The sequence below is a fragment of the Pseudomonas japonica genome, from assembly GCF_013522925.1.
GTDB classification, from domain to species: Bacteria; Pseudomonadota; Gammaproteobacteria; order Pseudomonadales; family Pseudomonadaceae; genus Aquipseudomonas; species Aquipseudomonas japonica_A.
Map to the genome: position 1 here is coordinate 173,015 of NZ_JAAMQU010000010.1, position 57,671 is coordinate 230,685.

Genomic DNA, 57,671 nt, shown 5'->3' on the forward strand with positions numbered 1-57,671 from the left:
GACGGCAACCTGGATTGTGAACGCCTGCTGATACCACTCAGCGATGCCAGCGGTGCCACTGCTGCATGGTGCCTCGCGCTGCCGTTCCTGCGGCCCGCCGAAGTGACCGGGCCGCACCTGGGGGAGGATTACCTGGGGGGTATCGCCCAGGTTCATCAGCGGTTGATCGCTGCCGCCAACCAGCGGCGGCAGCCTGGCCAGCCGCTGATCGCGATCAGCCATGCCCACATGGCAGGTGGCGCGGTGTCACTCGATTCCGAGCGCAGCCTGGTGATCGGCACCGCCGAAGCGCTGCCCGCCAGCCTGTTCGACGACAGCGTGGGCTACGTGGCCCTGGGGCACTTGCACAAACCGCAACAGGTGAACGGTGAACAGCGCCTGCGCTACAGCGGCTCGCCCATTCCGCTGTCGTTCTCTGAAGTGGACTATCCCCACCAGATATTGCAAGTGGATTTCGAGGGCGAGCAGCTCACGCAGGTGCTTCCCCACCGCGTGCCGCGTGCGGTTGAGCTGTTGCGCGTAGGCCCGGCGCGCCTGGACGAAGTGATCGCCAAACTGGAAGCGCTGCCCCTGCCGGACCTGCTTGCCAGCGTTGTGCAGCACCCCTGGCTGGAGGTGCGGGTGCAGCTTGACGAGCCCCAGCCGGAACTGCGCACCCGTATCGAAACGGCCCTGGCCGGCAAGGCTGCGCGGCTGGTGCGCATCGCTGTGGAGTACCTGGGCACCGGAAGCCGCGAAGACACCGCCGCCCTGCAGCACCTGGAGCAGCTTAGGCCCGAGCAGGTGTTCAGCCGCGCATGGGAGGAGCAGTACGGCAGCGCCGTAGACGAGGCTACCCTTGGCGATTTTCTGCTGCTGATGCAGGAAGATGAACTGGAGGAACAGCCATGAAAATCCTGGCGATCCGCCTGAAGAACCTGGCCAGCCTGGCGGGCCCGGTAGAACTGGACTTCACCATCGAGCCACTGGCCAGTGCTGGCCTGTTCGCTATCACAGGCCCCACCGGGGCGGGTAAAAGCACACTGCTCGACGCCCTGTGCCTCGCTTTATTCGGCAGCGTGCCGCGCCTGGGCGACACCGGCCGGGACACCAAGGTGCCGGACGTGGACGGCGATATCGCCACCGGCGACCCACGTAACCTGCTGCGCCGGGGGGCCGGCGCGGGCTTTGCGGAGGTCGATTTCATCGGCGTGGACGGCGTGCGCTATCGGGCGCGCTGGGAGGCCAACCGCGCCAGGGAAAAAGCCGGCGGCAAGCTGCAACCCAGCCGCCAGACCCTGCTGGACCTGGACAGCGATCGCCTGCTAGCAACCCAGAAAGGTGAATACCGGCCTCTTCTTGAATCACGGCTGGGCCTGAATTTCGAGCAGTTCACCCGCGCGGTGTTGCTGGCCCAGAGCGAGTTCAGCGCCTTCCTCAAAGCCGATGACAACGAGCGCAGCGAACTGCTGGAAAAGCTCACCGACACCGCGGTGTATAGCCGCCTTGGCCGCCGTGCGTACGACAAGGCCCGCGCTGCGCGACAACAGCTTGAAGCGCTGCAGGCGCAGGAAGGTGCGTTCTCGGCGATGGGCGAAGCAGAGCGCCTGGCGCTCGATGCACGCCTCGACGAAGCCCGCCAGGGGCTGTTGCAATCCCAGGGCCAGCGCCGCGAACGCGAAGCCCAGCATGAGCACTATCAGGCGCGTGAGCGGTTGACCGCCGAGCGGGCGGCAGCGGCAGACGCGCTCGCGCAGGCCCGACTTCGCTGGGATCAGCTGAGCGATGACCGCCAGGACCTTGCCCACCTTGATGCCTTGGCGCCACAGCGAGCGTTGCTTGAACGCCAGGCCCGGCTCACAACTCAACTCGCCACCCTCGGCCCCGCCTGTACCGAAGCTGCCGGTTTGCTTGACTACGCCCAACAGGCGTCTACCCAAGCGCAGGCTGAGCTTGAAGCCGCCGATAGTCACTTGCAGGCAGCGCTGGCGAGCCACGGCGAAGCCACACCTGCGCTGCGCGAAGCGTTCGACCAGCAGGCCGCACTGCATCATCTTGAACAGGACCTGGCCCCTCAACAGGCGCGGCAGGCTCAGCTCGAACGACAGCACCTCGAAGGCGAGCAAACGCTAGCCACCCTGGCCCAGGCCCAGAGGCAAGCCGCCGATGTGCAGCAGGCCATCGGGGCGCGGCTGGAGCAGAGCACCGAACTGGCCCGGCTGGCGGATGCCTGGCAAGGGTATCAGCCACGGCTGCAACAGCTGGTGGAAGTGGCCAGCCGCGTCAGCCGACTGGACGGCCAGCTGCCGCCCTTCCAGGAGGCCGCGCGGGTTGCCGGGCAGGCACGGGCGTCGGCGCAGGCCTTGCTCGATGACCTGCAGGCCCGCCTGGGCGCCACCGACGACCTTGGCGAACGCCTGCAACTGCTGAGCGAACTGATCCGCGACAACCGGACGGCACTGGAGGATCTCGGCGCACTGGAAGGCCAGTGGCGACGCTGCGCTGAAGTGCAAGAGCGCCTGAGCGAACTGGCCGCGCAACAGCATCGCCTGGCCCAGCAGCGCGAGCAGCGCACCACTGAAGGCAAGGCGGTCAGCACCGAGCATCAGGCCGCCAGCCAGGCGCTGGACGTGACGGTGCAACTGCTGGAACGCCAGCACCTGGCGCGGCTCAAGGCGGGGTTGATCCCCGGTGCGCCCTGCCCCGTGTGTGGCAGCGCCGAGCACCCGAGCCACGGCGCCAGTGCTGACAGCGTGCTTGAAACGCTGGAAGCCCAGGACCTGGCGGACATGCAAGCGGCGCAAGACAAGGTAAAGGCCCTGGCCGATCGCCTGGCTGAGTTGCGGGCCGAGGTGCGCGGCCTGATGGAGCAGCAAAAAGCCCTGCACGAACAGCAGCAGCACGGTGAGGGTCACAACACTACGCTGCTGGATGCACTCAAGGCCCTGCCCCGGCATGATGCCTTGCTGGCGGTGCCGGCGGCTGGGCGTCAGGCTTGGCTGAGCGATGGGCTGGCCCGGCTGCGCGAGCAGATCGGCACGGACGAAAACCAGCTCAAGGCGTTACTGGCCGCCCAGGCTCAGGCCACTCAACAGCAGAACGAACTGCGTGCCGCCCAGCAAGCCGCCGAGGAAGCCGAGCGCGCGGCGCAGGCCGCGCACGACCAGCGTACGCGGGAGCAGGCGCGTTTCGATGAAGAACTTGAGGCGTTCACGGGGTTGCTGCCCGACGGCGTGCTGAAGGACCTGCGTACCGGACCGGCGAAGGCGGTTGCGGCATTGGAAGCCAGCCTCGCCGAACGCCTCGGATTGCTGGAGCAGCAACACGCGCAGGCGTTGGCTCAGGGCCAGCGGCAGCAGCAGATTCAAGTGTGCGAGGCCCAGCAGCAGGGGCTTGCCCAGCAACTGGAAGCGCTGCGCGACGGCTTGCAAGGCTTGCAGGCGCGGCGCGAGCAACTGCGCGTCGGCTTGGCCGAGCGCCTTGGCGCCCATGCCAGTGCCCAGGCTTGGCAAACCGTGCTGGAGCAAGCGGTTGAGGCCGCGCGCATCCGGCATGCCGAGGCGGCCCAGGCGTTGCAACGTGCTGGCAGTGAAGTGCTCGCTGCGCAAGCCCGCCAACAGGCCTTGCTTGACCAGCAAGCCGCCGTAGAGGCAGAGCTGGCGGAGTTGGGGGCATCGCTGCTGGGTTGGCGCACCACCTGCCCTACCCTGGATGACCCGGCGTTGCAGCGTTTGCTGGCCGTTTCGCCGGAGGAAGTGGAGCAACTACGCGCTCGCCTGCGTGAAGCCCAAAGCGCTGTCGAAAATGCACAAGTATTGCTGCAGGAACGGGAACAGCGATTAGAGGCGCATGTAGCGCAGGCCAGCGCCGATGCGTTGGATGCCCAAGCCCTGGCCGTCGCGTTGGCGACGATAACAGCCGAATGCGAGCGCCAGGAACAGGCCTGCGCCGAGCTGCGCGCCGCCCAGCTGGAAGACGACCGCCGGCGCCAGGCCCGCGAAGCCCTGGCCGCACAATTGGAGGCTGCACAGGCCGAATACCGCCGTTGGGGCCGCCTCTCGGCGCTGATCGGCTCCGCTGAAGGCGATCGCCTGCGCAAGATCGCCCAGGCCTACAACCTCGACCTGCTGATCCGCCACGCCAATGCCCAACTGCTGCAGTTGGTGCGGCGTTACCGGCTCAAGCGTGGCGGCAGTGCATTGGGCTTGCTGGTGGTGGATACCGAAATGGGCGATGAGGTGCGCTCGGTGCACTCATTGAGCGGCGGCGAAACCTTCCTCGTTTCCCTGGCGTTGGCGCTGGGGCTGGCGTCCATGGCGTCGAGCACACTGCGGATCGAATCGCTGTTCATCGACGAAGGCTTCGGCAGCCTCGACCCCGAATCCCTGCAACTGGCCATGGATGCGCTGGACAACCTCCAGGCACAAGGCCGCAAGGTGGCGGTGATCTCCCATGTACAGGAGATGCACGAACGCATCCCGGTGCAGATCCAGGTACGGCGGCATGGCAATGGCTTGAGCGAGGTGGCGGTGGTGCCTTGAGGGCCTGGGGCATTAGCGGGGCCCGGGAATGGCTTTGAACCGGTTCGCAGGCTTCGCCTACTCACTGTGGGGCCCAGCAGTTGGTGTGGTATTACACCAACTGGCTGGCAATCAGCGCCGCGACCACCACCGCGCTGTAACTGGCCAGGGCGAAGCAGGCGCCTTGGCGGGCGGACATCAGAATGGCCTTGGCCATGGCGCGTTCTCCGGGTTCAGATCAATGTTCGTCAGCGATCTTGTGGTTCAGTGCCGCGTAGAAGCTGGCGCTCTTTTGCAGGTAGTGCTGAGTGTAGCTCTGGCTCGAACGGCTGGTCTTGTCGTCCGCAACCGTGGCGCCGGCAGGCAAGGCTACCGAGGCGGAAATGGCGGATGCAGCGATAACGGAAAACAGATTGAAGTTCATGATGGCGTTCCTCCGGGACGTGAGTGACTGTGAGGTCAACTTACGCCCCGGAGCGTGGCGGCAGAAATTCATTGCGCCGTTATCGGGTATTACCGCTATTGATGCAGCGGTGCGAGAAACTTCAGATCGGACGGTGAATCCTGCCGATAGTGCTGAACCGTGCGCTGCAGCATGCCGGTCTTCGCGTCGCGCTCCATCACCACGATCTCGTTGCTCTTCTGGTTGGCGATCAACACAAACCGGCCGGTGGGGTCCAGCGTGAACTCACGCGGGTGATCCCCTTCGATGGAGCGCCGCTGCACGAGCTTGAGCCCGCCTTCACGGTCCACCGCATACACCACCAGTTCGTTCACCGCGCCGCGGTTGGCCACGTAGAGGAACTTGCCATCGGGCGACAAGTGCAACCCTCCGCCTGCGCCGGTGGCCGGCTGTTGGCCAGGCGCCAGGTCCAGCACCTGGGTGCGCACCAGGTTGCCGGCGCGCCATTGGAAGCTGGCCACTTGGGCCGGCATTTCCAGGGTAAGCCAGGCATGCTCGCCGCTGGCATCGAACAGCAAATGACGGGGGCCGCTGCCTGGCGGCAAGGCGACCGAAGCCGGGCTGGCCGGATTGAGCGGCGCCTGGGCGTTGCCTTGGAAGCGGTAGATGAACACTTTGTCCGCGCCCAGATCGCTGGCGTACAGGTAGCCCCGGTTGCCCACCACCGAGTGCACGTGGCCGCTGGCCTGGCGCTCGGCGTTCACCCGGCTGGGGGCGTTCTTGAACTGCTGGATCACCTCACCCAGGCTGCCGTCCTCCTTGATCGGCAGCACCGCCAGGCTCCCGCCCGGATCGGGTTGCACCGCATAGTTGGAGATGAAGAGGAATTGCTCGTCTTCGCTCAAGCTCGCATGGGTAGGCTCGTCACCCTTGGTTTCCACCTGGTTGACCAGGGTGATCTCATGGGTAGCAGGGTCGATGCGGTAACTGCTCACCTTCCCGACCGGGTCCTTCTGCCCGGGGCCGTTCTCATTGGCCACGAATAGCAGGGTCTGGGCTTTGTTCAAGGCCAGCCAAGAGGGGTTATCGGTTTTGATCACCTGCACCGGCTCGCTGGCGATCTGGCCGCTCTGGCTATCGAAGCGCAGGCGGTAAAGGCCCTGGCTGCTGGCCTGGGTGTAGGTGCCGACCAGAAGGTCGTAGGTGGTTGCACTGGCAAGGGAGGAGCCAAGGGTGGCGGCTCCGGCAAGGGTAAGCGACATCAGCACTCGCAGCATGAATGAATCCTCGTTGGAAGACCGTGACCGCGCGCAAAAGTTGAACCCCAGACTGCCTGTTGCTTATTCCTGGTCGTCATCTTCTTCGGCAGAGAAGGCTTCCAGCAAGCGTAGCCGATGATCAGCATCGGATCCGATAATTTCCCACTGGTCGATTTCTGCCACGAAGGTTGCGCTGGCCAAGGCTTCGAGGCTGAAATGCCAGCGCCGTTCCGTTCGCCCATCCATGGTGATGATGCTGAGGCCGTTGTCGCCCAGGTCGAATTCGAAGGCGTACAGGTCGTCGATGATAAGCATGTCGGCGCTGTCGAGCGCTTCGGCGAGGGAGAGGGTCATGGGGGGCTCCGCAAAGGTAGAGGGCGCATTCTACCCTTGCGGCGCGAGCGCGGCGTATGGCGCTTACAAAACCTGCACGCCCCCAGGCTGGAATACCGCTTCGGCGGGTGCGATACCGTTCACCAGCGGCTCGCCGAAGGCGTCCAGGCTGATCTCGAAATGGTCACCCGGCTGCGCCTTGATGCCATCGGCGAACGACAGCGTGGCCGTGCCGAAGAAGTGCACATGCACATCCCCGGGCCGCAGGAACTGCGCGTACTTGAAGTGGTGGTATTCCAGGTTCTCGAAACTATGGCACATGTTGGCCGCACCGCTGAGAAACTCCTTCTCCCACAGCACCTCGCCATCGCGGCGAATGCGGCTGGTGCCGGCCAAGTGCTCGGGCAGCGGCCCTACTCGCAACTCAGGGCCAAAGGCGCAAGCGCGCAGCTTGGAGTGGGCCAGGTACAGGTAGTTCTTGCGCTCCATCACATGGTCGGAAAACTCGTTGCCCAACGCATAGCCCAGGCGATACGGGCGGTGATCCGGCCCGATGACATACAACCCGGCAAGCTCGGGCTCTTCGCCGGCGTCTTCGGCGAACGGCGGCAGCGGGAATGACCCGCCCGGGCGCACCAGGATGCTGCCGTCTCCCTTATAGAACCACTCCGGCTGCACGCCCGCCTGCCCTGCCGGCGGCTTGCCCCCTTCCACACCCCACTTGAACACCTTCATGCTGTCGGTGATAGCGGCTTCATCGTTGGCCTGCTGATGCATCTTGTCCCGCGTGGAAGCGCTGCCCAGGTGGGTTAGCCCAGTGCCGGTGACCAGCACATGCGCAGTATCGGGATGGTCCAGCGGGGACAGAATGCGTTGCTCATCCAGCAGTTGCCGGTAGCTCAGGCGCTCACCCCGGCCGCAGAGTTCAGCCTGGGCCGCCAGGCTACGGCCCTCGGCGATGGCGCGCAGGGCCAGCTCACGGGTGGACTCCACGTCTGCCAGGATCTGTACCTGGTCGCCTTCTACTACACCAACGTGGCGGTTACCGGCGGCGGTTTGCAATTGTACTAAGCGCATAGCGGTCTCTCTCTACGATTCAGAGGCAGGCGAAGTCAGGGGCGGGCACTGGCGGCGAAGGCGTCCGCCGGCAGCGCGTGACGCCGCTCCAGCACCCGATAAACGATAAAGGTGAGCACCAGGCCGAACAGCATCACGCCGGTGAGGAAATACAAGCCGCTGGCGAGCTGGCCGGTGGCTTCCTTCAGGGCGCCGACCACGAACGGCCCCAGATAGCCGCCCAGGTTGCCCACAGAGTTGATCAGCGCGATCCCGGCCGCCGCACTGGCGCCAGCGAAGAACCGCCCCGGCAGCGTCCAGAACACAGCAGTGCAGGAGAACAAGGCGAACGCCACCACGCATAATGAAGCCAGCTGCAACATGGGCGCGGCAAACCAGGCAGCGCCGAACAGCCCGGCGGCGCCCAGCACATAGAGCACCGCGAGGTGGCCGTAGCGATCGTTGAAGCGGTCCGAACTACGGGGGATGATCAACAGGCCGATGATCCCGAACACATAAGGCACAGCTGACACGAACCCGGTGGTGAGGTCACTGCCGCCAAATTGTTTGATCAGCGTAGGCAACCACAGGCCAAGGCCATAAATGCTCAGGGTGACGGGCAAATAGAACAGCGCCAGCAGCAGCACCCGGAAATCTTTCAGCGCATGCAGCGGGTTGCCATGGCGGGTTTGCCCGTACTCGCGCAGGTCCTTTTCCAGTTCACCGGTGAGCCAGTTTTTTTCATCCTCGCTCAGCCAATTTACTTGGCGCGGACCATCAGGCAACCAGCGCAGCACCGGCCAGGTCAGCAGAATGGCCGGCGTGCCGATCACGATGAACAACCACTGCCAACCGTGCAGCCCCAGCACCCCTTCCATGCCTAGTAGGCCGCCAGACACGGGCCCTGTGATCATCATGGCGATGGGTTGGGAAAGAATGAACAGGCCGAGGATCTTGCCGCGATGGCGCACCGGGAACCACTGGGTGATGTAGTAGAGCACGCCCGGGAAGAAGCCCGCTTCGGCCGCGCCGAGCAGCAGGCGCATCGTATAGAAGCTGTAAGGCCCCTGGATGAATGCCATGCCAATGGTGATGGCGCCCCAGGTGATCATGATGCGGGCGAACCAGCGCCGCGCGCCGAAGCGCTCCAGCATCAGATTGCTGGGGATCTCCAACAGGAAGTAACCGATGAAGAACAGCCCTGCGCCCATGCCATAGGCAGCGTCGCCGATGCCAATGTCCGCGCCCATGTGCAGCTTGGCGAAGCCCACCGCCGAGCGGTCCACATAGGCCACCAGGTATAGCAATACAAGGAAGGGAATCAGTTTGAAGGTGATGCGGCGAATAAGCCCGAGTTCCTGGCTCATGGGTCGGTCTCCAGGTCTGTTGTTTTTATGAACCTGTCTGGAATGCGGCATTGCGGCGGTCGCCCGATCGCATGCGCTCAGTGTGTGGAGGGACTATATAGTATTACTATTTGAGCAACAAGGACTTCCCTTACGGGCCGATACAGCCTATTTTAGGGGCACTTGCTACCATTAGTCTTACAATAAGAGAGCCTGACATGTCTGAGAAGAAACCCACCCTGCGCTCGGCCCAATGGTTCGGCACCAACGACAAGAACGGCTTCATGTACCGCAGCTGGATGAAGAACCAAGGCATCGCCGATCACCAGTTCCATGGCAAGCCCATCATCGGCATCTGCAACACCTGGTCCGAGCTCACGCCGTGCAACGCACACTTCCGCCAGATCGCTGAACACGTGAAGCGTGGCGTGCTTGAAGCGGGTGGTTTTCCTGTTGAGTTCCCGGTGTTCTCCAACGGCGAGTCCAACCTTCGCCCCACTGCCATGCTTACCCGCAACCTCGCCAGCATGGACGTGGAAGAAGCGATTCGCGGCAACCCGGTAGACGGCGTGGTGTTGCTCACCGGCTGTGACAAAACCACCCCTGCCCTGCTGATGGGTGCCGCCAGCTGCGACGTGCCGGCCATCGTGGTCACCGGCGGGCCGATGCTCAACGGCAAACACAACGGCCGCGACATCGGCGCTGGCACCATTGTGTGGCAAATGCACGAAGCCTATAAAGGCGGCCTGATCGGCCTGGACGAATTCCTTTCCGCCGAGGCAGGCATGTCCCGCTCCGCTGGCACCTGCAACACCATGGGCACGGCCTCCACCATGGCGTGCATGGCGGAGTCCCTGGGCGTGTCCCTGCCCCACAACGCTGCTATTCCTGCAGTGGATTCACGCCGCTATGTGCTCGCGCACATGTCCGGCATGCGCGCAGTAGAGATGGTGAAAGAAGACCTGCGCCTGTCCAAGGTGCTCACCCGCGAAGCGTTCGAAAACGCCATCCGGGTGAACGCGGCCATTGGCGGTTCTACCAACGCGGTGATCCACCTCAAGGCCATCGCCGGCCGCATCGGCGTAGACCTGGAGCTGGACGACTGGACCCGCGTGGGCCGCGGCACCCCTACCCTGGTGGACCTGCAACCTTCCGGCCGCTTCCTGATGGAGGAGTTCTACTACGCCGGTGGCCTACCTGCCGTGCTGCGCCGCCTGGGCGAGAACAACCTGCTGCCCAACCCGGAAGCCTTGACCGTAAACGGCAAAACCCTCTGGGACAACGTGAAGGCGGCGCCGATCTATGGCCAGGACGAGGTGATCCGCGCCATCGATAACCCGCTGGTGGCCGATGGCGGCATCTGCGTACTGCGCGGCAACCTGGCGCCCAATGGCGCCGTGCTCAAGCCGTCCGCGGCAACGCCGGCGCTGATGCAACACCGTGGCCGCGCCGTAGTGTTCGAGAACTTCGAAGAGTACAAGGCGCGCATCAACGACCCGGAACTGGACGTGGACGCCACCTCCATCCTGGTGATGAAAAACTGCGGGCCCAAGGGTTACCCAGGCATGGCCGAAGTGGGCAACATGGGCCTGCCCGCCAAGCTGCTCGCCCAAGGCGTGACGGACATGGTGCGCATTTCCGATGCCCGCATGAGCGGCACCGCCTACGGCACCGTGGTGTTGCACGTAGCCCCCGAAGCCGCCGCCGGCGGGCCATTGGCCGCCGTGAAAGAAGGCGACTACATCGAACTGGACTGCGCAAGCGGCCGCCTGCACTTGGACATCAGCGACGAAGAACTGCAAGCCCGCCTGGCCGACTGGCAGCCGGAGAAAAGCAACCTCATCCCCGGCGGCTATCGCCAGCTGTACATCGAGCATGTGATGCAGGCGGATCAAGGCTGCGACTTTGACTTCCTGGTCGGGTGCAGGGGGTCGGAAGTGCCGCGGCATTCGCATTGAGGTGTAATAGGTGTAAGAAAGCCTGGTAGGAAGCGGCGCGGCCGGCCATCCGGCGAAGCTCGCGAAGACACTCGCGAGCTTCGCCCATCTTTTAGTTTTCTCGCGAAAAACCTTCCTGTCTAATCCATTAACCGATCTTCAGCGCATAGTTCTTGCGAACATGCTGGTTAATGTAGGTGGTCAAACCCGACCCTCGCTTGGCCAGCCGCTGCATTTCATGCACAGCGGCAAGGCCTGGCCGGCTGGCGTCGTACATGTACAACGCTGAACGGTCGACGAAGCGCAGGGTGATGCTGTCGGCTTCAATGAGGTAGGCAACAACGCCACTGCTGCCGTTCGGGCCACCGTAGGGGTGCATGGTGCCTGCCTGTTCTGGTGTGGGCTTGGGAGTTGGCTTGGGCTCCAGAAGTGCACGGGTGCCGTCTTCGGCGTCCTTGATGGCTCGGTTGACTTTCTTCTGCCACTTTGAGAAGTCTTCTGGTTCCACCTCCTTGGTAAACTGCCGCTGAATGGAAAGGTACTCCTCTTCCCACGCTACGCGGCTGATGTCCTGCATGTTTTGAATATATGCACTGGTTTCTTTCAAACCGCGGCCTCGGTTAGACCACATCGCCAGTTCGGCGATGAATCCAAGGTTGGGGCTTTTCCTGTTCAGCTCGCCAGGACCATTTGGATTGGCTTCAGCGGCCGTCAATGCTAGCTCTACCTGTGTCATCACCTCATCGAGCCGCTCCTCGTCTGCCTTGTCCACTAATGCTTTGTGCCGCATTAGCGCTGCGTTTACCAGGCGCATATCACCTTTCTTTTTTGTAAGCGAGACCGGACTACTCAGCGCTGTAGTATAGATAGCATCTGCCTTGGTTTTACTCAAATGATCCGCCGCCACATCGGCATCGAGGATCTTTCGAAAATATTTCTGTGCTCTCTCGTTCTTACGCGTATCGTGTTGCATATTCCCAAATGCCAGACCGCTCTTGCCAGTTGAAAGGCTCGCACTATAGGGATTTGTTGACCCCACTTCTCCGCTCTTCACTGCCAAGAATACGTATTTCTTCAAGAATTCCGCAGTCGGCGCGGCTCCGCTATCAACGGTACGATTTACGGTTTCGTCGCTCATACATGTACTTTCCTTTGATGGCAAATAAACAGACGACCTTGTCTGCTGGCCCCTAAGGTGCGCCTTTAACCTCGCATTCTTAATGCTGAAGAAATTCCCATTAGCTGATGATGACCCAGACTAATACTGGAAGCCGAGTCTAGACGCAACAGCTTGCATTACTTTACATAATGCCACTCTATCTCCACTTGTTTCGAACCAAACATCGTGTAGCAAAGCCCTGCACCTCAGGGCTTTCCACATATGGGCTACCGTGCTCAAATATCTACCACCACCGACCTGAAGCACGCACATGAAGATATTTCCGCATGTCCTTGCAGTTGCATTCTCCGCAATAGCCACCGCCAATGAACGCGAAACAACTGACTTCTATGACGATCTCAAGTATTCCTTAAATGAAGTTACCCCCGAAAACAGAGCCGCAGCGCTGAAGCCTCTGGTCGAGATCAGAGAGTTTCAACGCATCCGAGGGCTTGCGGGGAGTTGTGAAACCATTTACCACCTCACCGATACGGATGAAAAAAGCGTTGGTTACGGTTCCATTTGCAGAACTGCCCAGGAATATCTAAAAGGTTTCTTCTGCTGGGACGCAGAGGGCCGGTACTTTGGTTATGCGACCAAGTACCAAGAGGATGACCCCGACTGGATTGGAGACAGCATCCTCCATGGCTGCGGCGGAGCGATGGTGCCTGAACCGGACTACAGGCACCTCATCCCTCCCCACCAGTTGGTTGCTAGCATAGACGGATGGGCGCTGCCAGAGGTTGGATGGGGCGAGACCCGCCCGGTCAAAACCATGCTGTATTCGGACCTTGCACGGCTTGGCTTCGACATAAACCCACGATGCCAGGATATACGCCTGATATACCGGGACGGTGAGTCGAACGATCACTATGCGGCAACGTGCAAAATCGACGAGGCAAATAACACGGCCGTGCTCTGCTTCGACAATACAGGCCGGCACTTCGGCTTGTTCACCCGCCACCGCTCTACGCCCAAGTGGCCCGAACTCACCATTTACAGGTTTTGCTGGAACGGCTAAACCGGCAACCCCCTAAGCCGCTTCGCTGCCTTCCTAGACAAACCATAAAGCCCGACATGAAACTACCTTTATATCTTCTTACCATTGTGTTCTCTACATCAGTCATAGCAGAACTCGACGAGCCACCTCCTTTCTATCAGCAGCGCGGCTACACCTTGGAAAAAGTTCCGGTATCACTTAGGGCAGAGGTGCTGGCGCCCTTAAGTATGAATGAAGAGTTCAGGCGCTTACGCGGACTAAAGAGAAGTTGCGAAATCATTTATCATCTGGCCGACCCGGCAGGTCGAAGTGCCGGCTATGGCTCCATTTGTAAAACCAGTCACGAGAATGAAAAAGGCTTCTTCTGTTGGAATGCAGCGGGCCAGATCTTCGCCTACGCACGCAAGCTTTATGGGGCTGATGCACACTGGATCGGCGACAGCATTCTCCATGGCTGCGGCGGGGGGTTGGTGCCTACGGCAGAGACTGGCGACCGCATGACCGAACTTCCGGCGACAGCATTTACAGATAACTCATTGTTGCCAGAACTTGGCCTGGGCAAAAGGAGGCCGGTTCTGGCCATGCTTGAATCAGACATTGAAGACAACGGCTTTGACATATCCCTTGGCCATTGCGAAAAAATCCGCATCAGATGGCTCGGCAGAGAGAAAAATTCAGCTTACGCCGCAATTTGCCAAATTGATCAATCCGGTAAAAAGGCATTAATCTGCTTTGATAACTTTATGGGGCACTTCGGCCTGTTCACTCGGTATCAGGATACGTCCAACTGGGCGGAGCATACGATTTATGGATTTTGCTGGGGTGGCTAGGCGGGTGTGAATGGTGCGCCTACCAACAGCGCCCCCTTCGGCATCCACCCCGCTTTGCGCTATCATGCCCGCTCCGCCCGCGCAGGTATTACCCCGCCCCATGGATTACCGCAAACCCTCCGAACGCAAGAGCATGCACGCCCGTATCGTCCAGGAGCTGGGCATGCACATTGTGTCTGGCCGTTTTTCGCCGGACCAGAAGCTGCCGCCCGAGGCGTTGTTGTGTGAGGAGTATGCGGTCAGCCGGCCGGTGTTGCGCGAGGCTACCCGGGTGCTGGTGGCCAAGGGGCTGGTGTATTCGCGGCCGCGGGTGGGCACGGTAGTAAAGCCGCGCAAGGAATGGCACCTGCTGGACCCGGATGTGCTGCACTGGGTCATGCAAACCACGCCGCAGAATGAGTTCTTTGCGTTGCTCACCAGCGTGCGGGCGATCATCGAGCCGGCGGCCGCGGCGCTGGCGGCTCAGCACGCCACCCCGGAGGATGTCGCATCCATCGGCGAGGCGTATCAGCGCATGGAAGCCGCGCAAACGCCGGAAGCGCTGCTGCAGCCCGACCTGGATTTCCATAGCCGCATCGCCGATGCCACCCATAACGACCTGCTGGCGCACCTGTGCAACATGCTGTCGATGGCCCTGCGCGAGGCGCTGCGCCACTCCAACCAGCGGCCGAACCTGCATGAGCTGGCGATGCCTCGGCACAAGGCGATCCTTACCGCGATTGAAAGCCGCGATCCTTTGGGCGCGCAGCACGCGGCGCTGGTGCAACTGGACGACGCGCGCAATGCCTTGAATGTGGTATTGGGGAAGCAGTTGGGGTTGTAGCCCGCTAACTGGATAGAAAAAAGGCGCCTACTCGAGGCGCCTTTTTCACATAAGGGTTTCAGCTCACCCCAGCGGCGCCCAGAACGGGAACTGGTCCGGCACGTTGGTCTGGGATTTGGCGATGTGTTCTGCCAGGCAGCGATAGGTCCGCTGCTGCCATGTCACTTCGTCGCCGATTTCGTAATGCGTGTTCAGCGCCCACGCCGTGCCACCGCTGTCTGCCTTGGTGGTGGCGGTCACCACGTTACTTTTCGCTGACCAGCGCCCCTGCGCGTCAACTGCGATCACGGCGTACTCATAGGCCGTGCTGGGAGCGAGGCCGGCGTCGGTGTACTGGGTAGTTCCCCCGGCTACGGTCGCCACAACCCCGCCGTCACGGTACACCTCATAGTGCGCCACGTTTCCGCCAGCGGAGGCATTCCACATAAGCTGTATCGCGGTTGCCTCAGTGGCCATCACATGCAGATTGGTCGGCGCTTCTGGCGGGTTGCCTGGTTCGCCTTCGCCTTCGCCGAAGTCCAGGTCAATTACCTGATAAAACGCCATTGCCGTGTTGGCAACTTCCCATACCGCCAGCAGCACATGGTAGCCCCGGTAATCAGGCAAATGCAGGCTGTGCACGGTGGGGTCGGAAGGCGTGAGCTCTGCGCCGTACTCCCAGTAGGGTTGCCAGGTAAGCTCTACTGTATGGAAGGGTTCCTCATGGAACTGCGCCCGGGACAGCGGCGCGTCTGGGTTCCAGCCAGGCTTTGTGATGAAGTAATTCCAGCGGCGGGTGGTATGGATCGCAGAATAGCTCCAGGAAATTTCCAGCGGCTGCAGGGGCTGCACCGAATGCTTGGCCCAATGCGCGCCAGGCGCGTCCAGAATGCTCGCATTCGGGTTGCCAGCGCTGGCGATCTTGCCATCGGCAGGCGGCGCGGCGTTCACCCCGTCCTGGGGTGCCAGTGGGTCGGCGAGGCCGCTGGTGGTCAGCGGAAAGAATTTACCGGCTTCCAGGGAGTTAGGGATCGATGCATCGAAGGCATCGTGGTCTTCGCGCATGATCACCGCTCGGGAGCGGGGCGTGATCACTCGGCCGTGACGGGGCGTGGACACAGCTGTCTGGATAAAGCCTGCTTTGCGTGGCATAGCTACCTCTACGAGCATTGCTTGAAAGGACGGTCGGCCTTCAATGGCCGACTGCTCGAGAGGGTGTGGCCAGGCAGCACTGCCAACAAGCTGGCAAAGAGGTAGGTTTCTTGCGCTGTGCACTGAACACTGGCGCGCGACACAGGCGTGAGGTGCCCGGCCTGCCCCGCCAGGTTTCAGCGGGGCAAGGCCTGAAAGCGCATTGCCGTCAGTGCAACAGCGGGCCGGCTGTTGGCAGGCTGCCGCCGTTACGCCGCACTATCAGGAACCGCGCGAGCGCTGGAAGCAGCCACAGCGCGCCAAACATGTTCCACAACAGCATGAAGGTGAGCATCAACCCCATGTCGGCCTGGAACTTGATAGCCGAGAACATCCAGGTGGCCACGCCAATGGCCAGGCACAGCCCGGTGAACAGCACGGCTTTGCCGGTGGAACGCAGGGTCTGGTAATAGGCTTCCTGCAGGGGCAACCCGGCGCGTAGGAAACTGGCCAGGCGGCTGTAGATGTAAATGCCGTAATCCACGCCAATGCCCACCCCGAGGGCGATCACCGGCAGCGTGGCGACCTTCACCCCGATCCTCATGGCCGCCATCAGCGCGTTGCCCAGCACCGAAGTCAGCACCAGCGGCAGTACGATGCACAGCGTTGCCGCCAGCGAACGGAAGGTGATGAAGCACATCACCGCGACGCACAGGTATACCAGCCCGAGGATGATCAATTCGGCCGAGGCGATCACTTCGTTGGTGGCCGCTTCCACGCCAGCATTGCCCGCCGCCAGCAGGAAGGTCATGCCCTCGCGGTCGTGCTCGGCGGCGAACGCCTGCACCGTGGCGGTCACCGCCTTGAGCGTCTGCGCCTTGTGGTCATTGAGGAACACCAGTACCGGCGCCAGCGAACAATTGGCGTTGTACAGGCTGTCCGCGCGGGCGATGGAATTGTTGAGTACGTCCTGGTTGCGCGACAGGCTTTCCCATTTCAGGCTGCCCTCGTTCATGCCCTTGATCACTTGCTTGGACACGGTCACCAGCGACACGGCCGATTGCACGCCGGGCGTGGCTTCCAGGGCCCAGCTGAGGTCGTCGATGGCCGCCATTACCGGATAGCTGGAGCATTGCTCGGCGCCGGTCTTGACCATCACCACCAGCACGTCGGAACTGGTGGAGTAATGCTGGATGATGAACGCGTTGTCGCGGTTGTAGCGCGAATCGGCTCGCAATTCCGGCGCGCCTTGGTCGAGGTCGCCGATCTGCAACCGCTGGCTGTACCAGAGGCCGGCGGCGAAGGCCACCAGTGCCAGCACCAGGGATACCCGGGCAACCCGTGGGCTGGCAAAGCCGGACAGCACCCGCCAGAACCGATGGTCGCGGTGGGCATTGCGACGGCTGCGTTCTATTGCGCGGCCGCTGATGCCCGCGTAGGAAATAGCTACAGGCAACAGGATCAGGTTGGTGAACACGATCACCGCCACCCCTACCGAAGCGCCGATCGCCAGTTCCCGGATTACTCCGATATCAATCACCAGCAGTGTGATAAAGCCCACGGCGTCGGCGAGGATGGCGATCATGCCGGGCAGGAACAGCTGGCGGAAAGTGCGCCGCGCCGCGATCAAGGCGTTATCCGCATCGCCGGACTGCAAGGCGATACCGTTGATTTTCTGCACCCCATGAGAAATACCGATGGCGAAAATCAGGAACGGCACCAGCATGGAGTAAGGGTCCAGGCCAAAGCCCAACGCGTGCATCAAGCCAAGCTGCCACACCACTGCCACCAAGGTGGCCAGCAGCACTGCGACCGTGCTGCGCAGGCAGCGTGTGAAGGCCAGCAGCAGTACAAGGGTGACCAGCAGCACCACGGCGAAGAACATCACCACCATGAACAGCCCGTCGATGAGGTCGCCTACCTTTTTGGCAAACCCGACGATGTGAATCCGTACCTGGGGGTTTTGCGCCTGGTACTTGTCGCGCACCTTGTCCTCGAGGGCGTGGGACAGCTGACGGTAATCGAGCTGCACGACCGCGCTGGGGTTCTGCGGGTCGGCATAGCGCTCCAGCAGCGGCACCTCGATGATCGTGGAGCGGAAGTCATTGGCGACCATCCGCCCTACCAGCCCGGACTTGAGCACGTTGTCCCGCAGCTTGCCAAGGCTCGGGGCGGAGCCGTCGTAACCAGGAGGGATGATTTCACCGCCGGCAAAGCCTTCCTCGGTGACTTCGGTCCAGCGCACACTGGGGCTCCAGAGCGATTTGAGCCCGGCGCGGTCTACCCCGGGCAGGTAAAACAGCTCGTCGTTGATCTGCCGCAGGGTGTCCATATAGGCGGGCTGAAAGATATCGCCGTCGGTGGCTTCCACGGAAATGCGCAGGGTGTTGCCCAGGTTCGCCAGGTCGTTGCGGTGGGCCATCATGTTCTGGATGTAAGGGTGGCCCAGCGGGATCATCTTCTCGAAGCTGGTGGAGGGGCGTATCTGCAACGCCTGCCAGAACAGCATCACGCTGGTGATCAGGCACAGGCCGATGACTGCCAGGCGATGGTCGAAGATCAGCCGTTCGAGCAAGCCGGCGCGTTGGGACTCGGGCGGCGGGGGTACGGTCGCCTGGTTCATTGCACAGCCTCCCTGGTTGCGTTTGCCTCTGAGCGGCGGGCGCCGCCCTGCCCCACCAGCCACAGCTCGCCCCCCGGTGCCTCGGCTACCGCCGCCAGCGATTGCCGGTCCGGGCGAATGAACGCATTGAAGGTCGCGCCGTTATCGTTGCTGCGCAGCACCGCGCCGCCATTGCCCACGATCACCAGCCCACCGTTGCTCAGCAACGCGCCGCCTGCCAGCCCACTGTTCACCGGCGCCTGCTCTGTACCTGGGGTAACCGCTTCCCAGTTGTTGCCATCGTCGGTGGAACGCAACAGGTTGCCGCGCAAGCCGTAAATCAACACCGTGCCGGGTTCCCGGGTGGGCAGCACACCGAAGAGCGAGCCGTCATAAGGGGATTCGAGCCGTTCCCATTGTTCTCCGCCGTCGCGGGAGCGGAACAGGCTGCCCTGCTCGCCAACGATGAACAGGCTGCCATCGCCGCTGGCGCCAATGCCGTTGAGGTGCAGCTGGTCGGGGTTGTCCACGCGCTCGCTGGCATCTTCCCAATTTGCCCCACCGTCGCGGGTGGCCAACAGTTGCCCGTAGGCACCCACGGCCAAGCCGCGCTGAGCGTCGGCAAACCATACGTCCAGCAATGGCGCCTCGCGGGCGAGGTCTTCGTGCTGCAATTGCCAGTGGAGGCCGCCGTCGCTGGTGGCGAGTATCTGTGCATCGTGGCCCACCGCCCAGCCCTGCTGGGCATCGGCGAAATAAACGGCCGTCAGCAGAGCATGGGTCGGCGCTTCGGCGAGTTGCCAGTGCTCGCCCGCGGTATCGGAAAAAAGAATCTGCCCCCGGGCGCCGACCGCCACCAGCCGCTCACCTGTGTTGGTGACGTCCAGCAGCAAGCCATGAAGGGCCCGTTCAGCGGCAGCCTCGAGTGGCTTGGGTGGGTTTGCAGCTGCCGCGCAATACAGCGGGGCCAGCAATGAAAGCGCGAGCAAAAGCGTTTTCCCCATGGAGCCTTCCTTTGTTGTTGTTAGTGGCGGCCAGGAGGAGGTATAGCGCACAACCTACCCCTGCCGGGAGGCCATTCACGCTGGCGATAAGGCGAGTGCGGCCCATCGCATGGCGCGCCCTGCCGCTGAACAGGGCACGCCGTGGCGGTTACGCGAGGCTTTTGCTGACCACCTCAAACACATCGCTGGACAGCGGGCCGCTGGCCTTGATGCGCTCCAGCTCGCCTTTCATCAACGCCTGGCGCGCACCGCCGAACTTGCGCCAGCGGGTAAGCGGCGTGAGCTGGCGCGAGGCGATCTGCGGGTTGAGCGCGTTGAGCTGGATCACCAGGTCCGCCAGGAAGCGGTAGCCGCTGCCGTCGGGCGCATGGAAGTTGATGTGGTTTTGCCCGGCGAACGCGCCGATCAGTGCACGTACCTTGTTGGGGTTGCGCAGGCTGAATGCCGGATGCTCCATCAACGCCTTCACGCGCTCCAGGCCGCCAGGCAACGTGCTGGCCGCCTGCACGCTGAACCACTGGTCCATCACCAGCGGGTTGTCCTTGAAGTGCTCGGCGAAGGCTTCCAGCGCCTTGGCACGCTCGGCTTCGAATGGCGAATTCACCAGCACAGCCAGTGCGGTCAGCCGCTCGGTCATGTTGTCGCAATGGTCGTACTGTTCCAGCGCGGCCTTCAGCACTTCATCGCGCCCGCTGAGCATCAGGTAAGACAGCGCGATGTTCTGCAGGCTGCGGCGAGCGAAATGCTCGGCGCTCGCCTCGTAGGCCGTGTTGCGCGACACCTCGCGGTTGGCGCTGTAGCGGGCCCACAGCGCGTCATAAAGCTCATCGGCAATGCGCTTGCGAGCGAATTCCCGCGCGGCGTGAATGGCGTCCACGTCCGCCACTTCGCTCAACTCCATCAGGTAGGCTTCGCCTGGCAGAGAGAGCATTTCGGCGACCATGGCCTGGTCCAGGCTGTCATCCCTGAGCAGGGTGCCCAGCGCGGTGATCAGGCGAGGGTCTACTTCCAGCGGCTGGCCGGCCTGGTGTTGCCCGATCAGCTCCTGTAGCACTTGCACCGACAGCTGCTGCCCGGCATCCCAGCGATTGAAGCCGTCGCTGTCGTGCTGCATCAGGAACATCAACTGGTCGCGGTTGTAAGGGAAGCTCAGCTTGACCGGGGCGCTGAAGCCGCGAAGCAGCGATGGCAGCGGCTTTTCGGCAAGGCCGGTGAAAGTGAAGGTTTGCTCAGCCTCGGTCACGGCCAGTACGCGGGTGGTAGCGCCGGGCTCGCCTTCGCCGTGCAACTGCAGCGCAATGTCCTCGCCTCGAGCGTTGAGCAGGCCAAGCGCGACCGGGATCACGAAGGGCAGCTTTTCGGCGCTTTCCGGGGTGGCCGGGCAGCTTTGGCGGAAGGTCAGGCTGTAGGTACCTGCGCCGGTATCGTATGCCTCGCTCACCGCCAGCCGCGGCGTGCCCGCCTGGCTGTACCAGCGCTTGAACTGGGTGAGGTCCGCACCATTGGCGTCTTCCATGGCCTTGACGAAATCGTCGCAGGTCACGGCCTGGCCGTCATGCCGCTCGAAGAAGAGGTCGCTGCCCTTGCGGAAGCCTTCGGCGCCCAGCAGCGTGCGGATCATGCCTACTACTTCAGCACCCTTTTCGTACACGGTGAGGGTGTAGAAGTTGGAGATTTCCATGAAGCTTGCCGGGCGAACCGGGTGCGCCATCGGGCCGCCGTCCTCGGCGAACTGGTGTGTACGCAGGTAGGCCACGTCCTCGATGCGCTTCACCGTGGCCGAGTTCATGTCGGCCGAGAAGCCCGCGTCGCGGTAAACCGTGAAGCCTTCCTTGAGCGACAGCTGGAACCAGTCGCGGCAAGTCACGCGGTTGCCGGTCCAATTGTGGAAGTATTCGTGTGCAACCACCGCTTCGACCCGCTGGTGTGCGGCGTCGGTGGCGGTTTCGGCCTTGGCCAGCACGCAACTGGAGTTGAAGATGTTCAGGCCCTTGTTTTCCATGGCCCCCATGTTGAAGTCGTTCACGGCCACGATCATGAAGATGTCCAGGTCGTATTCACGGCCGTAGACTTCTTCATCCCAGCGCATGGACTTCTTCAGGCTGTTCATGGCGTGCTGGCATTTGTCGATGTTTTCCGGCTCGACATAAATGCGCAGGGTCACGTCCCCCTTCGTGGCGCGGGTGAACGTGTCTTCGATGCACCACAGGTCACCAGCCACCAGCGCAAACAGGTAGGCGGGCTTTTTGAACGGATCTTCCCAGGTGGCCCAGTGGCGACCGTCTTCGTCTTCGCCGCTGGCCACCGGGTTGCCGTTGGAGAGCAGAATCGGGTAACGCTGCTTGTCCGCGCTCAGGCTGGTAGTGAACCGGCTCATCACGTCCGGGCGGTCCAGGTACCAGGTGATCTTGCGGAAGCCTTCGGCTTCGCACTGGGTGCAGAACATCTTGCCGGACTTGTACAAGCCTTCCAGCGCGGTGTTGGTTTCCGGGTGAATGCGCACGCTGCTGTCCACCGTGAAGCTGGCCGCAGAGGGCTGCAGCGTGAGGTGGGTGTCGTCGATGTGATAGTCGGCGGCGCCCAGCTCGCGGTCGTCCAGCTTGAGCGACAGCAGTTCCAGCTCCTGGCCGTCGAGCACCAGCGGCGGCAAGCCTTCGCCTGCCTCGGGGTTACGCCGCATCACCAGCTGGGCGTGCACGAGGGTGTGGTCCTCGTGCAGCTCGAAGGTGAGGTGGGTTTCGTCGATCAGGTAGTCGGGGGCCTTGTAATCCTTGAGATAGATCGTTTTCGGCTGTTCTGTGCGCATGGCCTCGTCCTTCTACTGGTGCACGGCGAGCTGGTAGGCCGTGTATTTGCGAATATTGATCACGCCGGTGTCGAATATCAGGTATTGACCCTTGATGCCGGTCAGGGTGCCTTCGACCACCGGGTCCTTGTCCAGGTTGAAGCTGGTGATCTTGCCGGGGTACGCCTGCACCGGGTAGCCGATACGAACCACTTCGGCGTCGGGCAGGGGCTGGATCGCCTGCAGGCCGAAGCGTTCCTGCAACATCGTGATTCCGGCCCCGCAGCTGTCGAACAATTGCTCGCGTACCGCGATCAGGTCCACTTCGGCGGCATCGCCCTTGAGCAGGGCGCGCCAGTTGGTGCGGTCCGGTACCTGCGAGCGGAACAGGTCTTCCACCAGGCCGGACTGCTGACGCGTGGCCACACGCAGGATCGGCAGCGCCTGGCTCGCGCCCTGGTCCAACCAGCGCGTGGGCAACTGCGTGGCGCGGGTAATCCCCACCTTGATGCCGGAGCTGTTGGCCAGGTACACAATGTGATCGGTCATGCAGAACTGCTCGCCCCAGCTCGGCTCACGGCAGGTGCCGTGCTCGTAGTGGCAGCGCTCGGGGCTCATGATGCACAGGTCGCAGGCCGCCAGCTTGGTCATGCAAGGGTAGCAGTAGCCTTGGCTATAGCTGCTTTTGGTGCGCTTGCCGCAATTGGTGCAATGGATGGCCCCAAGGTATTCGAGCTTGAGGCGTTGCCCGATCAAGCCGTTGAGCGGCACTCGGGTGTCGCCGACACGCAAGTCGTAACAGGCACGGTCGTTTTCGATGCGAATGGCCATTTTGCTGACAGCGCCACGGCCCAGCTCGGTCATGGGTGTACCGATCAATGGATGGCATCCGACTTGAACAGGATATTGCCGATGGGCGCGGATTTGGAGCTGCATTCCTGCGGCCCCATGTAACCGGTGCGCTGGTCTTCGGGCAGGTTCTGCAGCTCCCAGGCGATCACCGCCTGCAACGACAGCTCCTTCTGCTCCTGGCTAAGCTTGCGGCCATCGGGCCATTTGCCGATCTCCACGGCGAGCTTGAGGCTCTCGTAGATATCGGGGGTGATGTTTTCGATCATCTCGGCGAAGGTGGTCATCGCGGTTCCAGGCTGTTCAAAGTCATGAAGTGTGAGCGAAGGTCAGGCAAGGCGAACATAGGCGAGGACGCGCAGTTTACTAGTTGTAAATGAGCATTACGACCGGGCTGGCGATCCAGCCTATGTTCAACGCAGCATCACCGAGCGCAGTCAGACTATTTTACGGCGTGCGAGGGCGCCACCCAATAGGCCACTGATACAACCTATCAATAACCCGCCCAAATGCGCTCCATTGGCAATATCGCCAAAGCCCAGCACGCTGGCCGCGCCCAGCAAACACAGGCCCAGCCAGGCCAGCATCATGATCAGCACGCCCTTGGGCATCCGATACAACGGCGAAGGCGCAAGCCAGTTGAACAGCCACAGATGCCCGAGCAGCGCGTAAAGCACGCCGGACAACCCGCCAAACAGGGCCGGGCCGCTCCACAGGTACTGGGCCAGGTTGGATACTCCGGCCGATAGCAGGGTGAGCCCAGCCAGCGCCCAGGAACCCTGCCGCCACTCGATCCGCCGGCCGAGTTCCCAGAACCACAGGCCATTCATGGTCAGGTGGAGGATGCCGAAATGGATGAAGATCGGGCTCACCAGCCGCCACCACTGCCCCGCTTCGAGGGTTTCGATCCAGGGCACGAACCAGGCGTAGTCTCCTTGCTGGTGGAAATCCACGAAGGTCAGCCAATGCAGCGGCTCCAGGTTTTCCCCTAGCAGGCTGATGGCTGCAACGATCAGGCAGATGAGCAGCACGCCCGTGGTGACAGGGCTGGCGCGCAGTTGCCGCCAGGCGCCGGCGGCGCGGCCTGGCCCGGGCAAACCGGGCGGCGCTGTGCTTGGGGCGTTGTCGCCATCCGGGTAGCGCTCGTGAAGCACGCGAACCTGCTCGGCCATGTGCTCGGTGGGCACCCAGAGCACTTGCTCGTGGCCCTCTTCGGTTACCCGATGCGGCACTTGCAGCCGGCGCAGCAGGCGAACGAAGCCGCCCAGATCATGGGTAACAGGCAGGCGCAGCGCGGGAACCGGCTTCAATGGGCAGGCTCCGGCCGGGTGACATCCACCCACACGAACTTGGCGGGGTCGAGCACGGTTTCGTCATCCAGGCGATACGCGACCATCTTGCCGTAAAGCACCGCGCTGTAATCCAGGCACGCCAGGTTGGGGCGGATCGGCGCTGGATCACCGCTGCGCCAGTAGTGGCCTACGAACAACAAAGGCTCGTGCGGGCCGTAGCGCAGCAGCGCACGCTTGTCCCCCGGGCTCAATGGCCTGCGGGCAACGGCGTCAGGCAGCGCATCGGGCTGGAACACCACATCCCCATAGGTTTGCGGGTCGTCTTCCCAGAACTTGGTACGGAAGAAGGCACGGGTAAGGCCGTCCCCGCCGGTGATGGCCATCCCATCGGGCAGGCGCATGTCGGTGCCACGCAGCAGGCGATCGAAGACGGTCGCGGCAAAGCTGCCGGATACGCTTGAGGCCTGCACGAAATGCGCATCCACCCGGCCATCAGGGAAGGCTTGGCGCAGCGGCGTGATGAGGTTGCTGTCCCAGCAGGCATGCACCAGGCGGAACCGCCCTGCATCCACGAACAAAGGCATTTGATAGAACCACTCGAGAAAATCTTCCCAGTCGCCTGGGTGATGCTCGAACTGGTCCAGCGTTGCCTGGATCAGCCGCTGGTGGCGCGGCGTATGTTCACGCACGTAGGCTTTGCCTGATCCCGGCAGTGCGGGGGTAACCCAGCCCAGCGCATTGAATTCGTGGTTGCCCATGATGCACCACGCCTGCCCGGCTTCCACCATGTCATGCACGATGTGCAAGGCCTCGCGGATGCGCGGGCCGCGGTCAATGATGTCGCCGAGGAACACTGCCTGGCGTTGCGGGTGGCGCCATACCCCGCCCTGGCGCCGGTAGCCCAGGGTATCGAGCAGGTGTTCCAGGGTGTGTGCGCAGCCGTGTACGTCGCCGATCAGGTCGTACCTTCGGGAAGGGTCGAGCATCACTCGCCTCCGCCGCCGAGTTTGCTGCCCCAGCCGAGCTTGGTGCGGCACACCTCGTAGTAGTTGTGATCCAGCGGGTGGATCAGGCGAAGCTTCTGCGGTTTCTTCTTCACCGTCACGGTGTCGCCCGGGGCGCAGGTAAAGTGGTTCTGCCCGTCACAGGACACCTGCGGGTAGATGGTCATGTCCTTGGCCACCACGATCTTCAGCTCGCTGTTGCCATCCACCACGATGGGCCGGCCCGACAGTGTATGGGGATACATGGGCACGATCACGATGGCATCGAGCTTGGGGTGCATGATCGGGCCACCGGCCGACAGCGCATAGGCCGTGGAGCCGGTGGGGGTGGCCACGATCAGGCCGTCGGCCTTCTGGCTGCACACGAACTGGCCGTCGATATAGATCTCGAATTCGATCATCCGGGTGGATTTGCCGGGGTGAAGCACCACGTCGTTGAGGGCGTCTCCCTGGCCGATGGCCTCGCCATGGCGGCGCACTTCGGCCTCCAGCAGGAAGCGGCTTTCGACCAGGTAGTGCCCATCGAGCACCTCGGCTACCTTCACCTCAAGCTCGTCGGGGCGGATGTCGGTAAGGAAGCCAAGGCTGCCGCGGTTTACACCCAGCACCGGGATGTGGTGGCGGGCCAATGCCCGAGCCGCGCCCAGCAGGCTGCCGTCGCCGCCCACCACAATCACCAGGTCGCACACCTCACCCAGCATCTTGCGGGTAGAGGTTTGCAGGCCGTGCCCGGGGAGCACTTCGGCGATGGTATCTTCCAGGATCACGTGCAGGTGCCGTTCCACCAGAAACTTCTTCAGCCGGCGGATAGTGTCGAGCACCTGCGTGCTGCCCAGGCGGCCGATGATACCGATATTACGAAACTGCTCCATGGGGCTCCCGGTGGTCTGGTGGGGCAAAGCAGCGATTATGGGCCAAAGCGCCGGGCCAGACAAAAGCATACGGCCGAAGTTGCAAGGGATGAAAACCGCTCCAGCGTCTATGCTGCGCAAATGAACCCTTTCGCCTCGCTTGTCGACCTTCCTCGCCTGCTGCACCGCCCTGCAGTGCGCGACCTTGCCTGGGTACTCACTTCGCCAGCCATGCTGAGCCAGGCGCCCTGGGCCCAGCGCCATCCGTTACAGGGCAGCGAGTGGGCCGACGCGCCGGAGCTGATGGCCCGCTGGCTACGGCTGCTCGACCGTGACGATACTGCTTTGAGCGATTGGCTGGCTGTGAGTTCGAATCACCGCCTGGGCCTTTACTATGAACGTTTGTGGCAGTTCGCCCTGCGCGAGGCGCCGGGCGTGGAACTGCTGGCGGCCAACCTGCCCGTACGCGAGAGTGGCCATACCCTTGGGGAAATGGACGCCATCCTGCGGGACCATGAAGGGTTGCACCACGTTGAACTGGCCGTGAAGTTCTATCTGGGCCGTGATGACACCAGCGGCGAGAACACCGCAGACTGGCTTGGCCCCGGCCGCGATGACCGCCTGGACCGCAAGCTGCTGCACCTGAGCAGCCATCAGTTGCCGCTCTCGAACCAGCCGGCGGCCCGCCAACGGCTGGCGGCGCTCGGGCTATCGGCGCCGGAGCCCTGGCTGTGGCTGGGTGGTTACCTCTTCTACCCTTGGCATGCCCATGGCGAGCCACCGGCAGGCGCCAACCCGGAACATCTGCGCGGGGACTGGCTGCATCGCTGCCAATGGCCAGCGATGGCCGCCAATGCCCACGGATACTGGCAACCCCTGCCCCGCGCCCGCTGGCTGGCACCGGCGCGGTGTCTTACGGCAGAGCTGTGGGACACCTTTACCTTACAGCACTGGCTGGATGAGCTCCCAGCCGATGCCCCCGCACAACTGCTCGTACGTATGGTGCCCCAGGGCGAATATGCCCACGAGGCCCAGCGGCTGTTTCTGGTCAGCGATGGCTGGCCAGCGCTGCGCGCCTGATCTGCCCCAGGCCGCGCCCTGCTCTACTACCTGCGCAGCGCCAGGCAACATGCCACGCCCACCAGCCCCATCAACACGCTATAACCCACCATCACCCATGGGCTCCAGGGCACCAGGGCCAGCAATGCCAGCGGCGTGAGGCTGGCCCACAGCGCATAGGCCAGGTTGTAGGTGAGGGAAATACCCGACACCCGCACCTCTGGCGGGAACAGCCCTACCATCACCGCCGGCACCACGCCCACCACGCCACTGCACAATCCCGCGACGGCGTAGGCCAGGCCCGGGCTGCCGAGGCCCAGCACCAAGGTGCCGTACAGCACGGTCGTACCCACGGGTAGCAGCACGCTGTACACCAGCAAGGCTCGCCAGGCGCCGATGCGATCCACCAGCAACCCTGCCAATAGGCAGCCGATATTCAACGCCACGATGCCCAAGGCGCTCAGCCCGAAGGTATCGGCAGGGCTCAAACCAAAGCGCTGCTGCATCAAGGTAGGCGTAAGCACCACGAGAATGACCACCGCCGTAGTCAATACGCAGGTCAGCACGACAGCTGGCAACAAGCTTGCCCGGTGCGCCTTCAATACCTTGGCCAGCGGTAGTGTGGTACCGGCGGCCTGCCGCTCGCGCATCGCCAGGAACACCGGGGTCTCGCTCAGCAGGCGGCGTAGCCACACGCCGATGATGCCGAACAGCCCGCCCAGCAAAAACGGTAAGCGCCAGCCGTACTCAAGCATCTGCTCGGGGCTGAGTGTACGTGCCATGGCCGTGGCCACCAGCGCACCCAGCAGGTAGCCAAAGGTCAGCCCTGCCTGGAGAAACCCCAGGGCATAGCCGCGCCGAGCCGGCGGCACATGCTCGGCCACGAACACCCAGGCACTGGGCACCTCACCCCCTACCGCTGCGCCTTGAAGCACCCGCAGTGCCAGCAGCGTAAGCGGGGCCCAGTAGCCGATCTGCGCATACACCGGGATCACTCCGATGATCAGGCACGGCAGCGCCATCATCAGGATGCTGAGGCTGAACACACGCTTGCGCCCCAGCCGGTCGGCGTAGTGCGCCATGACCAGCCCGCCGAGGGGCCGCGCCAGGTAGCCCGTGGCGAAGATCCCGAAGCTTTGGAACAGCCTCAGCCACTCGGGCATTTCAGGCGGGAAAAATACCTTCGACAACGTGAGCGCGAAGAACACGAAGATGATGAAATCGTAGATCTCCAACGCGCCACCAAGCGCTGCCAGGCCAAGGGTTTTGTGGTCCGCTCGCGACAAGGAAGCGGGCCGATTCGCAACAGGGGCAATTTCCATAAAGGTCTCGATATGGGGCCACTTCCCTGTGGCGTTCGCTGAAGCGCCATGCGCAATAAGGCGCGCAGGATAACAAACCGGCCGCCAATTGGCGGCTTGCTTAATATTTCGGCCGTAATATGATCAGCCCGAACCCCATCGCAAGGAACTGCCCCATGACCGATCAAGCGCACCAGGAAACGCTGGAGCAATGGCTCGCCCAAGCCCAGGCCGTGCAGGAGCGGCTAGGCGCGCCCGGCATCATCAGCCTCGCGCAGGCCAGCGCCTTGTCCCCGCAAGCCTTTTTCGAACGGATCGCCGCAGGAGAATTGCCTTCCCCGCCGATCGGTGAGCTGGTGGGGTTCGTGCCAATAGAATGGGGCGAAGGGCGGTTCGTGTTCCAAGGCACGCCCGAGGAGCGCCATTACAACCCGCTGGGCAGTGTGCATGGGGGCTATGCCGCTACCCTGCTGGATTCCTGCATGGGCTGTGCAATCCATACCCGGCTGCAGCAAGGCCAGGGCTACACCACCATGGAACTGCGGGTGAGCTACGTACGGGCGCTTACCGCCGCCACCGGGCCGGTGCGTGCCATCGGCACTGTGGTGCACGTCGGCCGGTCGTCCGCGCTGGCCGAAGGGCGCATCGTGGATGTGCAAGGGAGGCTATATGCCACCGCCAGCACAACCTGCATGATCCTTTCAGCCCGTTAATTATTGTCAGCACCGGGTGGCGCATTTCAGCCCACCCGGCCACTTTTTTAAGCTTAAACGTCCAATATCGTTTGACATATTTTACAGGCTTGGCAGACTTCCGCTCCGTGCCCACCGAGGCTTTCGCGCCCCGGCTACGTGCCAACAAAAATAAACAGCCATTCGCGGTGCCGCCTCCTGCCGGGTCGCGACACTGGCCGAACCCACGGAACGAACACATGCTGATCTGGTTTGTCGCGATCTACCTGCTTATCACCGTCGCTGTAGGCTTTTATGCATCCACCCGGGTCAAGAACTCAGGGGACTTCGCATCCGGGGGCCGCAGCATGTCGTTCCCCTTGGTGGTCGCGATGGTATTCGCCACCTGGTTCGGCTCCGAAGCCGTGCTCGGCATCCCTGCCGCGTTCCTGCAGGAAGGCTTCTCGGGCATCATCGAGGACCCCTTCGGTTCCTTCGGCTGCCTGATGCTGGTGGGCCTGGTGTTTGCCCGCCCGCTATACCGCCTGAACCTGATGACCATCGGTGACTTCTTCCGCAAGCGCTTCGGCCCTCAGGTCGAGCTGCTCACCAGCCTGGTCATCATCGCCTCTTACCTGGGGTGGGTCGCGGCACAGCTGACCGCATTGGGCGTAGTGTTCAACGTGCTGTCCGACGGCGGCCTTACCATCACTCAAGGCATGCTGCTGGGCACCCTCATCGTTCTGCTGCACACCCTGTTCGGCGGTATGTGGTCGGTGGCCATGACCGACTTCCTGCAAATGATCATCATCGTGGCCGGCCTGTTCTACCTCGTGTGGCTGATCGGCGGCATGGCCGGCGGCCCGCAGGTGGTGATCAGCCACGCGGCGGCGGAAGGCAAGCTGCACTTCCTGCAAGGGACCTCGCCCAAGGACATCGTCGCCTTCCTTGGCGCGGCCGTAACCATGATGTTTGGCTCTATCCCCCAGCAAGACGTGTATGCCCGCGTTATGTCGGCCAAGAACGAGACGGTGGCTTCCCGTGCCTCGATGACCGGTGCGTGCTTCTACCTGTGCTTCTGCATGCTGCCGATTTTCCTGATCTACTCGGCCAAGCTGATCGACCCGGTCATGGTTGAACAACTGCTGGGCACCGATTCACAGCTGATACTGCCGCGGCTGATCCTTGAACGTACCCCGCTGTTCGCCCAGGTGATGTTCTTCGGCGCGGTGCTGTCGGCCATCATGTCCACCGCATCGGGCACCCTGCTTGCCCCGTCGGTGACCTTCACCGAAAACATCCTGCGCCCCCTGCTGCCGAAGATGTGTGACAAACAGGCGCTGCTGACGATGCGCTGCAGCGTGTTGGCCATGACTGCCGCGACCATTACCTTCGCGCTGCATTCAGAATCCAGCATCTATGAAATGGTCGGCAACGCCTACAAGGTGACCCTGGTGGCTGCGGTGACGCCGCTGTTCTTCGGGCTGTTCTGGAAACGCGCCACCACCCAAGGGGCATTCCTGGCCATGTTCACCGGCGTGGCCGTGTGGGGCGGGCTTGAATATACGCAGCAGCCCGACGCCTTCTGGCCACCTCAGCTGGCCGGCCTGTTGTGCAGCGCGCTGGGCATGATCGTCGGCTCGCTGATGCCGCAGCTGTCGGCCAACCGTGGCGAGAAACTGGACTTCAACGCCGCCACCAGCAATTGACCGCTACGCTCGAGCCCGCAATTGGCTCGAGCGTTACCCATAAAAAAACCGCTGGCAACGTTCAGGTTGCCAGCGGTTTATTTATTCAAGCCTGAAGTTTATTGCGCCTTGAAGCGGCGGCACGCCTCACCGAAGGCTTCGAACAGTTTCACCGACACCGGGTTTTGCGTGGCTTGCCATTCCGGGTGCCACTGCACGCCCAGCAGGAACGGTGAAATGGCCGGCGCGTGGAACGCCTCGATCACGCCGTCTGGTGCCTTGCCCAGCACTTCCAGCCCTTCGGCGAGGCGGTCGATGCCTTGGCCATGGAGGGAGTTCACGCGAATGTTCTCGCCACCCAGCGCCTCGGCCAGCCAGCTACCCGTGGCAACATTTACGCCATGGCTTTCCCCGTATTGGGCAGGAACAGGATCCTCCGGGTTTTCACGGTGATCCTGCACGCCCGGCACGGTGTACAGCTTCTGGTGTATATCGCCGCCCAGGGCGACGTTGATTTCCTGCATGCCACGGCAAATGGCGAAGATTGGCAGGCCGCGGTCAAGCGCGGCGCGAATCAGCGGAATGTCGAAATTGTCACGGTCGCGGTCCTGGGTCTTCTCTGGGGTGAGGTTCTCCTGGCCGTACAGTGCGGGGTCGATGTTGGAGCCCGCGCCGGTGAGGTACACACCGTCGGCCATGTCCAGGTAGTGATCCAGGTCTTCGATGCCGCAGCAGGTCGGAATCAGCACCGGCACGCAGCCGGCGATGTCGACCAGAGGAGTGATGTACTTGTGAGTCATCACTTGATACAGGTGACCTTTACGCTCTTGCACGCCCATGGTCATGAGGACGACCGGTTTAGACCGGCTTTTTGTAGTTACGCTTTTCACGAAGCACCGCCGAGGCTGGTCAGTTGTAAAACATTTCAATCATCTCGCTTCAAGGATGGCCGGATACAGGGCGCATCCGAAGAAGGGGGGCGATTAATGTCAAACATAATAGACGATTGCCCCTGCAGGCGGCAACTCGGCCTCGGCAAGCGGTAGGTGCTGGCTACTCGCCCCCTGCAACGGCGCCCAGTGGCAAGCGCAAGTCCACCTGCAGGCCGTCGGGCATCGGGTGGAAATCCAGCTGGCCCTGGCAGCGCTGAACGATGGCCTGCACGATCGCCAGACCCAGGCCGCATCCCTGGCTATGGCTGGAGCGCCAGAAGCGTTCGGTCAGGTGTGCCAGTTCGCTTTCCTTTATACCGGGGCCACGGTCCCGCACCCGGAACAGTGCATGCTCACCTTCACGGCACACGTCCAACTGCACCGGCCGCTCGCTGCCCCCGTGGCGCAAGGCGTTGTCGAGCAGGTTGCGCAGGGCCGCTACGGCGAGCGTGAGCGGCACACCGAGCGGCACTTGAGCAGTACCGTCCTCGACGTCCGTTTCGATCCGCCGGGCATCGCCGGTCGTATCATTGATCGCCAGCCTGGCCACGTCCGCAACGGCGCAGCCTCGGTTTTCCTCAAAGGCCAGCCGCCCTTCTACCCGTGCCAGCAGCAACAGTTGATCCAGCGTACGGTGCAAGCGGTCAGCGCCCTCTTCTGCATTGGCCAGCGCAGCTTCCCGTGCCGCGCCGTCAGTCATGCGGGCGACCTGCAAGTGGGTTTTGACGGCGGTCAGCGGGCTGCGCAGCTCGTGCGCCGCGTCGTCGGTGAGCCGCCGCTCCCGCTCGATCGCTTGGCCAATACGTACGAACAGCTGGTTCTGAGTCTCTACCAAGGGCCGCAACTCGGCGGGCAATGGTCGCACCAGCAGGGGCTCCAAGGCATCAGGGTTGCGCCGGGTAAGGGCATCGCGAATACGGTTGAGCGGCGCAAGGCCCTGGCCCACGCCAAGCCAAAGCACCCCCAGGCTCCCCAGCAAAGCCACCAATACCGGAACGGAGGCTGCCAGCAGCACCGACTGGTTCAGTGCCTCGCGTTCCTGCTGGCGATCGGCCGTGGTGATGCGCACGTCACCGTGGCTGAGGGTAAAGCTGCGCCAATGCTCGCCATCTATAACCTGATCATGAAAACCACCACCCTCCTCCCCCAGCTCAGCCTCGACACCCTGATGGCTGGTGGCGAGAATTTCCCCGCGCAGCGAACTCACCTTGCACGCCATGCCGTCGGGAATGCTGGACTGGTCCGCGCTGATGCGCTCGCCGTCCTGGGCCCGCAGCGGCTGCGGGAGTTGCTGCACCAGGCCGGCCACCATCCGCGCCGACGCCACCAGGCGCTGGTCGAGTGAAAACATCATCTGCCCGCGCAGGTCGCGGAACATCCAGGCCGCCGCCAAGGCCCAGATCAGCACGAACGCGCCGCCCAGGATCAACATCAGCCGTACGCGCAAGCTCATGGTTGCACCTGCCCGGAGGTAGCGGCCGGGCCAAGCCGGTAGCCAAGGCCGCGCACGGTTTCCACGATACTGTTGCCCAGCTTTCGCCGCAGGTAATGGATGTGCACATTGAGCGCGTTGCTTTCCACTTCGTCGCCGAAACCATACACACTGTCCTTGAGTTGCTCGGCACTGAGCACCCGCCCCTTGTGCTGCAACAGCGCCTGAAGCAACGCCTGCTCGCGGCGGGAAAGGTCGACCGGCTGGCCATCGAGCCAGGTTTGGCAACTGCTGGGATCGTGGCACAGCGCGCCATGCTCGATGCGATTGACGGTTCGGCCGGCCATGCGCCGCAGCAGCGTGTGCAGCCGGGCGCTCAGCTCGCGCAGGTCAAAGGGTTTCACCAGGTAATCATCAGCACCTGCCTCCAGCCCGGCCACGCGGTCGGTTACCGCGTCGCGGGCCGTCAGCACCAATACCGGAAGAGCCTGGCCCTGCTGGCGCAGGCGCTTGAGCAGCTTCAGGCCGTCTTCATCGGGGAGGCCGAGGTCCAGCACCATCACATCGAACTGCGCCGCCTTGAGCAGGGCTTCGGCAGCGCTGGCGGTGGCGACCCGATCCACCACTGCGCCCTGGGCTGTGAGCCCGGCAACGATGCCACTGGCAATCAGGTCGTGGTCTTCACAAATCAATACGTGCATGGGGTTAACCTTTTGACAGGCGGCCAGATTACCTCGCGGCCATTAAGCCTGCATTAGCCGCCCGGCGCCGCGTTTAACCGCCGTTTAACCGGCCGCGTTCAGGGTGCGCGCTGAACCTTGCTGGAGTGCGTCATGTTAAGCGTTTCCCTGGGGCCTCTGGCCCTTTCCATTTCCAATGTGGTGTTGCTGTTGGCGCTGGGGCTGGCGATGCTGATCGCTCGGCGCTGCTCGCGCAGCGAGCCCCATGCGGCTTGCGATTCCACGTTGTTCTGGCTGTTCGCGCTGGCGGTCGTCGCCGCGCGGCTTGCATTCGTGGCCCTGTATCGGGCGCAATACCAGCTTGCGCCCTGGCAGGTGCTCGACCTGCGCGATGGAGGCTTCGTGCCCTGGGCAGGCATCGCCGTAGCGGGCGTGGCGGCGCTGGGCTTCGGCTGGCGCACGCCAGCACGCAGGCGGGCACTGGGTTGGGGCATTACGGCTGGCCTTGCCGTGTGGCTGGCCGGTGGCTTGGCGCTTGGCTGGCAACAGGCGCGCAGCAGCCTGCCGCACCCACCGCTGGTCGATAGCGACGGTGCCCCGGTTACGTTAAGCCGCTACCAGGGCCAACCCCTGGTGGTGAACCTGTGGGCCACCTGGTGCCCGCCCTGCCGCCGGGAAATGCCCGTGCTGGTGGCGGCGCAAAAAACGCGGCCCGGCGTGCGGTTCGTGTACGTGAATCAGGGCGAAACGCCGGCGATGGCGGCGACCTTCCTGGGCACCACCGGTGTCAACCCTGCCGACGTGCTCTACGACACCAGCGGCAACCTGGCCCGGGCAGTCGGCGCCATGGCCTACCCGACCACGTTGTTCTACGGGCCGGATGGTCAATTGAAGGGCAGCCATCTTGGAGAGCTGTCCGGCGCTAGCCTGGAGGCCGCGCTGAAGGTGTTTGAATGAGCGCCCCGCTTCCCGGTGCTCAATGCCCGCTTGCCTCTGGCCCAGCCTTGGCGGTGAACGGTGGTTTGGCGAAGCACACCAGCAGGATCAACGCTGCGAATATCCAGCCCAGCAGGGTGAAGTAGTCCACCGTGGAAAGCATGTAGGCCTGGGCGTTGACCATCTGCTCGAGCTGGGCATAACTCTTGTCCGTCGCCCCTCCCAGCTGCTGCAACGCCCGCTGGGTGGTGGGGTCCAGGGTGCTGATGTTCTCGCTCAGGTAGGCATGGTGCTCAATGGCGCGGCGGCTCCAGATCCAGGTGGTGAGCGAGGCCGCGAAGCTACCGCCCAGGGTACGCAGGAAAGTGGCGAGGCCAGAGCCATCGGCGATCTGCTTGGGCGGCAGGTCCGACAGAAGGATGCTGAGCGTGGGCATGAAGAACAGCGCCACCCCTATCCCCATGAACAGCTGCACCAGCGCGATATGGGTGAAATCCACCTCGGTATTGAAGCCGGCACGCATGAAGCAGCTCAGGCCAATGGCGGTAAAGGCCAGCCCCGCCAGCACGCGCAGGTCGAACTTGTGGGCGTACTTGCCCACGAACGGCGACATCAATACCGGAAGTATCCCCAGCGGCGCCACGGCGAAGCCGGCCCAGGTAGCGGTATAGCCCAGCTGGGTCTGCAACCACTGAGGCAAGATGAGGTTGATCCCGAAGAAGCCCGCGTATCCACCCACCAGCACTGCCGTGCCCACGCGGAAATTACGGAAGGCAAACAGCCTCAGGTTCACCACCGGGTGCGCATCGGTCAGCTCCCAGATCACGAAGATCGCCAGGAATATGACCGAAATCACCGTGCCGATGATGATGAACTGCGACTCGAACCAGTCCAGGTCATTGCCCTTGTCGAGCACCACCTGCAAGGCGCCTACGCCGATGATCAAGGTGATCAGGCCCACATAGTCCATCGGTTGCCGGCTGGTCTGCACGGGCCGCTTGGCCAGCTGCTGGCGCACCACGGCGGCGGCGAACAGGCCCACCGGTACGTTGATGAAGAAAATCCACGGCCAGCTGTAGCTGTCGGTAATCCAGCCCCCGAGTATCGGCCCGGCGATGGGCGCCACCACCGTCACCATGGCCAGCAAGGCCAGCGCCATCCCTCGTTTCGCGGGTGGATACACGGCTATCAGCAGCGTTTGGGTCATAGGGTACAGCGGGCCCGCCACCATTCCCTGCACCACGCGGAAGCCCACCAGCTCGGGCATCGAAGTGGAAATGCCACAGAGAAACGAGGCCAGCACGAACAGCAACGTTGCCCAGATGAACAGCTTCACTTCCCCGAAGCGCCGGCTGAGCCAGCCGGTGAGCGGCAGGGCCACGGCGTTGCTCACGGCAAACGAGGTGATCACCCAGGTGCCCTGCTCCGCGCTCACCCCCAGGTTGCCCGAAATGGTGGGCAGCGCCACGTTGGCGATGGTGGTGTCCAGCACCTGCATGAACGTCGCCAACGACAGGCCAATGGTGCTGAGCACCAGGCTGGGTGGCGTAAAGGATGCGTTGGAGCTCATCGCTGTATCCCGCAAACAGAAAGGGCGCCCCGCTCACGGGGCGCAAGTGGGCTCAACGCTGGGCGGTCTTGCCCGGGGCGCTGTTGTCGTGAATCAGCCGCGCGATCATGCTGTCGGCCTCGTCCAGTTGCTGCTCGTACACCCGGGTAGAGAAGGTCGCTTGCTGCGTGGATTGCTGCGTCAGCACGGCGCCGGTCTGGTCGTGAAGGTCTACCGTAGCAACCGTGGAGAGGCCAATGCGCAGCGGATGGTCCTTCAGTGGCTGCGGGTCCAGCTTGATCCGCACCGGCACCCGCTGAACGATCTTGATCCAGTTACCGGTGGCGTTCTGCGCGGGCAACAGCGAGAAAGCGCTGCCGGTGCCAGCGCCGATGCTTTGCACGGTGCCGCCATAGGTCACGTCATCGCCATACAGGTCGGTTTCCAGGGTCACCGGCTGGCCGATGCGCATATCGTGCAGCTGGGTTTCCTTGAAGTTCGCGTCTACCCACACCTGATCCAGCGGGATCACCGCCATGGTTGGTGTGCCGGGCTGAACGCGCTGCCCCAACTGGACGGTGCGCTTGGCCACATAGCCGGTGACCGGGGCAACCAGCGTGGTGCGCGCGCGGGCCAGGTAGGCATCGCGCAGCTGCGCGGCGGCGGCTTGCACATCCGGGTGCGAGGAAATCACGGTGTCGTCGACCAAGGCGACGGTACCGGCCAGTTGCTGCTGAGCAGTACCGAGCGCGGCCTGAGCGGCGGCCAGGTCATCGCGGGCGTGGGACAGCTCCTCCTGCGAAATCGCCCCGCTGGCGGCGAGCGTCTTGCGGCGGTTGAAGTTCTCTTGCGCCTTTTGCAGCTCTACGCGGCGGGCATTGGCCTGGGAGCGCTGGCTGTCCACATTGCTGTACATGCCGCGCACCTGGCGAACCGTGCGCGCCAGGTTCGCCTGGGCGTTTTCCAGCGCGATACGGGCGTCGGCCGGGTCGAAACTGATGAGCGTCTGGCCTTCGTGCACCAGGTCGCCGTCATCGGCACCAATGCTTACTACGGTACCGGCGATCAGCGGAGTGACTTCCACCACATTGCCGTTCACATAGGCATCGTCGGTTTCTTCATAGAACCGGCCGTGCAGTTCGTGCCAGGCGAACACGGCAATGCCGGCGATCACGACCACCAGCAATAACAGGAACAGCATCAGCTTGCGCTTGCGCGGGTTGCCTTGGGGTTGAGCGTTATCAGCCTTTTCGCCGTTGGCTTGGGGGTTGGCAGTGGCCATGGGAAGTTACCTTGGTTAATCGCGTGGGGCCTGGGCGCTGGCCAGGGTGTCGCCCTGATAACCGCCGCCAAGGGCCTGCATAAGTTGAATCGAAACGTCGATGCGCTGAGCGTTGAGCGCAGCCAGCTGCTGTTGCGCGCCTAGCAGTTGCTGCTCGATGGTCAGTACATCCAGGTAGTTACCGATGCCCGAGCCGTAACGCTGCGTGGCGGTATCGAAGGATTGGCGCGCCACATCGGCGGCGTGCTGCTTGGCGTCCACCTGGCGGCCCAAGGCTTCGAGGCGGTTGATGGCGTCGGCCACATCTCCCAGCGCACCTACCAGTGCCTTGTTGTACTGCGCCACCGCCAGCTCGTAGTCGGCATCGCTGGCGTCCAGGCCGGCGCGCAGGCGGCCACCGTCGAACAGCGGCAACGACACCGCCGGAGCAATGTTGAAGAAGCGGCTGGCGCTGCCGAACAGCGCGTCCCCCAACAGTGACTGGGTGCCTGCTGCGGCCGTGAGGTTCAAGTTGGGGTAGAACCGCGTCTTGCTCACTTCCACGTTGCGGCTGGCGGCTTCCACCCGCCAGCGCGCGGCAATCAGGTCCGGGCGGCGACCCAGCAAGTCCGCTGGTAATTGCGACGGCAGTGCTACCGCTGCCGGCTTGAGTACCTGCGGCCGGGCGATTTCGCTGGCGCGGTCCGGGCCCTTGCCCAGCAGGATCGCCAAGGCGATACGGGCACTGCGCAGTTCCTTGTCAGCGTTGATCGCTTGCTCCTGGGCACTGGCTTCCAGGCTTTCGGTTTGCTGAAGCTGGTATTGGCTGTCGATGCCGGCGGCCAGCCGCTGGCGGCCCAGCTCCAGCATGCGCCGCGTGCGCGAGAGGTCTTCCTGTGCAAGGTCGGCGGCAATATAGGCATGGCCCAGGTCGCTGTAGGCACGTGCCACGTCCACGGCCAGGGTCAGCCGCGCGGCCTGACGGTCCACTTCCGCCGCCCGGGCCTGTCCCAATGCAGCTTCCCAGGCAGCGCGCTCGCCGCCCCAGAGGTCGAACGTATAGTCGAAGGTCACTTCCGCGCTGCGCAGCGTGGAGTAACGATCGCCCTCGAGCAGCGGGTCTTGCACCTTGGCCAGCCGGGACCGCGACACATTGGCATCGGCGCCGATGTACGCGCTACGGTCGGCATCGGCGGCATTGGCGGCAGCGGTTGCCTGATGAGCACGCGCAGCGGCCACTTGCAGGTCCGGGCTGTCGCGCAGTGCCTCGTCAATCAACGCATTGAGCTGCTGGTCGCCCAGGCTGGACCACCAAGTCTCCGACGGCCATGCAGCCGGGCTCACGGTCACTGCGGCCAGGCTGCGTGTGGCGTTCAGGCTACCGGGCTGCGCCACGGTGGCGTCCGGCTTGAGGCCGTGGTCGTTGGCACAGCCGGCCAACGCAATCGCGAAGGCCAGGGGCAGTAATTTCAAGGTAAGCAGTTGGGGCTTCATTTTTTACCCAGGCGCCAGCAGGCCACGGGGTCGCCGGCATCGATCAGAATTTTTTTGAGTAACCGTTCCAGCTCTGCCAGTTCACTGCCATCCAGCACCCCCGCCAGGCGGTTCATCGCCTCGGCACCTATCTGTGGCAAACGCGCTGCCAAAGCCTCGCCTTCTTCCGTGAGTGCGATGCAGATCTGCCGACGATCCGCTTCACTGCGGCTGCGGCGGATCAGCTGCTTCTGCTCCAGGCGGTCGAGCATGCGGGTCATCGAGCCACTGTCCAACGACAGGTGCCGGCACAGGTCACCCGGCGAGTTCATGCCCCACTCGGCCACGATGATCAGCACCTTGAACTGCGCCGAAGTCACACCGTAGATCTCAAGGTGCTGGTCCAGGATGCGGTCTTTCAGGCTATTGGCGCGGCCCAGCAACATGCCGATCTGGCTGTCGTGGAAGTTTTCAGGCGTGAAATGGCTCATCGGGAAAGGCAGATAACTGCTCAGGCAGAAGATATTGCAAGATATTACTGCCTAGGCAGCTAATGTCAAGACACCTATCAGGGGGCTAACTACCTGAGCTGCATTTTTCCTTCATTCGCGAGCTATCGCCGGATGGCCGGCCCCGCCGCTTCCTACCAGGTTTCTAGGAAGCGGCGGGGCCGGCCATCCGGCGGAGCTCGCGAATAGGTTTAACGGGGGAAAGCGAATCAGGCAGGAATGCCGCTATGAAAGCGCAATTCCTCATCCGGGCTTTCGATCAAGGCCACTTCCGCCTCGCGAACCTTGGCGATGGTGTTTTGAATGTCGGCGGCATCGCCGTAGTGATAGGCCAGCTTCAGGTAACCCTGGAAATGCCGGGCTTCACTCTTGAGCAGGCCGTGATAAAAACCGCCCAGGTCCGCGTCCAGGTGTGGCACCAGCGCTTCGAACCGTTCGCAGCTGCGGGCTTCGATAAACGCGCCGACCACCAGGGTATCCACCAGTTTGACCGGCTCATGGGAGCGCACCAGCTTGCGCAGGCCCGAGGCATAGCGGCCGGCATTGAGAGGCCGTAGCGGCACGCCACGCTTTTTCATCCAGCGCAGCACCTGCTCGTGGTGCACCAGCTCCTCGCGCGCCAGGCGGGACATGAAATGGATGAGGTCAACATGGGTGTTGTACTTGGCAATCAGGCTGAGCGCCGTGGACGCGGCCTTGAACTCACAGTTCTTGTGATCAATGAGCAGGGTTTCCTGGTCTGCCACTGCGGCATCGACCCAGGCCTGGGGCGTACGGCAACCAAGGAACTCATGAATTTCGGGCAGCATGCGCCGTCTCGTGTGGCTGGAAAACGGCGCAGTATACGCGCGTCATGCTTGGGGCAGTGATACGGGTTATCCGGGCGTGAACCACAACTCGTTCAGGTCGTACAGGTGGTGATAGCCCGGTTCGCCCCGATGCCCGAGGAGCAACGTTCGGCCTTCGATTTGTGGTGCAAGCCCCTGCGCCATAAGCGTGAGGTTCGCTTCATTGAACTGCACAGCCAACGCCGGCGTGGCAGCCATACCCTGCCAGATGGCTCGCTCAAGCGCAGCGAACTCGTTCCAGGCCTGCCCAACCAGGGAGGCGGTGAGCACCGAAGGTAACCCGGTACCAGCGGCCAATGCCGTATTCAGCCAGCCCTCCTCGCTTGCCTGCCCCGCTCCGGCGGTGACACCTGGCGTATCTTGCAGCCGCGTGCAGCTGAGGTAGAGCGGAGCAACACCCGACCCCGGTGGAAACCGAACGACGTACTCACGATACCCCTTCAATGACGCCGGGCCCACAGGCTGTGGCTCAAACCACTTCCCTGCGCCTGCGGTCTTGAATTGCGGAAGCTCGTTCGTAAATGCATTGAGGCGGGAAAGCAAAGGCAGGTCTGCGCGCCATTGAAGCGTTTCTCCAGTCGGCAGCGTAAGGATGTAACCCTTTCGTCCTGGCAACGCCTCGCATTCCAGTACGGGTACCTCTTGCGATAACCCTGCAAAGGATTGGCATAGGGTGAGCCGGAAGTACCCATCGACTGCACGCATCAACAGCCGGTAGGGCACCGCAACCGTACTGCGGTGCAATGCGGTGGTAGCCAGCGTCGGCGCAAGGATCTCAAGCGGTGCCGTCACCAGATACGGGTCGCCCCGCCAGGGCTCCCTGGCGAACTCGTAGATATACGAGCAGGTAGCGGGTGACCAGGCAGCGTTGGTGCCCGCTGTGTAGGTGGCGACTGCTGACAGCGTCAGCATGGACAGTCCGCTGTCCGGAGCAGAAAACAGCGCGGTGATCGCCCGGACCGGGTGGCAGATCAGCGGCCGGGCCGTGGCATCGGCCAGGGGAATGTCGTATTCCAGTGGCAATGTGTTCGCCCGGCGTAACACCGACGTAGCGCGGACCCAGGCGCGAGCCCCCTCGGCCAGCGCCGCTTGCGCAGCGGGCATGAGATGCGTAATGGATGCCTGAATACTCTGCATACGCCCGTCGTGCCGGGCCAACCATTGCCGCCCCTGGGCTACCCAGGCGTCCCACCCCTGCGCGGGCATGGGTGCAGGGCGATTGATGTTCCGAGCCTCTACCAGATCATAGATAAGCCGCCGGCTGAAGCGGGTGGACCGATCCGTTGGCACAAGGCGTTCAAGCACACCACCTAGAGAATTGACTGCGCTGCGCAACTGTATACAAAGCGCCCAGTCATGTGGGGGCTCTTGCGCGATCAGCGATCGAATCTGCGCCAGGTGCGTGAAGCCGTCTACCAATTCGCGCTCGGTCTTGCGTTCCCCCCTGATCAAACTGGTGATGTCATGGCCGAGGCTGGGATCACCCTGCCCGGCAATCAGCTGCTCCGCCCGCTGTGCCTCCCGCTGGGCCATGGCTTCGTCTATCGGTACCAACGGGGGCTCGCCGGCTGGCCCGCCGCCGGGCTTCAGGCCTGGGCGTAGCCTGCCCCTGCAGGCTTTGATGTTTGCCATGAGATCGGCCGGTGTATGCACTTGGGGCGTGAAACGCCGACCAGACGCAAACACGAGACCCAAGTCCCAGTCAGGCGCATCGACCAATTCATCCAGTTGCGCAATCAATGCTTCATGATCGGCCGCATCGCCCTGCACCCAGAACACCTGCTCGCATACCGCCAGAAACTCCTGCTCGGTGTAATCTTCGTACCGTTCCTTGAGCATAAGTGTAACTCCTTGTCTGACTGGCGCACCGCAGGAAAGGCGGCGCGCCATTTTATTACTTCTCCAATTTATTCCTCGCTCAAACCTGGCAGACCGTTTTCCAAGCGCCAGCGTTCGACTTCGGCGATGATTCCTTCGGGGGTGGCGTCTGCGCCTGGCTGCGGCCAAAACAAAAGGTCCGACCCCGCCGGGTGCTGGGAAAGCTCTTCAAATCTAAAAATAGCATCAGTTAGTTTATCCTCAGTTGCGGACTCATCCGCGATGTATCTGTCGATGAGCAGTATGGAGCTCATTAGTTCTTTACGTGAATAAGTCATGCTTCCCCCTACTGACTGTGCTGTTCGATGTGAGCATTAGGCGTCAAGATCACCAAGTTATCCAGATCATATACCTGACCACCCTCGCTGATCTGCCTTACATGATGAACTTCATATGTAATCCGCCGTCCTCGACGCTCTCCTTTTTGCACTTGCGGAGCGTTACCCTTACTTGCAAGTTCTCGATTCCTAGGCGCCCAATCGCTGATAATGCCGTCCTCCCGACCCACTTCCCTCCAGAATGCCTTACGGAAGCTATCGAACGACGCGAAACTCCGCCCCCTCAACCGCTCAGCCACACTTGCCGGAACAGGCACACCCACGGTGTTTACCCGTGCGGCCAGCCATTGCCCCTCTACTGCCTGCCCTGCCCCGCTCACCACACCTGGGGCGTAACGCCGCCAGGCCTCGCTGAACATCACGTATTCAGGAGGTAGCCCGGAGTCGGCGGGATAGATGACTATGAAATCATCTATGTCCCAGTCGTGAAGCCCCGGATATGTTTCCAGCTGTGGCGCGGCGATCGGCTCGCCGTTGCCGGTGTACAAGCCCACAAGGGCGGGAGTGATCGGGAGGGTGGTGCCGCCCAGGCTTTCGGCCCCCGGCGCGCTTGCGGGGGTCCAGGTCAGGCGGCGGCCGCTTGCGGCATCATCGATGAGCGACCAGCTGCCGGTGCTGGAATCCAGCTGCGCCTGGAGGACTCGCACCTCACGCCCCACACCTTCAGTACCCGTGCGGGTGACGAACAGCGAAGCGCCGCCGTATTCGGTGATGGAGCCGATTCGATAAGGCAGCTCTACCGAGGTAGCAACGGCTTCGCCGACAAGGCCTTGAGGCTGATCAGGTGACAACCACTCCAGCGGCAGGCTTAACGCGATCCCGGGGGGAAACTCGCCCTCGGGCGTTTCAAACGCCAGGTCCAGGAAATCCACTGCCACTTCGCCGTCATCGGCAACCTGAAGTTCGCCGAGCGCGGAACGCAGGCTAATTTCCAGGGAGGCGCCAGCATCGTTGCTCAGCGGTACTTCACCCGCCGGGCTCAACAGAAAGGCGCCAGACGTGGCCAAGGGGCGCGTGTGACTGAATCGGTTGGCCGCGCGTAGCCAGTGCGCAGCCGCCTCGTTTGCCCGAGCCGCTTGCTCAGCTTGCTGTTTAAGGGCGCGTTCCTGCTCAAGCGCTGCCGTGGCCTCGGCGCGAGCGCTCGCTTGGGCGGCAGCCAACCGTTCGGCATGTTCGGGGTACGCCGACAGCCAGGGTGTGCGTACGGGCTCATCCGCCCCGAGCAAAGGCTGGCCACCCTCAACGCCGAGCCTCAGATTATCGAGGCTATAGGCGTCGCCGAGGGTTTCAGGCGGCTGGGCATAGCGCAGCTCCAGGGTGCGCCGCGTCGCAGACCATTGCGACCGCGGCAGTATCGGCGGGTAGCCCTTGCGCAACCGATTGCGGGTGATCTCGCTGACGCCCTGCGTTTCATCAACCCTCTGCGACAGCGCGCGCCACACCTCAGCCGACAGCGCGTCGGTCGACGCGAAGGTTCGCCATTTCAACGAGGCCGCGACGGCTGCAGGCAGGTGGGGCGAAGCGGGGTTGGCCAAGAGGCGGCCGAGGTCAAGCGTGCCCTGACCATCCCCCGTAGCCACGCCTGGCCCGGTGAGCGGGTCTTCGAATGCAACGTAACAGGGGCCGATTCCCGCCTCGACGGGGAACACAAGGATGCAGTCGTTGAAGCGCGTGGAGGCGCCATCCGGAACCGTAGCGGCGCCTAGGTGCGCCAGGCTTGTAACGCCGCGCAGTGCGGGGGCCGGCTCCACGGGCAAGGTGGTAGCGGCGGACTTTTCTACCTGCAGGGTTGGCGCAGCGAGGTCCGGCCCACGCACTTCATACGTTTGCGTTTCTGCTTGCCATTGGGCATGACGTACCGGGACCTGCGCGGGGATCACTCCCCCTGTGGGCACCACATGAACGGCGGTCTGGCCGTGGAGGGTTTCTGCCTTGAGCCGATAGTCGAGCTCGACAGCGGCAACGTTGGCCGACACAGCCGCGGCATTGCCTTGCCCCATGTCAGTCAGCGGCAGCGCCACCGCGAATCGACGCCGTTGCTCAGGGGTAAGCTCGCCGTCCCCCAATGCCGGGGAGTACATCAGCAAGGTCCAGAAAGGGGGTTTGCGAAGCAGGTCCACCGCAGGCTTTACAAACGCTCCGGCTTCGCGGAGGGCGTTCAATCCCAGGCGAAGCGCTTCTGCGCGAATCGCTTCGGTAGCGCCTGAAATGATGGCGGGGCCAGCAAGCGTCGCCGCGCCTATGCGCACGGTCTGCTGGTGTTGCAGGTCACGCTCGCGAGCGGCTTGCCGTATCGTCTGCAACGCTTGCACGTCGATGTCCCGACGCGCATCTATTTCGCGGTAGCGAGCCTGAGCTTCCTGAGCCGTGCGCCAGCTGGCATCCAGCGCCGCTACCTCACGGGCCAATGCCGCGGCGCGTTCGTTCAGCCGAGCGAGCCGGTTGTTGACCGCCTCCGCCTGCTGTGCAGCCAGCATCGCTGCACGCCACGCCTCATGAGCGGGATCGCCCTCGGCGAGCACTTTTTCAAGATAGTGTTGCTCTGGGTGGGCAGCAGGGTCGTCACCATAAAAGCGCCTCGCCTGGGCCAACAAATGATCGCGCTCTGCTACGAGGGCCTGGCTGAACTGGCCGACGGCCGCCTGCTCTTGTTGCAGATAGGCGTGGCCAGGGATATCAGACAAGGCTGCGGTGGGCGGGAGCCCGTGCCGAATCAAGCCCTCTCTGACGTCCGCCTCAAGGCGTTCAGCAGCCAGCTGCCTGGCATTGGCCACTTCATGCAGCTGCGCCTGGTAGCGCCGTTGGAAGGCCTCGCGCCGAGCCGTCTCGGCTGCGGCGTCACGTGCCTGGCGTTCCTTTTCGAGGGCCGCCCGATGGGCAGCTTCACGGGCCCGGCGTGCGGCTAACCTGCGCTTGCGCCGCTTTCGGCTGGAGCCCCCTGCCCCACCGATGAAAGCAGGCCCGAAAAACCCCCCGTTACCGCTACCGGACGACACGGGCCCCGATCGGATGGTGACGTAGCCGTCATCCTTGTAGTAGCCATCACTCATAAGCACCTCCTTGGTGGAGGTACTAGGATCGAGGCGTCAAGAGAGGTGGCTGAGGTAGATAGCTATACCGCAGGGTGTGGAAGAAAGAGGGTTACCGCAGCGCCTACTCCAACCCTTCCAGCAAAAACGCAGGGGCGATGTAGCGCTGGTAATGGGCTTCGGACAGAAGGAAGAATTCCCGATCGATGGCGTCACGCAGGGCGGGCAGGTCCCAGTCGCGAAATTCGGGCAGCAGTACGATGCCGTAGGCGTCCAGCTGGTTGATCACCCGGGCGCCGCGGGCGATCAGTTGATAGGCCCAGCAGTATTCGGACTGTTGCGGCTGGAAGCGGATCTGCCGTTGTTCGAGCTGCAAGCGCAGGCGTGCCGGGTCGAACACCTCGAGCTTGCCCTCCATCACCTGCGCCAGCAGTTGCTCCAGGCGCAGCCATACGGCGCGTTTCTGCTCGTCGTCGTAGGTGTTCCAGTGGATCACTTCATGGTGAAAACGTTTGCAACCACGGCACACCAGGTCCCCGTAGACAGTGGAGCACAGGCCTACACAAGGCGTTTTGATCGTTGATTTGGCCATGGCAATAAGGGCATCGGCGAAGCGGCGGGCCGCCTATCTTAGCCCTTCGTCGTAGTGCTTTCACCTCTTGCTGGCGAACGGGCAACTTACTTTCGGGGAAATTTTGCCGTAGAATCGTTCGGCCTGCTTGAAGGCACCAATGTCCATCTGGAAGCTGTTTTCAAAGCGTCACGAGCACAGTCGATCCGTCAGAATGCAGTGGCACGGTTCCCCTCCTCACCGTGCCAGCCCTCATCCGCTCAGCATTCTGCCGGCGTAAAACTTTGAAAGCAGCTTCTGCCTGGCACTCATCGACACTCCGGTCAATCGGCTTCAAAAGCCGCATGGCCCCGGCGTGCGAGGGTGCCGCTGGATAAGCGTCCCACGCGGGACCACTGATGAGGGTAATAACTGTGCTTGAAGCCTACCGCAAACACTCCGAAGAGCGTGCCGCCCAGGGTATCGTGCCCCAGCCGCTGAACGCCGAACAAACCGCAGGCCTGGTCGAGCTGCTGAAGAACCCGCCCGCCGGCGAAGAAGCTTTCCTGGTAGACCTGATCACCAACCGCGTACCGCCGGGAGTGGACGAAGCCGCCTACGTGAAGGCCGGCTTCCTGTCCGCGCTGGCGAAGGGCGAAGCCAACTCGCCGCTGATCGACAAGAAGCGCGCCACCGAACTGCTGGGCACCATGCAGGGCGGCTACAACATCCATACCCTGGTCGACCTGCTGGACGACGCCGAGCTGGGCAGCGTGGCTGCCGAACAACTCAAGCACACCCTGCTGATGTTCGACGCCTTCCATGACGTGGCCGAGAAAGCCAAGAACGGCAACGCCCACGCCAAGGCCGTGCTGCAATCGTGGGCCGACGGTGAGTGGTTCACCAAGCGCCCTGCGATCGCCGACAAGTACACCCTGACCGTGTTCAAGGTACCTGGCGAAACCAACACCGACGACCTCTCCCCGGCCCCGGACGCCTGGTCGCGCCCAGACATCCCGCTGCACGCCCTGGCCATGCTGAAAATGGCCCGCGACGGCATCGTGCCCGAGCAGCAAGGCGCCATCGGCCCGCTCAAGCAGATCGAAGAAGTGAAAGCCAAGGGCTTCCCGGTTGCCTACGTGGGTGACGTGGTCGGTACCGGCTCCTCGCGTAAATCGGCCACCAACTCGGTGCTGTGGTTCTTCGGCGACGACATCCCGTACGTGCCGAACAAGCGCGCCGGTGGCTTCTGCTTCGGTACCAAGATCGCCCCGATCTTCTACAACACCATGGAAGACGCCGGCGCCCTGCCGATCGAGTTCGACGTGTCGAACCTGAACATGGGCGACGTGATCGACGTGTACCCGCACGCTGGCAAGGTGTGCAAGCACGGCACCGATGAAGTGTTGGCCACCTTCGAGCTGAAAACCCCTGTGCTGCTGGACGAAGTCCGCGCCGGCGGCCGTATTCCGCTGATCGTGGGTCGTGGCCTCACCGACAAGGCACGCGCCGAACTGGGCCTGCCAACGGCCAACCTGTTCAAGCTGCCGGAAGCCCCGGTCGACACTGGCAAGGGTTACACCCTGGCTCAGAAGATGGTCGGCAAGGCCTGTGGCGTCGAGGGCGTGCGCCCTGGCACCTACTGCGAACCGAAGATGACCACCGTCGGCTCCCAGGACACCACTGGCCCGATGACCCGCGACGAGCTCAAAGACCTCGCGTGCCTGGGCTTCTCCGCTGACCTGGTGATGCAGTCCTTCTGCCACACCGCGGCCTACCCCAAGCCGATCGACGTCACCACGCACCACACCCTGCCGGACTTCATCCGCACCCGTGGCGGCGTGTCGCTGCGCCCGGGCGACGGCATCATCCACAGCTGGCTGAACCGCATGCTGCTGCCGGACACCGTCGGCACCGGTGGTGACTCCCACACCCGCTTCCCGATCGGTATCTCCTTCCCGGCAGGTTCCGGCCTGGTCGCGTTCGCCGCCGCCACTGGCGTGATGCCACTGGACATGCCGGAATCCGTACTGGTTCGCTTCAAGGGCAAGATGCAACCTGGCATCACCCTGCGCGACCTGGTGCATGCGATTCCGTACTACGCCATCCAGAAAGGCCTGCTCACCGTCGAGAAGAAAGGCAAGAAGAACGCCTTCTCCGGCCGCATCCTGGAAATCGAAGGCCTGGACGACCTGACCGTCGAGCAGGCATTCGAGCTGTCCGATGCCTCGGCCGAGCGTTCCGCGGCGGGCTGCACCATCAAGTTGCCGGAAAAGGCCATCGCCGAGTACCTGCAGTCCAACATCACCCTGCTGCGCTGGATGATCAGCGAAGGCTACGGCGATGCCCGTACCCTGGAACGCCGCGCTCAGGCGATGGAAGCCTGGATCGCCAACCCGGAACTGCTGGCCGCCGACGCTGATGCCGAATACGCTGAAGTGATCGAGATCGACCTGTCCGAAGTGAAAGAGCCTGTGCTCTGCGCACCGAACGACCCGGACGACGCCCGCCTGCTGTCCACCGTGGCTGGCGAGAAGATCGACGAAGTGTTCATCGGCTCGTGCATGACCAACATCGGCCACTTCCGCGCCGCGGGCAAGTTGCTGGACAAGGTTAAGGGTGCCATCCCGACTCGCCTGTGGCTGTCGCCGCCCACCAAGATGGACGCGCACCAGCTCACCGAAGAAGGCTACTACGGCATCTACGGCAAAGCCGGCGCGCGCATGGAAATGCCAGGTTGCTCGCTGTGCATGGGTAACCAGGCACGCGTAGCCGCCAACTCCACGGTGGTGTCCACCTCCACCCGTAACTTCCCCAACCGTCTGGGCGATGGTGCCAACGTGTACCTGGCCTCCGCGGAACTGGCGGCAGTTGCGTCGATCATGGGCAAGCTGCCTACGGTCGAGGAGTACATGCAGTACGCGCAGAACATCGACAGCATGGCTGCCGACGTTTACCGCTACCTGAGCTTCGACCAGATCGCCGATTTCCGTGATGCTGCGGAAAAGGCCAAGATCCCGGTCGTTCAGGCGTAAGGCTTTGAGCTGCAAGTTGTAAGCTTCAAGCTGCAAGAAAAACCCGCCGTCACTGGCGGGTTTTTTTATGGGCGAGGTTTCATCGTTCCTACGCGGCCAATGCATCCCCTATCAGCGTGAGGTCGACGCCTTGAGCCGGAGCAGGCGCAGCCTCAGGCGCAAACACAAGATTCTGTGAAGCGAGGGTCTGGCGAAAATCCCCCGCCAGCGCCACTTCGAACCGGTTGCCTTCGTCGTCTGGTTCAGTGGAGCGCAGGTAGGTACGGTCACTCGTTACGCTGTAGGCAAGCTTCAGCGTGCCCGCTGTGCCATCACCCAGCCCGGTAAACCCCAGCGCCGATACGTCTATGCGGTCGGCGGAGACGAGGAAATCCTGGATCACGTCCACCCCGGTGTGGGTGCTGTCACCCACCTGCCGGTAAAGAAAAGTATCAGCCCCGGCGTCGCCGGTAAGCAGGTCGCCACCGCCCTCACCTTGGATTACATCATCACCGGCGTCTGCATGGAGGTCGTCCCGCTGTGCGCTCCCGATCAACACATCGTCGAGCAGGGTGCCATAGCTAAAAGTCCTGGGTGCATCGGTAGCGCCTGTTTGCGGCGTTGACGGGGCCAGGATAAACGCATCGGCCAATGACGGAACGAAGCCTGGATGCAGCCCATCCTCATAGGCATCCAGCAGGGTAATGACGAAACGGTTTCCCGCCGCGTCGGCCTCCAGGGATTCGACCGTGGTACGGTCGGTCGCAGCGTCGTAGGTCACTCTGAGGCTACCGTCATGGCCATCCCCTATACGGGTAAAGCCCAAGGCGGAGACGTCAATCAGGTCCGCTTCCGTCATGCTGAGGTCAGCTATCATGTCGATGTGTTCGGTGTGGCTCGCCGTGTTGATGCCAGAGTCGGCCATACGCGTGTATACCCATGTGTCCTGGCCTGCGCCACCCGTCAGGCGATCTGCGCCACTTCCCCCCTGCAAGCGATCGTCACCCGCGCCGCCGGTCAGCGTGTCATCACCCCCGCGCCCTACCAGCAGCTCACCGTTGAGGCGTGTGGCGATAAGCGTATCAGGGCCGCCGGTGCCGTTTTGGCGGCCAACGAAATCAGCATCGGCCAGGCGGTCGCGGTAATCGCCCGCGAGCGCCAGCTTGAACCGATAGCCATCGGCGTCGGCGTCCAGGCTTTGCAGGTAGGTGGTTTCGTTGCTGGTGTTGTAGGTCAGTTGCACAGTGCCGTTGTGCCCATCGCCCAGCCCGTGCAAGCCCAGCGCAGCGAGGTCGAGGTAGTCTTGTCCGGGGGCGAAATCCAGGAGGCGATCATGCGCATCCCCTGTGCTGCTGGCGTAGCTATCCTGCCGACGGGCATACACAAACACATCGTCGCCCGCGCCGCCGGTGAGGCGGTCCGCGCCCTTGTCACCCTGGAGCACATCGTCGCTCTCTGCGCCATCGAGAGTGTCGCGGCCGGCGCCCGCCTTCAACACCTCGATGGCGGCGGTCCCGGTGAGATGGTCTGTGGCCCGCGTACCCACTAACGTGAAAGCGGGCAGCGAGGAAAACAGATTCAGATAGGCCTGGTCAGTCGCCAGATGCCCGCTACGCAAGTTGCTGAGGGTGTTACCCACCCCGGCGCGGTAGGGGTCTTCGCTGGCAGGTGCCTGGCGGTCGTCCAAGCCGTAGGTTGACTGCTCGCCGCCAACGATAGTGTTTCTGGCCAGGTCCAGCACGTTATCAGCGCTGTAAACCCTCCCCTCGCTATTGGTGTAGCTGCCGACCAGGATTTCCGCGGCCGGGCCGGCTTGCGCGTTACCGTGCACATAGTTGCTGTACACCTTCTGCTCGTGCGTGCCCAGCAAGGCGATGCCCTGGCGGCCGTTGTCGTAGATCTCGACCTCACTGATGGTGCCGCCCCTGAACCCTTGGATACTGATGCCCGTACCGCCATTGCCATGCACCTTACCGCCAACAATGCCTTCCTGCTGCCAGCGGGACCGCTCCGGGTCAGGCTGGTCTACCCCGGTGATCACCAGGCCGCTGCCTGCATTGTCGTACGCATCGTTGCTGCCGAACGTGAACGCTTGCTCCCTGCTAGGCGGCAGGCTTGCGCTGGTGTAGGCAGCCGCCACCACATTGAAACCATCGCCGCCGTTGCGATACGCCTCGTTGTCACGGAAGCTGATGGTGTCGTCGCGCACCTGCCGGGGCTGGAACTCGGTGGCAAAGCCATCGCCGTCGTTGTCATGGGCCAGGCTGTCGTTCACGTTCGTTGCGAACGTGAGCGCCTGGGCGCGCAGGCCATCGCCGCTCAAGTGCTGCAGTTCAACCCCGGCCAGGGTAAGGCCAACGGTATGCGCTGTATCGCCGGTGGCACTGCCGGTCACGATGCCGTCGACCGTACCGCCGGTGTTGCCCTTGTTGCCGTCGAGCGTGAGGTTGCGGATAGAGGCATTGAGCGTATTGGCGTCACTCACGGTGTGGATCAGCCCCGCGATGTCTTCGCTTGAGCCATCGGCCAGCTTGAGTATGGCCAGGCCCATCCGCTCGCCATTGAGGTTCACATTACTCTTGAGGGTAAGGCAGCCCCCATCGTCGTTCGCGCCACTGAGCATGTAGGTTCCCTGCGGCACATACACTTGGCCGCCGCCTGCCTTGGCGGCGGCATCGATCGCCTGCTGAATGGCCTGGGTATCGTCGGCGATGCCATCGCCTTTCGCGCCGTAGTCGCGCACGTTGAAGAGTCTTGCCATGACCGCTACCTCCGTCTCGAAATAGGGGTCAGGCCGAATTTTCCAGAGGCGGGGACGTGTTACTGCAACAGACTGATGCACGCGCAGCGCGGCTTGGAGGGCACAACCCCGAAAGGGTACAGGGGAGCGTAGCTCAGCAAGCCGAAGGCAGTGGGGGTAGCGACGGGCAGCCCGGTTCCGGTTCGAACGCGTCCTGGGGGAAGTGGAAATAACGGCTACGCTTACACGCCTATCTGGAAAAAGGAGCACATGGATGAAAACCCGAACATTGGGCCAAGGCCTGGAGGTATCGGCCATTGGCCTGGGCTGTATGGGCATGAGCTTCGCCTATGGCGGAGCGCCGGAAGCCGAATCGATCAAAACCCTGCACCATGCTTTGGAGTTGGGCGTGACCTTCTGGGATACGGCTGAGGTATACGGCCCGTTCGAGAACGAGGAGCTGCTGGGCAAGGCGCTGAAAGGCCGCCGTGACCAAGTGCAAGTGGCCACCAAGTTCGGTTTCAAGATTTCTGACCAAGGCATCGGGCGGGAACGTATCGCCGGGGTAGACAGCCGCCCGGAGCATATCCGCGAGGCGGTGGAAGGCTCGCTCAAGCGGCTGGGCATCGAAACCATCGACCTGCTGTACCAGCACCGGGTGGACCCTGCCGTGCCGATCGAGGATACGGTGGGCGCCATGGCCGAGCTGGTCAATGCAGGCAAGGTCCGCTTCCTCGGATTATCAGAGGCCTCGGCCACCACGCTGCGGCGCGCCCATGCCGTGCACCCGATCACGGCGCTGCAGTCGGAGTATTCACTGTGGTATCGCGAAGCTGAAAAGGAAGTGCTGCCTACCTGCGCCGAACTGGGCATCGGGTTTGTGCCATACAGCCCGTTGGGCCGAGGGTTCCTTACGGGCAAGTTGAAGGTCGAGGAGCTGGACGAGAAAGACATGCGCCGAGGCTTGCCACGCTTCCAGGACGTAGCCCTCAAGCAGAACATGCGCTTGGTAGACGCCTTGAATCAGCAGGCTGAACAACGCGGCTGCACTGCGGCGCAGCTCGCGCTGGCTTGGCTGCTCGCGCAAAAACCCTGGATTGCACCCATACCGGGAGCAAGAAAGATTCACCACCTGGCGGATAACGCCGGTGCTGCCGGCATTGAGCTGGACAGCGACACGCAACAAGCCATTTCTCAAGCCTTGCCAGCCGACGCTATCGTGGGTGAGCGGTACGATGAAAAGAACCAGCGCATGACCAACCTGTGAAGTGGCGCCGGGGCTACCGCAAAGCAGGCGCCCCGGCGATAAAACCTCATAGCTCAGTAATGATCTGCCCCTGGAAATGGACGATATCGCCGGCTTCCACGTTCAGAAAGCGCACGCGCCGGGCGCTTTGAGCGGGATGGAACGACGTCCAGAAACCTCCCTGTGGCTCACTCAAGGCACCCACTCGATAGCCCCGGTGATCGCGCAGTACGAATTCGAAGGTGTCTGGGTCTGCCTGATTGCCTTCGAGCTCGATCTTCCAGAGGTCGGACACCTCGGCAACCTTGTAGAACCCCACATAGCCATTGCGGCTGATCCCGACCTTTGCCCCGTCATACCGGGTACCTGGCGCGGCACTGATGTTGTAATACAGGCGGTTACCCGCCGTTTTGACATAGTCGAAACGGAACAAGGTGCCTTCTTCCTGGTCGCTCTGAATCAGCCATCCATCCCCAGCCAGGGATGAGTCCTGCAAATAACCGACCGGATAAAAACCCTCTCCGGTGGTGCTCAGCAGTGTTGCAATAAAGGACTTTCCTGCGATATCGGCCATTTGGGCCTCCTGTGGCTCGCTTATGTTGACGTAGGCGCTTTCTCAAGCGCGGTGTGAACATAAGCGGGCCACAGGCCCCTTCACAGCCGGAACCATGCCCTCCCCGAGAGAAGGGCCGGGTTCACTCAGGCCACGGTGTGAGACACCGCGGGGCTGAGCGCAAGGTCGGCCAGCTCGCGGTTGGCCACGGCATACATGGCGTAATCGCTGCCGGTTGCCGCGCGAAGGTCATCGAGGATGGCGCGCCAGCGTTCTACATGCACCCGATGCTGTTCCAGCCACAGGGATACCCTGGCGTCCACGTCCTCCGGCGCGTCCTGCAATTGCAGTACCGAGATGGTGATTGCCCGCTGCTGCAGGTCCAGATCATCGCGGAACGCCTCCCGCGCCAGCGCTTGCCAGTTGCTCTGCACCGGCAGGCTGCTGATCTGTTGCAGGTACCAGTTCAGGTCCAGCGCACTGCCGCTGGCGAAGAACGCCTTGGCCACGCTGGCGGCGCTTTGCCCGGTAAGGTCCGAGGCCTCGATGATCGGCAGCAGGTTATAGAGGTAGGTGGTACCCGCGACCATGCGCGCCAGCAATTCGGGCACCCCTGCCTCCACGTACGCCTGGTAGCGGGTTTCCCACTGGCGCTGGGTTGGCCCTTGCAGCAACTCGTTGAGCTTGAGGCCCAACGCGGTGATGTGCGGGCCGAAATGCGCCACGTCACGGCCAGCGTCCTGGTCACTGCGGCGGTTGCGCAGGAACCAGCGCGTTGCCCGGCGCCCAAGGCGCATCAGCTCTTCCATGAGGCTGAGCTGGATATCGGCGGGCACCTGGTAGTCCAGCGCTTCGATCTGACGGAACCAATGGGGCAAGTGGAAGATGTCACGCACTACTACATAGGCGCCGGCCACGTCTGCCGCGCTCATGCCAGTGGACTCCTTCAACCGCTGCACGAAGGTGATGCCCATGTGGTTCACCAGGTCGTTGGCGATCTGGGTGCTCACGATTTCGCGCTTCAGGCGATGGCGGCGCATGGCCGGGCCGTACTTGGCCACCAGGCTGGGCGGGAAGGCTGTTTCCATGTCCCGGGTGAGGTAGTCGTCATCCGGTACGCGGGAGTTGAGCAGGGTCTCCTTGAGGTCGATCTTGCTGTAGGAGATCAACACGCACAGCTCGGCACGGGTCAGGCCTTGGCCGGCCGCGGCGCGTTCGGCCAGCTGTTCTTCGTTGGGCAGGAACTCGATGGCCCGGTCCAGCTTGCCCCGGCTTTCAAGGTCGGCGATCAACCGCTTGTACTCGGCCAGGCGATCGTTGGCGCGGCGAGCGGCAATGGACAGCGCCTGGGTCTGCTTGTAGTTGTTGCCGAGCACCAGGTGCGCAACCTCATCGGTCATGCTACCCAGCAGTTCGTTGCGCTGCTTCTCGGTAAGGTCGCCTGCGGCTACCGCCTCGTTGAGCAGGATCTTGATGTTCACTTCATGGTCGGAGCAGTCAACGCCGCCGGCATTGTCGATGAAGTCAGTGTTGGTAGCGCCGCCGTTGAGGCCGAACTCCACTCGGCCCAGCTGGGTCATGCCCAGGTTGCCGCCCTCGCCCACCACCTTGCAGCGAAGCTCGTCGCCATTCACGCGCAGCGCATCGTTGGCCTTGTCGCCCACGTCGGCGTGGCTTTCCTCGCTGGACTTCACATAGGTGCCGATACCACCGTTCCACAGCAGGTCCACCGGGGCCTTGAGCAAGGCGTGCAACAGCTCGGTCGGGGTGAGGCGGTCAGCCTTGATGTCGAACCGGGCTTTCATTTCCGCGCTGATAGCGATGCTTTTGGCGCTGCGCTGGAAGATACCACCACCGGCAGAAATCAACGAAGCGTCGTAGTCGCTCCAGGCCGAGCGTGGCAGGTTGAACAGGCGCTGGCGCTCTGCAAAGCTGCTGGCCGCATCCGGGTTGGGGTCGATGAAAATATGCAGGTGGTTGAAAGCCGCCACCAGTTGCAACTTGTCGGACATCAGCAGGCCATTGCCGAACACATCGCCGGCCATGTCGCCGATACCGATCACGCTGATGTTGTCTTTCTGCACATCGATGCCACGCTCACGGAAGTGGCGCTGCACGCCCACCCAGGCACCGCGGGCGGTGATGCCCATGCCTTTGTGGTCATAGCCGGCCGAACCACCGGAAGCGAAAGCGTCGCCCAGCCAGAAGCCGTAGCTCAGGGCAATGCCGTTGGCGATGTCGGAGAAGGTCGCAGTGCCTTTGTCCGCGGCGACCACCAGGTATGGGTCGTCGCTGTCGTGACGCACCACGTTGGCCGGCGGTACCACTTCGCCTTCCTTGAGGTTATCGGTGATGTCCAGCAAGCCGGAAATGAAGATCCGGTAGCAGGCGATCGCCTCGTTCTGCACCTCGTCGCGGCTGCCGCCCTGGGGCAAGCGCCGCGGAATGAACCCGCCCTTGGCGCCCAGTGGCACGATCACGGAGTTTTTCACCTGCTGCGCCTTCACCAGGCCCAGCACTTCGGTACGGTAGTCTTCTTCTCGGTCCGACCAGCGCAGGCCACCGCGGGCCACGTTGCCGAAGCGCAGGTGCACCCCTTCCACTCGCGGGGAGTACACGAAGATCTCGAACTTGGGCACCGGCCGTGGCAGCTCTGGAATCAGCGCCGGGTTGAACTTGAAGCTGAAATAGCGCTTGGGCTGGCCGTTGGCGTCGGGCTGATAGAAGTTGGTGCGCTGGGTGGCCTTGATCAGGTCCAGGTAGCGCCGCAGGATACGGTCCTCGGCGAGCACCTGAACGTCGTCCAGTGCGGTGAGGATCGCCTGCTCCAGCCGCTGCTGCTTGTCGTCCAGGTCGTCGCCGGCCAACTTGCGGGCCAGGTAGAAGCGGGTTTTGAACAGGCGGGTAAGCTCGCGGGCGATGTCCGTGTGGTTGTTCAGCGCGGCGGCGATGTACCCAAGGTCGAAGCCCAGGCGGATCTGCTTCAGGTAGCGGGCGTAGGCACGCAGCAGCGCCACGTCTCGCCACGGCAGGCCGGCGGTGAGCACCAGCCGGTTGAAGGCATCGTTCTCTGCCTCACCGTTGACGATGTGCACGAACGCATCCTGCAAGGTGTCGTTGAGCTGTTGCAGGTCCAGTTTCAGGCCTTCGGCGTAGGTGAAGGCAAAATCGTGAATCCAGAACTCGCGGCCGTTGCGATTGCGCAGGCGGTATGGGAATTCACCCAGCACGCGCAGGCCGAGGTTTTCAAGGATCGGCAGTACGTCCGAGAGCGCCAGCGGGACGTCGGCGTGGTACAGCTTGCAATGTAACTGGCGCTCGCCACCCTGGGCCAACGGTTGGTAGAAGCTCATCACCAGTGGCCGCGCATCCGAAAGCGCCTGCAGGTGCTGCATGTCGACCACGGCCGAATGCGCGGCAAACCGCTCGCGATAGCCGGCCGGGAAGCCTTTCGGGAACTCGGCCAGCAGGTTGGTGCCCTGGGCCTCGCCGAAGTTTTCGATGGTGAGGGCGTGATAGTCGTCCTGCCAGGAGCGGCAGGCTTGCACCACTTCGCGCTCCAGTTGCTGCGGGTCGATGTCCTGGCGGTTGGCGGGGTCTACCCGAAGAATCAGCTGTACCCGGGCCAGCACGGACTCGGAGAAGAACGTCCAGAACTCGCAGTCGCTGGCCTTGAGCCGATCCATCAACACTTGCTGGATTTTCTGCCGCACTTCGGTCGAATACACGTCACGCGGCACGTAGGCCAGGCAGTAATAGAAACGCCCGTAGGGGTCCTTGCGCAGGAAGACGCGAATCTTGGCGCGTTCCTGGATCTGCACAATGGACATCACTGTGTTGAA

The 57,671-nt window shown here is 62.9% G+C and carries 43 protein-coding genes (2 of these 43 running past the window's edge); 12 read left to right on the forward strand and 31 right to left on the reverse strand.

Features of this window, described 5'->3' with window-relative positions; all coding sequences use genetic code 11:
• Nucleotides 1-891 carry the 3' portion of an exonuclease SbcCD subunit D C-terminal domain-containing protein gene (locus G7016_RS17125; RefSeq protein WP_181116822.1) on the forward strand. 342 nt of this gene lie to the left of the window's left edge, so the window shows 891 of its 1,233 coding nt (coding positions 343-1,233); its start codon lies beyond the left edge, outside the window; the stop codon is at nt 889-891.
• Nucleotides 888-4,520 carry an AAA family ATPase gene (locus G7016_RS17130; RefSeq protein ID WP_181116824.1) on the forward strand — a complete coding sequence of 1,211 codons (3,633 nt, stop codon included), beginning with the start codon at nt 888-890 and terminating at the stop codon, nt 4,518-4,520. Before G7016_RS17125 ends, G7016_RS17130 begins: the two co-directional genes overlap by 4 nt.
• 217 nt (nt 4,521-4,737) lie before the next feature.
• On the opposite strand, the gene G7016_RS17135 is transcribed toward G7016_RS17130, so the two are convergent.
• The 5 genes from G7016_RS17135 to G7016_RS17155 form a co-directional block, all read right to left on the reverse strand.
• Complete coding sequence (locus G7016_RS17135) at nt 4,738-4,923, reverse strand: hypothetical protein (RefSeq protein ID WP_181116827.1); 186 nt, start codon at nt 4,921-4,923, stop codon at nt 4,738-4,740.
• A 95-nt stretch (nt 4,924-5,018) separates the two neighbouring features.
• Nucleotides 5,019-6,179, reverse strand: a complete 1,161-nt coding sequence (locus tag G7016_RS17140) for a lactonase family protein (protein ID WP_181116829.1) — start codon at nt 6,177-6,179, stop codon at nt 5,019-5,021.
• A gap of 63 nt (nt 6,180-6,242) precedes the next feature.
• Complete coding sequence (locus tag G7016_RS17145) at nt 6,243-6,515, reverse strand: DUF5629 family protein (protein WP_181116831.1); 273 nt, start codon at nt 6,513-6,515, stop codon at nt 6,243-6,245.
• A 63-nt stretch (nt 6,516-6,578) separates the two neighbouring features.
• Nucleotides 6,579-7,571 carry an AraD1 family protein gene (gene araD1, locus G7016_RS17150; RefSeq protein WP_181116833.1) on the reverse strand — a complete coding sequence of 331 codons (993 nt, stop codon included), beginning with the start codon at nt 7,569-7,571 and terminating at the stop codon, nt 6,579-6,581.
• A gap of 35 nt (nt 7,572-7,606) precedes the next feature.
• On the reverse strand, nt 7,607-8,917 hold the full coding sequence (locus G7016_RS17155; protein ID WP_181116835.1) for an MFS transporter: 1,311 nt from the start codon (nt 8,915-8,917) through the stop codon (nt 7,607-7,609).
• Between the two features lie 197 nt (nt 8,918-9,114).
• Between G7016_RS17155 and G7016_RS17160 the strand changes: the two genes are divergently transcribed.
• A complete protein-coding gene (locus G7016_RS17160; RefSeq protein ID WP_181116837.1) occupies nt 9,115-10,854 on the forward strand; it encodes an IlvD/Edd family dehydratase in 1,740 nt (579 codons plus the stop codon).
• A gap of 127 nt (nt 10,855-10,981) precedes the next feature.
• On the opposite strand, the gene G7016_RS25180 is transcribed toward G7016_RS17160, so the two are convergent.
• Complete coding sequence (locus G7016_RS25180) at nt 10,982-11,971, reverse strand: hypothetical protein (RefSeq protein ID WP_258195225.1); 990 nt, start codon at nt 11,969-11,971, stop codon at nt 10,982-10,984.
• A 292-nt stretch (nt 11,972-12,263) separates the two neighbouring features.
• Between G7016_RS25180 and G7016_RS17170 the strand changes: the two genes are divergently transcribed.
• The 3 genes from G7016_RS17170 to G7016_RS17180 all read left to right on the forward strand — a co-directional run bounded on the left by G7016_RS17170 (nt 12,264) and on the right by G7016_RS17180 (nt 14,645).
• Nucleotides 12,264-13,013: a hypothetical protein gene (locus G7016_RS17170; RefSeq protein ID WP_181116839.1), complete on the forward strand. Its 750-nt coding sequence runs from the start codon at nt 12,264-12,266 to the stop codon at nt 13,011-13,013.
• Nucleotides 13,014-13,069: 56 nt separating this feature from the next.
• Nucleotides 13,070-13,822, forward strand: coding sequence for a hypothetical protein (locus G7016_RS17175; protein ID WP_181116842.1), 753 nt, complete (start codon nt 13,070-13,072; stop codon nt 13,820-13,822).
• A gap of 100 nt (nt 13,823-13,922) precedes the next feature.
• Nucleotides 13,923-14,645 (forward strand): FadR/GntR family transcriptional regulator, encoded by a 723-nt coding sequence (locus G7016_RS17180; RefSeq protein ID WP_181116959.1) that lies wholly within the window; start codon nt 13,923-13,925, stop codon nt 14,643-14,645.
• Nucleotides 14,646-14,708: 63 nt separating this feature from the next.
• Here the strand turns inward: G7016_RS17180 and G7016_RS17185 are convergent, their stop codons facing one another.
• The 9 genes from G7016_RS17185 to G7016_RS17225 form a co-directional block, all read right to left on the reverse strand.
• Entirely contained in the window at nt 14,709-15,776 is a 1,068-nt protein-coding gene (locus G7016_RS17185) for a lytic polysaccharide monooxygenase (protein WP_181116850.1), read from the reverse strand.
• 208 nt (nt 15,777-15,984) lie between these two features.
• Nucleotides 15,985-18,378 (reverse strand): efflux RND transporter permease subunit, encoded by a 2,394-nt coding sequence (locus G7016_RS17190; RefSeq protein ID WP_181116852.1) that lies wholly within the window; start codon nt 18,376-18,378, stop codon nt 15,985-15,987.
• The gene (locus G7016_RS17195; protein ID WP_181116854.1) at nt 18,375-19,361 is read right to left on the reverse strand and encodes a WD40/YVTN/BNR-like repeat-containing protein; all 987 of its coding nucleotides are present in this window, start codon (nt 19,359-19,361) and stop codon (nt 18,375-18,377) included. Before G7016_RS17195 ends, G7016_RS17190 begins: the two co-directional genes overlap by 4 nt.
• A 148-nt stretch (nt 19,362-19,509) precedes the next feature.
• A complete protein-coding gene (pepN, locus tag G7016_RS17200; RefSeq protein WP_181116856.1) occupies nt 19,510-22,167 on the reverse strand; it encodes an aminopeptidase N in 2,658 nt (885 codons plus the stop codon).
• A gap of 12 nt (nt 22,168-22,179) precedes the next feature.
• The gene (locus G7016_RS17205) at nt 22,180-23,010 is read right to left on the reverse strand and encodes a DUF2797 domain-containing protein (RefSeq protein ID WP_181116858.1); all 831 of its coding nucleotides are present in this window, start codon (nt 23,008-23,010) and stop codon (nt 22,180-22,182) included.
• Nucleotides 23,011-23,021: 11 nt separating this feature from the next.
• Complete coding sequence (locus tag G7016_RS17210) at nt 23,022-23,282, reverse strand: YeaC family protein (RefSeq protein ID WP_181116860.1); 261 nt, start codon at nt 23,280-23,282, stop codon at nt 23,022-23,024.
• 150 nt (nt 23,283-23,432) lie between these two features.
• Nucleotides 23,433-24,305, reverse strand: coding sequence for a rhomboid family intramembrane serine protease (locus tag G7016_RS17215; RefSeq protein ID WP_181116866.1), 873 nt, complete (start codon nt 24,303-24,305; stop codon nt 23,433-23,435).
• Entirely contained in the window at nt 24,302-25,273 is a 972-nt protein-coding gene (locus G7016_RS17220; RefSeq protein WP_181116868.1) for a metallophosphoesterase, read from the reverse strand. The genes G7016_RS17215 and G7016_RS17220 overlap by 4 nt, the downstream gene beginning before the upstream one ends.
• Nucleotides 25,273-26,163, reverse strand: coding sequence for an NAD(+) kinase (locus G7016_RS17225; protein ID WP_181116870.1), 891 nt, complete (start codon nt 26,161-26,163; stop codon nt 25,273-25,275). The genes G7016_RS17220 and G7016_RS17225 overlap by 1 nt, the downstream gene beginning before the upstream one ends.
• A gap of 120 nt (nt 26,164-26,283) precedes the next feature.
• Between G7016_RS17225 and G7016_RS17230 the strand changes: the two genes are divergently transcribed.
• Nucleotides 26,284-27,222 (forward strand): DUF1853 family protein, encoded by a 939-nt coding sequence (locus G7016_RS17230; protein ID WP_181116872.1) that lies wholly within the window; start codon nt 26,284-26,286, stop codon nt 27,220-27,222.
• Nucleotides 27,223-27,248: 26 nt separating this feature from the next.
• Here G7016_RS17230 and G7016_RS17235 read toward each other — a convergent pair whose 3' ends face one another.
• Entirely contained in the window at nt 27,249-28,523 is a 1,275-nt protein-coding gene (locus G7016_RS17235; RefSeq protein WP_181116874.1) for an MFS transporter, read from the reverse strand.
• A 155-nt stretch (nt 28,524-28,678) separates the two neighbouring features.
• Between G7016_RS17235 and G7016_RS17240 the strand changes: the two genes are divergently transcribed.
• On the forward strand, nt 28,679-29,215 hold the full coding sequence (locus G7016_RS17240) for a PaaI family thioesterase (protein ID WP_181116875.1): 537 nt from the start codon (nt 28,679-28,681) through the stop codon (nt 29,213-29,215).
• Between the two features lie 218 nt (nt 29,216-29,433).
• Nucleotides 29,434-30,882, forward strand: a complete 1,449-nt coding sequence (locus G7016_RS17245; protein WP_181116877.1) for a sodium:solute symporter family protein — start codon at nt 29,434-29,436, stop codon at nt 30,880-30,882.
• A gap of 98 nt (nt 30,883-30,980) precedes the next feature.
• Here the strand turns inward: G7016_RS17245 and G7016_RS17250 are convergent, their stop codons facing one another.
• The 3 genes from G7016_RS17250 to G7016_RS17260 all read right to left on the reverse strand — a co-directional run bounded on the left by G7016_RS17250 (nt 30,981) and on the right by G7016_RS17260 (nt 33,926).
• Nucleotides 30,981-31,706: a gamma-glutamyl-gamma-aminobutyrate hydrolase family protein gene (locus G7016_RS17250; RefSeq protein ID WP_181116879.1), complete on the reverse strand. Its 726-nt coding sequence runs from the start codon at nt 31,704-31,706 to the stop codon at nt 30,981-30,983.
• A gap of 208 nt (nt 31,707-31,914) precedes the next feature.
• Complete coding sequence (locus G7016_RS17255) at nt 31,915-33,246, reverse strand: ATP-binding protein (protein ID WP_181116881.1); 1,332 nt, start codon at nt 33,244-33,246, stop codon at nt 31,915-31,917.
• Nucleotides 33,243-33,926, reverse strand: coding sequence for a response regulator (locus G7016_RS17260; RefSeq protein WP_181116884.1), 684 nt, complete (start codon nt 33,924-33,926; stop codon nt 33,243-33,245). Before G7016_RS17260 ends, G7016_RS17255 begins: the two co-directional genes overlap by 4 nt.
• A 132-nt stretch (nt 33,927-34,058) precedes the next feature.
• Between G7016_RS17260 and G7016_RS17265 the strand changes: the two genes are divergently transcribed.
• Nucleotides 34,059-34,862, forward strand: coding sequence for a TlpA family protein disulfide reductase (locus G7016_RS17265; protein WP_181116886.1), 804 nt, complete (start codon nt 34,059-34,061; stop codon nt 34,860-34,862).
• 19 nt (nt 34,863-34,881) lie between these two features.
• Here the strand turns inward: G7016_RS17265 and G7016_RS17270 are convergent, their stop codons facing one another.
• The 9 genes from G7016_RS17270 to G7016_RS17310 all read right to left on the reverse strand — a co-directional run bounded on the left by G7016_RS17270 (nt 34,882) and on the right by G7016_RS17310 (nt 46,318).
• Complete coding sequence (locus tag G7016_RS17270) at nt 34,882-36,411, reverse strand: DHA2 family efflux MFS transporter permease subunit (protein WP_181116888.1); 1,530 nt, start codon at nt 36,409-36,411, stop codon at nt 34,882-34,884.
• A gap of 52 nt (nt 36,412-36,463) precedes the next feature.
• The gene (locus tag G7016_RS17275; RefSeq protein WP_181116891.1) at nt 36,464-37,672 is read right to left on the reverse strand and encodes an HlyD family secretion protein; all 1,209 of its coding nucleotides are present in this window, start codon (nt 37,670-37,672) and stop codon (nt 36,464-36,466) included.
• 15 nt (nt 37,673-37,687) lie between these two features.
• A complete protein-coding gene (locus tag G7016_RS17280) occupies nt 37,688-39,145 on the reverse strand; it encodes an efflux transporter outer membrane subunit (RefSeq protein WP_181116893.1) in 1,458 nt (485 codons plus the stop codon).
• Complete coding sequence (locus tag G7016_RS17285) at nt 39,142-39,615, reverse strand: MarR family winged helix-turn-helix transcriptional regulator (protein ID WP_181116895.1); 474 nt, start codon at nt 39,613-39,615, stop codon at nt 39,142-39,144. Before G7016_RS17285 ends, G7016_RS17280 begins: the two co-directional genes overlap by 4 nt.
• A gap of 227 nt (nt 39,616-39,842) precedes the next feature.
• Entirely contained in the window at nt 39,843-40,442 is a 600-nt protein-coding gene (locus G7016_RS17290) for a tRNA-(ms[2]io[6]A)-hydroxylase (RefSeq protein WP_181116897.1), read from the reverse strand.
• A 66-nt stretch (nt 40,443-40,508) separates the two neighbouring features.
• Nucleotides 40,509-42,320, reverse strand: a complete 1,812-nt coding sequence (locus tag G7016_RS17295) for an S-type pyocin domain-containing protein (protein ID WP_181116899.1) — start codon at nt 42,318-42,320, stop codon at nt 40,509-40,511.
• A 68-nt stretch (nt 42,321-42,388) separates the two neighbouring features.
• Entirely contained in the window at nt 42,389-42,637 is a 249-nt protein-coding gene (locus G7016_RS17300; RefSeq protein WP_181116901.1) for a bacteriocin immunity protein, read from the reverse strand.
• An 8-nt stretch (nt 42,638-42,645) separates the two neighbouring features.
• Nucleotides 42,646-45,747, reverse strand: coding sequence for an S-type pyocin domain-containing protein (locus G7016_RS17305; protein WP_181116903.1), 3,102 nt, complete (start codon nt 45,745-45,747; stop codon nt 42,646-42,648).
• 103 nt (nt 45,748-45,850) lie between these two features.
• Nucleotides 45,851-46,318, reverse strand: coding sequence for a DUF1289 domain-containing protein (locus tag G7016_RS17310; protein WP_181116905.1), 468 nt, complete (start codon nt 46,316-46,318; stop codon nt 45,851-45,853).
• A gap of 392 nt (nt 46,319-46,710) precedes the next feature.
• Between G7016_RS17310 and acnB the strand changes: the two genes are divergently transcribed.
• Nucleotides 46,711-49,311 carry a bifunctional aconitate hydratase 2/2-methylisocitrate dehydratase gene (gene acnB, locus G7016_RS17315; protein WP_181116961.1) on the forward strand — a complete coding sequence of 867 codons (2,601 nt, stop codon included), beginning with the start codon at nt 46,711-46,713 and terminating at the stop codon, nt 49,309-49,311.
• Between the two features lie 88 nt (nt 49,312-49,399).
• Here acnB and G7016_RS25390 read toward each other — a convergent pair whose 3' ends face one another.
• Entirely contained in the window at nt 49,400-52,051 is a 2,652-nt protein-coding gene (locus G7016_RS25390; RefSeq protein WP_308812183.1) for a glycosyl hydrolase family 28-related protein, read from the reverse strand.
• A 253-nt stretch (nt 52,052-52,304) separates the two neighbouring features.
• Here G7016_RS25390 and G7016_RS17325 point away from each other — a divergent pair, with 253 nt between their 5' ends.
• A complete protein-coding gene (locus G7016_RS17325; RefSeq protein WP_181116909.1) occupies nt 52,305-53,297 on the forward strand; it encodes an aldo/keto reductase in 993 nt (330 codons plus the stop codon).
• Nucleotides 53,298-53,343: 46 nt separating this feature from the next.
• Here G7016_RS17325 and G7016_RS17330 read toward each other — a convergent pair whose 3' ends face one another.
• The gene (locus tag G7016_RS17330; RefSeq protein WP_181116911.1) at nt 53,344-53,850 is read right to left on the reverse strand and encodes a hypothetical protein; all 507 of its coding nucleotides are present in this window, start codon (nt 53,848-53,850) and stop codon (nt 53,344-53,346) included.
• Between the two features lie 125 nt (nt 53,851-53,975).
• Nucleotides 53,976-57,671: the 3' portion of an NAD-glutamate dehydrogenase gene (locus G7016_RS17335; RefSeq protein WP_181116913.1), read on the reverse strand. It continues 1,170 nt past the right edge of the window; 3,696 of the gene's 4,866 nt are visible here — the last part of the coding sequence; its start codon lies off the right edge, out of view — the gene reads right to left on this strand; it ends in the stop codon at nt 53,976-53,978.

Coding starts and splice junctions, on each gene's coding strand:
- G7016_RS17230 (WP_181116872.1), top strand. CDS start 26,284: ATGAACCCTTTCGCCTCGCTTGTCGACCTTCCTCGCCTGCTGCACCGC.
- araD1 (WP_181116833.1), bottom strand. CDS start 7,571: ATGCGCTTAGTACAATTGCAAACCGCCGCCGGTAACCGCCACGTTGGT.
- G7016_RS17190 (WP_181116852.1), bottom strand. CDS start 18,378: ATGAACCAGGCGACCGTACCCCCGCCGCCCGAGTCCCAACGCGCCGGC.
- G7016_RS17175 (WP_181116842.1), top strand. CDS start 13,070: ATGAAACTACCTTTATATCTTCTTACCATTGTGTTCTCTACATCAGTC.
- G7016_RS25180 (WP_258195225.1), bottom strand. CDS start 11,971: ATGAGCGACGAAACCGTAAATCGTACCGTTGATAGCGGAGCCGCGCCG.
- G7016_RS17300 (WP_181116901.1), bottom strand. CDS start 42,637: ATGACTTATTCACGTAAAGAACTAATGAGCTCCATACTGCTCATCGAC.
- G7016_RS17225 (WP_181116870.1), bottom strand. CDS start 26,163: ATGGAGCAGTTTCGTAATATCGGTATCATCGGCCGCCTGGGCAGCACG.
- G7016_RS17325 (WP_181116909.1), top strand. CDS start 52,305: ATGAAAACCCGAACATTGGGCCAAGGCCTGGAGGTATCGGCCATTGGC.
- G7016_RS17280 (WP_181116893.1), bottom strand. CDS start 39,145: ATGAAGCCCCAACTGCTTACCTTGAAATTACTGCCCCTGGCCTTCGCG.
- G7016_RS17245 (WP_181116877.1), top strand. CDS start 29,434: ATGCTGATCTGGTTTGTCGCGATCTACCTGCTTATCACCGTCGCTGTA.
- G7016_RS17170 (WP_181116839.1), top strand. CDS start 12,264: ATGAAGATATTTCCGCATGTCCTTGCAGTTGCATTCTCCGCAATAGCC.
- G7016_RS25390 (WP_308812183.1), bottom strand. CDS start 52,051: ATGGCAAGACTCTTCAACGTGCGCGACTACGGCGCGAAAGGCGATGGC.
- G7016_RS17295 (WP_181116899.1), bottom strand. CDS start 42,320: ATGCTCAAGGAACGGTACGAAGATTACACCGAGCAGGAGTTTCTGGCG.
- G7016_RS17135 (WP_181116827.1), bottom strand. CDS start 4,923: ATGAACTTCAATCTGTTTTCCGTTATCGCTGCATCCGCCATTTCCGCC.
- pepN (WP_181116856.1), bottom strand. CDS start 22,167: ATGCGCACAGAACAGCCGAAAACGATCTATCTCAAGGATTACAAGGCC.
- G7016_RS17305 (WP_181116903.1), bottom strand. CDS start 45,747: ATGAGTGATGGCTACTACAAGGATGACGGCTACGTCACCATCCGATCG.
- G7016_RS17180 (WP_181116959.1), top strand. CDS start 13,923: ATGGATTACCGCAAACCCTCCGAACGCAAGAGCATGCACGCCCGTATC.
- G7016_RS17140 (WP_181116829.1), bottom strand. CDS start 6,179: ATGCTGCGAGTGCTGATGTCGCTTACCCTTGCCGGAGCCGCCACCCTT.
- G7016_RS17205 (WP_181116858.1), bottom strand. CDS start 23,010: ATGACCGAGCTGGGCCGTGGCGCTGTCAGCAAAATGGCCATTCGCATC.
- G7016_RS17270 (WP_181116888.1), bottom strand. CDS start 36,411: ATGAGCTCCAACGCATCCTTTACGCCACCCAGCCTGGTGCTCAGCACC.
- G7016_RS17265 (WP_181116886.1), top strand. CDS start 34,059: ATGTTAAGCGTTTCCCTGGGGCCTCTGGCCCTTTCCATTTCCAATGTG.
- G7016_RS17250 (WP_181116879.1), bottom strand. CDS start 31,706: ATGACCATGGGCGTGCAAGAGCGTAAAGGTCACCTGTATCAAGTGATG.
- G7016_RS17155 (WP_181116835.1), bottom strand. CDS start 8,917: ATGAGCCAGGAACTCGGGCTTATTCGCCGCATCACCTTCAAACTGATT.
- G7016_RS17275 (WP_181116891.1), bottom strand. CDS start 37,672: ATGGCCACTGCCAACCCCCAAGCCAACGGCGAAAAGGCTGATAACGCT.
- G7016_RS17330 (WP_181116911.1), bottom strand. CDS start 53,850: ATGGCCGATATCGCAGGAAAGTCCTTTATTGCAACACTGCTGAGCACC.
- G7016_RS17310 (WP_181116905.1), bottom strand. CDS start 46,318: ATGGCCAAATCAACGATCAAAACGCCTTGTGTAGGCCTGTGCTCCACT.
- G7016_RS17240 (WP_181116875.1), top strand. CDS start 28,679: ATGACCGATCAAGCGCACCAGGAAACGCTGGAGCAATGGCTCGCCCAA.
- G7016_RS17220 (WP_181116868.1), bottom strand. CDS start 25,273: ATGCTCGACCCTTCCCGAAGGTACGACCTGATCGGCGACGTACACGGC.
- G7016_RS17185 (WP_181116850.1), bottom strand. CDS start 15,776: ATGCCACGCAAAGCAGGCTTTATCCAGACAGCTGTGTCCACGCCCCGT.
- G7016_RS17260 (WP_181116884.1), bottom strand. CDS start 33,926: ATGCACGTATTGATTTGTGAAGACCACGACCTGATTGCCAGTGGCATC.
- G7016_RS17195 (WP_181116854.1), bottom strand. CDS start 19,361: ATGGGGAAAACGCTTTTGCTCGCGCTTTCATTGCTGGCCCCGCTGTAT.
- G7016_RS17160 (WP_181116837.1), top strand. CDS start 9,115: ATGTCTGAGAAGAAACCCACCCTGCGCTCGGCCCAATGGTTCGGCACC.
- G7016_RS17290 (WP_181116897.1), bottom strand. CDS start 40,442: ATGCTGCCCGAAATTCATGAGTTCCTTGGTTGCCGTACGCCCCAGGCC.
- G7016_RS17130 (WP_181116824.1), top strand. CDS start 888: ATGAAAATCCTGGCGATCCGCCTGAAGAACCTGGCCAGCCTGGCGGGC.
- G7016_RS17210 (WP_181116860.1), bottom strand. CDS start 23,282: ATGACCACCTTCGCCGAGATGATCGAAAACATCACCCCCGATATCTAC.
- G7016_RS17285 (WP_181116895.1), bottom strand. CDS start 39,615: ATGAGCCATTTCACGCCTGAAAACTTCCACGACAGCCAGATCGGCATG.
- G7016_RS17235 (WP_181116874.1), bottom strand. CDS start 28,523: ATGGAAATTGCCCCTGTTGCGAATCGGCCCGCTTCCTTGTCGCGAGCG.
- G7016_RS17145 (WP_181116831.1), bottom strand. CDS start 6,515: ATGACCCTCTCCCTCGCCGAAGCGCTCGACAGCGCCGACATGCTTATC.
- G7016_RS17255 (WP_181116881.1), bottom strand. CDS start 33,246: ATGAGCTTGCGCGTACGGCTGATGTTGATCCTGGGCGGCGCGTTCGTG.